At 68.6% G+C, this 55502-nt stretch carries 55 protein-coding genes and 4 pseudogenes; 18 read left to right on the top strand and 41 right to left on the bottom strand.

Annotation, left to right across the window (positions count from 1 at the left end):
• Positions 1 to 432: 432 nt before the first annotated feature.
• Positions 433 to 1398, bottom strand: a complete 966-nt coding sequence (locus tag VGC13_RS11565; protein ID WP_331125415.1) for an aldo/keto reductase — start codon at positions 1396 to 1398, stop codon at positions 433 to 435.
• A 218-nt stretch (positions 1399 to 1616) separates the two neighbouring features.
• Between VGC13_RS11565 and VGC13_RS11560 the strand changes: the two genes are divergently transcribed.
• A complete protein-coding gene (locus VGC13_RS11560) occupies positions 1617 to 3428 on the top strand; it encodes a DUF885 domain-containing protein (RefSeq protein ID WP_331125414.1) in 1812 nt (603 codons plus the stop codon).
• Positions 3429 to 3687: 259 nt separating this feature from the next.
• On the top strand, positions 3688 to 4278 hold the full coding sequence (locus VGC13_RS11555) for a hypothetical protein (RefSeq protein ID WP_331125413.1): 591 nt from the start codon (positions 3688 to 3690) through the stop codon (positions 4276 to 4278).
• A gap of 88 nt (positions 4279 to 4366) precedes the next feature.
• Here the strand turns inward: VGC13_RS11555 and VGC13_RS11550 are convergent, their stop codons facing one another.
• The 4 genes from VGC13_RS11550 to VGC13_RS11535 form a co-directional block, all read right to left on the bottom strand.
• Positions 4367 to 4579: a hypothetical protein gene (locus VGC13_RS11550; protein ID WP_331125412.1), complete on the bottom strand. Its 213-nt coding sequence runs from the start codon at positions 4577 to 4579 to the stop codon at positions 4367 to 4369.
• Between the two features lie 75 nt (positions 4580 to 4654).
• The gene (locus VGC13_RS11545; protein WP_331125411.1) at positions 4655 to 4987 is read right to left on the bottom strand and encodes a hypothetical protein; all 333 of its coding nucleotides are present in this window, start codon (positions 4985 to 4987) and stop codon (positions 4655 to 4657) included.
• 90 nt (positions 4988 to 5077) lie between these two features.
• Positions 5078 to 5275 (bottom strand): hypothetical protein, encoded by a 198-nt coding sequence (locus VGC13_RS11540; RefSeq protein WP_331125410.1) that lies wholly within the window; start codon positions 5273 to 5275, stop codon positions 5078 to 5080.
• A 285-nt stretch (positions 5276 to 5560) separates the two neighbouring features.
• Positions 5561 to 5887, bottom strand: a complete 327-nt coding sequence (locus tag VGC13_RS11535; protein ID WP_331125409.1) for a hypothetical protein — start codon at positions 5885 to 5887, stop codon at positions 5561 to 5563.
• A gap of 251 nt (positions 5888 to 6138) precedes the next feature.
• Here VGC13_RS11535 and VGC13_RS11530 point away from each other — a divergent pair, with 251 nt between their 5' ends.
• Entirely contained in the window at positions 6139 to 6438 is a 300-nt protein-coding gene (locus VGC13_RS11530; protein WP_331125408.1) for a hypothetical protein, read from the top strand.
• A 36-nt stretch (positions 6439 to 6474) separates the two neighbouring features.
• On the opposite strand, the pseudogene VGC13_RS33430 reads toward VGC13_RS11530, so the two are convergent.
• Positions 6475 to 6864: pseudogene (locus VGC13_RS33430) on the bottom strand (DUF6602 domain-containing protein); the annotation flags it as partial.
• A 66-nt stretch (positions 6865 to 6930) separates the two neighbouring features.
• Positions 6931 to 7851, bottom strand: coding sequence for a site-specific tyrosine recombinase XerD (xerD, locus tag VGC13_RS11525; protein ID WP_331125407.1), 921 nt, complete (start codon positions 7849 to 7851; stop codon positions 6931 to 6933).
• A gap of 103 nt (positions 7852 to 7954) precedes the next feature.
• On the opposite strand from xerD, the gene VGC13_RS11520 reads away from it, so the two are divergent.
• Entirely contained in the window at positions 7955 to 9106 is a 1152-nt protein-coding gene (locus VGC13_RS11520; protein WP_331125406.1) for a carboxypeptidase-like regulatory domain-containing protein, read from the top strand.
• A gap of 686 nt (positions 9107 to 9792) precedes the next feature.
• On the opposite strand, the gene VGC13_RS11515 is transcribed toward VGC13_RS11520, so the two are convergent.
• The 7 genes from VGC13_RS11515 to VGC13_RS11485 all read right to left on the bottom strand — a co-directional run bounded on the left by VGC13_RS11515 (position 9793) and on the right by VGC13_RS11485 (position 16254).
• Positions 9793 to 10446 (bottom strand): DedA family protein, encoded by a 654-nt coding sequence (locus VGC13_RS11515; RefSeq protein ID WP_331125405.1) that lies wholly within the window; start codon positions 10444 to 10446, stop codon positions 9793 to 9795.
• A 212-nt stretch (positions 10447 to 10658) separates the two neighbouring features.
• The gene (gene ispF / locus VGC13_RS11510; protein ID WP_331125404.1) at positions 10659 to 11180 is read right to left on the bottom strand and encodes a 2-C-methyl-D-erythritol 2,4-cyclodiphosphate synthase; all 522 of its coding nucleotides are present in this window, start codon (positions 11178 to 11180) and stop codon (positions 10659 to 10661) included.
• 118 nt (positions 11181 to 11298) lie between these two features.
• On the bottom strand, positions 11299 to 12384 hold the full coding sequence (locus VGC13_RS11505; RefSeq protein ID WP_331125403.1) for a hypothetical protein: 1086 nt from the start codon (positions 12382 to 12384) through the stop codon (positions 11299 to 11301).
• Between the two features lie 451 nt (positions 12385 to 12835).
• A complete protein-coding gene (locus tag VGC13_RS11500; RefSeq protein ID WP_331125402.1) occupies positions 12836 to 13693 on the bottom strand; it encodes a GNAT family N-acetyltransferase in 858 nt (285 codons plus the stop codon).
• Positions 13694 to 13811: 118 nt separating this feature from the next.
• Complete coding sequence (locus VGC13_RS11495) at positions 13812 to 14672, bottom strand: surface-adhesin E family protein (protein ID WP_331125401.1); 861 nt, start codon at positions 14670 to 14672, stop codon at positions 13812 to 13814.
• 500 nt (positions 14673 to 15172) lie between these two features.
• On the bottom strand, positions 15173 to 15439 hold the full coding sequence (locus tag VGC13_RS11490) for a hypothetical protein (RefSeq protein WP_331125400.1): 267 nt from the start codon (positions 15437 to 15439) through the stop codon (positions 15173 to 15175).
• 263 nt (positions 15440 to 15702) lie between these two features.
• Complete coding sequence (locus VGC13_RS11485; RefSeq protein ID WP_331125399.1) at positions 15703 to 16254, bottom strand: hypothetical protein; 552 nt, start codon at positions 16252 to 16254, stop codon at positions 15703 to 15705.
• Between the two features lie 167 nt (positions 16255 to 16421).
• On the opposite strand from VGC13_RS11485, the gene VGC13_RS11480 reads away from it, so the two are divergent.
• The 3 genes from VGC13_RS11480 (at position 16422) to VGC13_RS11470 (ending at position 20449) form a co-directional block, all read left to right on the top strand.
• The gene (locus VGC13_RS11480) at positions 16422 to 17528 is read left to right on the top strand and encodes a carboxypeptidase-like regulatory domain-containing protein (RefSeq protein ID WP_331125398.1); all 1107 of its coding nucleotides are present in this window, start codon (positions 16422 to 16424) and stop codon (positions 17526 to 17528) included.
• A 939-nt stretch (positions 17529 to 18467) separates the two neighbouring features.
• A complete protein-coding gene (locus VGC13_RS11475; protein ID WP_331125397.1) occupies positions 18468 to 19172 on the top strand; it encodes a hypothetical protein in 705 nt (234 codons plus the stop codon).
• Positions 19173 to 19288: 116 nt separating this feature from the next.
• Entirely contained in the window at positions 19289 to 20449 is a 1161-nt protein-coding gene (locus VGC13_RS11470) for a P1 family peptidase (protein WP_414682988.1), read from the top strand.
• Positions 20450 to 20978: 529 nt separating this feature from the next.
• Here the strand turns inward: VGC13_RS11470 and VGC13_RS11465 are convergent.
• On the bottom strand, positions 20979 to 21890 hold the full coding sequence (locus VGC13_RS11465; RefSeq protein WP_349264199.1) for an SMP-30/gluconolactonase/LRE family protein: 912 nt from the start codon (positions 21888 to 21890) through the stop codon (positions 20979 to 20981).
• Positions 21891 to 22272: 382 nt separating this feature from the next.
• On the opposite strand from VGC13_RS11465, the gene VGC13_RS11460 reads away from it, so the two are divergent.
• Positions 22273 to 22911: a DUF4337 domain-containing protein gene (locus VGC13_RS11460; protein ID WP_331125394.1), complete on the top strand. Its 639-nt coding sequence runs from the start codon at positions 22273 to 22275 to the stop codon at positions 22909 to 22911.
• A gap of 933 nt (positions 22912 to 23844) precedes the next feature.
• A complete protein-coding gene (locus tag VGC13_RS11455; RefSeq protein ID WP_331125393.1) occupies positions 23845 to 24525 on the top strand; it encodes a hypothetical protein in 681 nt (226 codons plus the stop codon).
• A gap of 151 nt (positions 24526 to 24676) precedes the next feature.
• On the opposite strand, the gene tsaA is transcribed toward VGC13_RS11455, so the two are convergent.
• Positions 24677 to 25090 carry a tRNA (N6-threonylcarbamoyladenosine(37)-N6)-methyltransferase TrmO gene (tsaA, locus tag VGC13_RS11450; protein WP_331125392.1) on the bottom strand — a complete coding sequence of 138 codons (414 nt, stop codon included), beginning with the start codon at positions 25088 to 25090 and terminating at the stop codon, positions 24677 to 24679.
• A gap of 85 nt (positions 25091 to 25175) precedes the next feature.
• Positions 25176 to 25757: a DUF4126 domain-containing protein gene (locus VGC13_RS11445; protein ID WP_331125391.1), complete on the bottom strand. Its 582-nt coding sequence runs from the start codon at positions 25755 to 25757 to the stop codon at positions 25176 to 25178.
• 451 nt (positions 25758 to 26208) lie between these two features.
• On the opposite strand from VGC13_RS11445, the gene VGC13_RS11440 reads away from it, so the two are divergent.
• Positions 26209 to 27576: an MATE family efflux transporter gene (locus VGC13_RS11440; protein WP_331125390.1), complete on the top strand. Its 1368-nt coding sequence runs from the start codon at positions 26209 to 26211 to the stop codon at positions 27574 to 27576.
• A 574-nt stretch (positions 27577 to 28150) separates the two neighbouring features.
• On the opposite strand, the gene VGC13_RS11435 is transcribed toward VGC13_RS11440, so the two are convergent.
• From VGC13_RS11435 to VGC13_RS11410, 6 genes are all read right to left on the bottom strand, one after another.
• A complete protein-coding gene (locus VGC13_RS11435; protein WP_331125389.1) occupies positions 28151 to 29002 on the bottom strand; it encodes a branched-chain amino acid ABC transporter permease in 852 nt (283 codons plus the stop codon).
• Positions 29003 to 29004: 2 nt separating this feature from the next.
• On the bottom strand, positions 29005 to 29907 hold the full coding sequence (locus VGC13_RS11430) for a branched-chain amino acid ABC transporter permease (RefSeq protein WP_331125388.1): 903 nt from the start codon (positions 29905 to 29907) through the stop codon (positions 29005 to 29007).
• Entirely contained in the window at positions 29904 to 30674 is a 771-nt protein-coding gene (locus tag VGC13_RS11425; protein WP_331125387.1) for an ABC transporter ATP-binding protein, read from the bottom strand. Before VGC13_RS11425 ends, VGC13_RS11430 begins: the two co-directional genes overlap by 4 nt.
• The gene (locus tag VGC13_RS11420; RefSeq protein WP_331125386.1) at positions 30658 to 31428 is read right to left on the bottom strand and encodes an ABC transporter ATP-binding protein; all 771 of its coding nucleotides are present in this window, start codon (positions 31426 to 31428) and stop codon (positions 30658 to 30660) included. The genes VGC13_RS11425 and VGC13_RS11420 overlap by 17 nt, the downstream gene beginning before the upstream one ends.
• Entirely contained in the window at positions 31428 to 32591 is a 1164-nt protein-coding gene (locus VGC13_RS11415) for an ABC transporter substrate-binding protein (protein ID WP_331125385.1), read from the bottom strand. Before VGC13_RS11415 ends, VGC13_RS11420 begins: the two co-directional genes overlap by 1 nt.
• Positions 32592 to 32683: 92 nt before the next feature.
• Positions 32684 to 33397: a HAMP domain-containing sensor histidine kinase gene (locus tag VGC13_RS11410; RefSeq protein ID WP_331125384.1), complete on the bottom strand. Its 714-nt coding sequence runs from the start codon at positions 33395 to 33397 to the stop codon at positions 32684 to 32686.
• Between the two features lie 305 nt (positions 33398 to 33702).
• Between VGC13_RS11410 and VGC13_RS11405 the strand changes: the two genes are divergently transcribed.
• On the top strand, positions 33703 to 34527 hold the full coding sequence (locus tag VGC13_RS11405) for an XRE family transcriptional regulator (RefSeq protein WP_331125383.1): 825 nt from the start codon (positions 33703 to 33705) through the stop codon (positions 34525 to 34527).
• A 250-nt stretch (positions 34528 to 34777) separates the two neighbouring features.
• Here VGC13_RS11405 and VGC13_RS11400 read toward each other — a convergent pair whose 3' ends face one another.
• The 9 genes from VGC13_RS11400 to VGC13_RS11360 all read right to left on the bottom strand — a co-directional run bounded on the left by VGC13_RS11400 (position 34778) and on the right by VGC13_RS11360 (position 40288).
• On the bottom strand, positions 34778 to 36202 hold the full coding sequence (locus VGC13_RS11400) for a peptidylprolyl isomerase (protein WP_331125382.1): 1425 nt from the start codon (positions 36200 to 36202) through the stop codon (positions 34778 to 34780).
• Between the two features lie 244 nt (positions 36203 to 36446).
• Positions 36447 to 36647, bottom strand: coding sequence for a hypothetical protein (locus tag VGC13_RS11395; protein ID WP_331125381.1), 201 nt, complete (start codon positions 36645 to 36647; stop codon positions 36447 to 36449).
• A 243-nt stretch (positions 36648 to 36890) separates the two neighbouring features.
• A complete protein-coding gene (locus tag VGC13_RS11390; RefSeq protein WP_331125380.1) occupies positions 36891 to 37352 on the bottom strand; it encodes an SET domain-containing protein in 462 nt (153 codons plus the stop codon).
• Positions 37353 to 37578: 226 nt separating this feature from the next.
• Positions 37579 to 37764: a pinensin family lanthipeptide gene (locus VGC13_RS11385; RefSeq protein ID WP_331125379.1), complete on the bottom strand. Its 186-nt coding sequence runs from the start codon at positions 37762 to 37764 to the stop codon at positions 37579 to 37581.
• Between the two features lie 299 nt (positions 37765 to 38063).
• Positions 38064 to 38540: a MarR family winged helix-turn-helix transcriptional regulator gene (locus VGC13_RS11380; RefSeq protein WP_331125378.1), complete on the bottom strand. Its 477-nt coding sequence runs from the start codon at positions 38538 to 38540 to the stop codon at positions 38064 to 38066.
• Positions 38537 to 38911: a cupin domain-containing protein gene (locus tag VGC13_RS11375; RefSeq protein WP_331125377.1), complete on the bottom strand. Its 375-nt coding sequence runs from the start codon at positions 38909 to 38911 to the stop codon at positions 38537 to 38539. Before VGC13_RS11375 ends, VGC13_RS11380 begins: the two co-directional genes overlap by 4 nt.
• Before the next feature lie 214 nt (positions 38912 to 39125).
• A complete protein-coding gene (locus VGC13_RS11370) occupies positions 39126 to 39272 on the bottom strand; it encodes a hypothetical protein (RefSeq protein ID WP_331125376.1) in 147 nt (48 codons plus the stop codon).
• A gap of 402 nt (positions 39273 to 39674) precedes the next feature.
• Positions 39675 to 39965: a hypothetical protein gene (locus VGC13_RS11365; protein WP_331125375.1), complete on the bottom strand. Its 291-nt coding sequence runs from the start codon at positions 39963 to 39965 to the stop codon at positions 39675 to 39677.
• Positions 39966 to 40129: 164 nt separating this feature from the next.
• Entirely contained in the window at positions 40130 to 40288 is a 159-nt protein-coding gene (locus tag VGC13_RS11360) for a hypothetical protein (RefSeq protein WP_331125374.1), read from the bottom strand.
• Between the two features lie 129 nt (positions 40289 to 40417).
• Here VGC13_RS11360 and VGC13_RS11355 point away from each other — a divergent pair, with 129 nt between their 5' ends.
• Entirely contained in the window at positions 40418 to 40606 is a 189-nt protein-coding gene (locus tag VGC13_RS11355; protein WP_331125373.1) for a hypothetical protein, read from the top strand.
• A 106-nt stretch (positions 40607 to 40712) separates the two neighbouring features.
• On the opposite strand, the pseudogene VGC13_RS11350 reads toward VGC13_RS11355, so the two are convergent.
• Positions 40713 to 42035, bottom strand: a pseudogene (locus tag VGC13_RS11350) (excinuclease ABC subunit A); the annotation flags it as partial.
• 99 nt (positions 42036 to 42134) lie between these two features.
• On the opposite strand from VGC13_RS11350, the gene VGC13_RS11345 reads away from it, so the two are divergent.
• The 4 genes from VGC13_RS11345 (at position 42135) to VGC13_RS11330 (ending at position 46704) form a co-directional block, all read left to right on the top strand.
• Positions 42135 to 42947 carry a helix-turn-helix domain-containing protein gene (locus tag VGC13_RS11345; RefSeq protein WP_331125371.1) on the top strand — a complete coding sequence of 271 codons (813 nt, stop codon included), beginning with the start codon at positions 42135 to 42137 and terminating at the stop codon, positions 42945 to 42947.
• A 407-nt stretch (positions 42948 to 43354) separates the two neighbouring features.
• The gene (locus VGC13_RS11340; RefSeq protein WP_331125370.1) at positions 43355 to 44623 is read left to right on the top strand and encodes a hypothetical protein; all 1269 of its coding nucleotides are present in this window, start codon (positions 43355 to 43357) and stop codon (positions 44621 to 44623) included.
• A gap of 6 nt (positions 44624 to 44629) precedes the next feature.
• Positions 44630 to 45640: a hypothetical protein gene (locus tag VGC13_RS11335; RefSeq protein WP_331125369.1), complete on the top strand. Its 1011-nt coding sequence runs from the start codon at positions 44630 to 44632 to the stop codon at positions 45638 to 45640.
• Between the two features lie 77 nt (positions 45641 to 45717).
• Entirely contained in the window at positions 45718 to 46704 is a 987-nt protein-coding gene (locus VGC13_RS11330; protein ID WP_331125368.1) for a hypothetical protein, read from the top strand.
• Positions 46705 to 46795: 91 nt separating this feature from the next.
• Here VGC13_RS11330 and VGC13_RS11325 read toward each other — a convergent pair whose 3' ends face one another.
• Together VGC13_RS11325 and VGC13_RS11320 are read right to left on the bottom strand one after the other, a co-directional pair.
• Entirely contained in the window at positions 46796 to 49333 is a 2538-nt protein-coding gene (locus VGC13_RS11325; protein WP_331125367.1) for an excinuclease ABC subunit UvrA, read from the bottom strand.
• 58 nt (positions 49334 to 49391) lie between these two features.
• Entirely contained in the window at positions 49392 to 49652 is a 261-nt protein-coding gene (locus tag VGC13_RS11320; RefSeq protein ID WP_331125366.1) for a hypothetical protein, read from the bottom strand.
• Positions 49653 to 49853: 201 nt separating this feature from the next.
• On the opposite strand from VGC13_RS11320, the gene VGC13_RS11315 reads away from it, so the two are divergent.
• Positions 49854 to 50060 carry a hypothetical protein gene (locus tag VGC13_RS11315; protein WP_331125365.1) on the top strand — a complete coding sequence of 69 codons (207 nt, stop codon included), beginning with the start codon at positions 49854 to 49856 and terminating at the stop codon, positions 50058 to 50060.
• A 185-nt stretch (positions 50061 to 50245) separates the two neighbouring features.
• On the opposite strand, the gene VGC13_RS11310 is transcribed toward VGC13_RS11315, so the two are convergent.
• The 4 genes and pseudogenes from VGC13_RS11310 to VGC13_RS11295 form a co-directional block, all read right to left on the bottom strand.
• Positions 50246 to 50629, bottom strand: coding sequence for a hypothetical protein (locus VGC13_RS11310; RefSeq protein WP_331125364.1), 384 nt, complete (start codon positions 50627 to 50629; stop codon positions 50246 to 50248).
• A gap of 86 nt (positions 50630 to 50715) precedes the next feature.
• The gene (locus VGC13_RS11305) at positions 50716 to 51759 is read right to left on the bottom strand and encodes a hypothetical protein (protein ID WP_331125363.1); all 1044 of its coding nucleotides are present in this window, start codon (positions 51757 to 51759) and stop codon (positions 50716 to 50718) included.
• Positions 51760 to 51931: 172 nt separating this feature from the next.
• Positions 51932 to 52495 (bottom strand): annotated as a pseudogene (locus VGC13_RS11300) (excinuclease ABC subunit A); the annotation flags it as partial.
• 69 nt (positions 52496 to 52564) lie between these two features.
• Complete coding sequence (locus tag VGC13_RS11295) at positions 52565 to 52807, bottom strand: helix-turn-helix domain-containing protein (protein WP_331125361.1); 243 nt, start codon at positions 52805 to 52807, stop codon at positions 52565 to 52567.
• 200 nt (positions 52808 to 53007) lie between these two features.
• On the opposite strand from VGC13_RS11295, the gene VGC13_RS11290 reads away from it, so the two are divergent.
• Positions 53008 to 53259, top strand: coding sequence for a hypothetical protein (locus VGC13_RS11290; RefSeq protein WP_331125360.1), 252 nt, complete (start codon positions 53008 to 53010; stop codon positions 53257 to 53259).
• A gap of 43 nt (positions 53260 to 53302) precedes the next feature.
• Here VGC13_RS11290 and VGC13_RS11285 read toward each other — a convergent pair whose 3' ends face one another.
• Both VGC13_RS11285 and VGC13_RS33425 read right to left on the bottom strand, forming a co-directional pair.
• Positions 53303 to 54502: a pentapeptide repeat-containing protein gene (locus VGC13_RS11285; RefSeq protein WP_331125359.1), complete on the bottom strand. Its 1200-nt coding sequence runs from the start codon at positions 54500 to 54502 to the stop codon at positions 53303 to 53305.
• 277 nt (positions 54503 to 54779) lie between these two features.
• Positions 54780 to 55106, bottom strand: a pseudogene (locus tag VGC13_RS33425) (excinuclease ABC subunit A); the annotation flags it as partial.
• Positions 55107 to 55502: the final 396 nt, after the last annotated feature.

The raw sequence follows: 55502 nt of genomic DNA, 5'->3' as shown, positions 1-55502 counted from the left end.
GAGCGAGGCCAGGGTTGAGGCGGCACAACCACACTCTGTCATTCCGAGGCCCGGCCGCGCTGCATCGTCTTCTCGCGCCGATGGTTGCAGGGCCGAGGAATCTACTCTCCGCTGCCCCGAGGCTGGATGCGGCAGCCCGCGCAAGATCTGCGGCCACTCCATGTTCGGACCAAGCGGAATGTGGTGGTGTCGGATGCCAACGAGCCGCCTGCGACGCGGCACGACGGCGGGTTACGAGACTCCGAAAGTAGATTCCTCAGTCGGCGCCAGAGGATTGTGCGAGGAGCCGGTTTCGGTGCGGCGCCTCCTTCGGAATGACAGATCGCGCCGCCGCGTCAGGCCCTGACGTTCCCTGACGCGGCGCCGCGATCACTTCATCCCGCTATTCCCTATTCCCTATTCCCTGTTCCCTGTTCCCTATTCCCTCCCCCGCTATTCCCCGCCCCGCAGCGCCTCGATGCGCGCGATCTCCTCGTCCGAGAGGCGGAAGTCGCCGCCGCCCATCACGCCCTGCACCTGCTCGGCCGAGCGGGCGCCGACGATGGCGCCGGTGACGGAGGGAAGGCGCAGCGTCCACGCGATGGCCACCTCGCCCGCCGAGCGACCGTGCGCCTCGCCGATCTCCCGCAGCGCGTCGGCGATGGCCAGGTTGCGCGACAGCCGCGGCTCCTGGAACTCCGGGTTCCGCCGCCGCCAGTCCGACTCCGGGAAGTTCTCGGCCCGCTCACGCGTCATTCCGCCCGTCAGCAGCCCGCTCCCCATCGGCGAGTAGACGATGGTGCCGATGCCGTTCCGCTCGCAGAACGGCAGGATCTCGCGCTCCACCTCGTCGTTGATCAGCGAGTATGGCGGCTGCAGCGAGGTCACCGGCGCGATCTCCTGCGCCATTTGCAGCTGCGGCACGTTCCAGTTGCTCACGCCGATCCAGCGCACCTTTCCCTCGCGCTGCAGCTCCGCCATGGTGCGCCACCCCTCGGCGTCCTCGTCGGGATCGTTGGGCTCGGTGGGCCAGTGGATCTGGTACAGGTCGATGGCATCCACCTTCAGCCGGCGCAGGCTGGCCTCGCACTCGCGGCGGATGGAGTCGCCGCGCAGCGTCTTGACGACTTCCGCGTCGTCGTCCCACACCAGCCCGCACTTGGTGAACACGTACGGGCGCGATCCCGACCACCCCTCCACCGCGCGCGCCACCACCTCTTCCGAGTGCCCCAAGCCGTACACCGCGGCGGTGTCGATCCAGTTGACGCCCATGTCGAGCGCCTTGTGGATGGCCTCGACCGACTGGTCGTCGTCCTGCGGCCCCCACGCAAAGGCGTACCCCGTTCCGCCGATGGCCCACGAGCCGAAGCCGATGGGCGTGATCATCAGGTCGCTGTTGCCCAGCTTTCGCGTCTGCATCCTGCCCCCGTCATCCCTCTGAAGTGCGTCCCCGGCTCCGCGTGAGCCGGCCGGGGCGCCGCCTGCGTGATCCGTGCCCCGCATCCGGACAGCGCAAACCCTCTGCAGCCGTGCGACGACTCTGGCGCGGAGCTCGCGGGTTGCTGAACGCGGCGGGAGGTGCGAATATTTTCGCACACCACCGGGAGACGGGACGAGACCCTGTACGGAGACGATTCGTGAAGAAGTACCTTCCCATTGCGGCGGCCTGCATGCTGGCCGCCGCCTGCGCGCCGCAGCAGGCCGACGTCGGCGCCTCCGCCGCGCCGGCGCCGGCCATGGCGGCGGACGCCAACCAGCGGCTGGACCAGCTTGCCGAGGCCTACTTCGAGGCGGGGCTGGCGCTGAGCCCCACGGCGGCCACCTCCATCGGCGACAACCGCTACAACCACCTGTACACGGCCGGGTTCAGCCCCGACATCCGCGCCCGCGAAAGCGCGCTGGTGGCGGAATACCTGGGGCGGCTGCGGGCCATCGACCGCGCCGCGCTGGACGAGGAGCACCAGCTTACCTACGACGTGTTCCGCTGGGACCTGGAAAGCTCGCAGCGCTCCGACCAGTTTCCCGGGCACCTGGTGCCGCTGAACCAGTTCTTCAACTTTACCGCAGGGTTCGTGGGGATGGGCGCCGGCACCGGGCTGCACCCCTTCCGCACGGTCAAGGACTACGAGGACTTCCTGTCGCGGATGCAGGGGTTCCAGAAGGTGGTGGACGACGCCATCGCCAACATGCGCGAGGGAATGGCCACCGGCGTGGTGCAGCCGCGCGTGCTGATGGAGCGCGTGCTGCCGCAGCTTTCGGCGCACGTGGTGGACGATCCCACCACCAGCCTGTTCTGGGGGCCCATCACCAACCTGCCCGCCGAGTTCACGCCGGCCGAGCGCCAGCGGCTGACGGCGCAGTACGACCAGGCCATCCGCCAGATCATCGTCCCCACCTTCCGCAAGCTGCACGACTTCGTCCGGGACGAGTACATGCCGCGCACGCGCACCACCGTGGGCCTGTCGGCGCAGCCCAACGGCCGTGCGTGGTACGAGCACCAGGTGCGCGCCGTCACCACCACCGACCTTACGCCCGAGCAGATCCACGAGATCGGCCTGTCGGAGGTGGCGCGCATCCACCGCGAGATGGAGACGGTGATCCGGCAGGTGGGATGGCAGGGCGACCTGAAGTCGTTCATGCGCCACATGCAGACGGAGCCGCGCTTTCACTACACCACGCGCGAGGAGATGCTGGCGGACTACCGCGGCGCCCAGGCGCGCATCGACGCGTCCACGGACCGCCTGTTCGACCTGAAGCCCAGGGCCAACTACGAGATCCGCCCGGTGGAGCCGTTCCGCGAGCGCAGCTTCAGCGGCGGATCGTACCAGGCGGCCAGCCTGGACGGCTCGCGCCCCGGCGTGTTTCACCTGAACACCTACGATCCGCCGGCCCGCCCGCGCTACGGCATGGAGTCGCTGCTGATGCACGAGGGCTCGCCCGGCCACCACTTCCAGATCTCCATCGCGCGCGAGCTGGAGCACCTGCCGCGCCTTCGCCGCTTTGGCGGGTTCACGGCGTACTCCGAGGGATGGGGGCTGTACGCCGAGACGCTGGGGCGCGAGCTGGGGCTGTACCAGGACCCGTACCAGTACTTCGGCTACCTGTCGTCGGAGCTGTGGCGCTCCATCCGGCTGGTGCTGGACACGGGGATCCACGCCAAGGGGTGGACGCTGGAGCAGGCCATCGCCTACGCCCAGGAGAACTCCGCCAACAGCCTGACCAGCACGACGAGTGAAGTGGAGCGCTTCTCGGCCATCCCCGCGCAGGGGCTGGCGTACAAGGTGGGCGAGATGAAGATCACCGAGCTTCGCCGCCGGGCCGAGGCGGCGCTGGGCTCGCGCTTCGACATCAAGGCGTTCCACCGCCAGATCCTGGAGAGCGGCGCGCTGCCACTGGACGTGCTCGACGACAAGATCGACCGCTGGATCGCCGCCCAGCTGCGCGCGTGATTCACAGTTCGTAAAAGACTGGCCTCACACGGAGTCAACGGAGTCAGCGGAGTTTGTTCGAGGCGGCTCCGCCGGCTCCGGAGTGAGTCGAGATCAGGTGGGATGATGGAAAGGGAGCGCCGCCAGCGATGGCGGCGCTTCTTCATCATGCGGCTGCCCGGCAGAGCTTATGCAGTGTGGGGAAGCAACCGCGAAGGGGGGAGCCATGTCAGATCATGTAGCACCGCAGGCCGCAGACGCGCCGCCACGCCGCAAGCCGTTGCTGGACCGGGTGAACGTCCTGGTGGCAATCTTCACCGGGTTGGTCGGATGCGGCATCGGCATCGCCGGCGTTCACCTCACGCACACCGACAATACAGAGCAAAAGAAGCTCGGTGACGCGCAGGTGATCCTGCAGTCGGCAAAGGAGTTCGGGAAGGACGATCCTGAGGTCGTGAAACCGGTGGTCAGGGGCTTGCGAGCCGCGGGGCAGCACGATGCCGCCGAAACCCTGCACGCCGTGGCCGAGCAGAATGCCCGCGCACGACCGAAGCTCGCGCCTGTCATCCTCCCGCGGCACCGCGACTCCGCGGAGGCCCTGCTCGCGCAGCTCGAGCATCAACTGAGAAAACAGCCCGCAATTCCACGAAATCTGGTCGCCCGCTCGGACGGCGAACCAGCGGGAGAGCCGCGGATCGAGATCCTTCCCATCCTGCCGGGTTCTGAAACGGCCATCCTTCCAGGCGGGGAAAGGGTGAGCCGCTCCGGCTCCGGCAGGCTCATGGAAGATCGGTACGGGAACCTGATCTGTGTCGGAAGCGGCTGCGGTGGGTCCGAGGGCTGCTGCCGGTTCGTCATCGATCCCCACTGATTGTGGCGAACACATCCAGGTGAACCGCGCGATTCAATGAGGAGCGCCGCCAGCGATGGCGGCGCTCCTGTTCATGGTGGGGGCTCGATCAGGCTTGGGAGGATGCGTACAGCGCGATCAGGGAGCCGATCCCCAGTCCGATCGCGACCCCGCCCAGGAACCCGTCCATCGCGTGCGGCAGCGGGGCGAACGGGGTCTGCTGCAGCAGCGAGAGAGCCACCGCGATGATGGCCAGCACCATCATGAACCGGATGCGCGGGTCGATGGGGAGGCCGTTGTCCGGGTCGGGGGACGAACTCATGTTCGCGCAGGTGGTAGTCGGGCGATCAGCGGAACGGAATCCGGCGCCATCATTGCCTGGCGGCAGTGGCCGCGATCAAGAGGACGGCGCGGAGCTCTGCGAAGGCTGCCACCGTCTCGCCGCAACGAGACTGCTTCCCAGCCCGGAGGCCGCCCAAAGGCCTCCGACCGCCGCCGGAACCGTCCAGATCCTGAAGCCCGGCCAGTTCGCTTCGTAAAGCGCCGTGAGCAGGAACACCACGACGGTCAGCACGTCCTGAACGAGCCAGACCTTCCCGTCGCGGCGTGCGCTCCAGGCCAGCGCCGCATACAGCAGTGCCGCCGCCGCCCAGCCACTGGTGAAAGCAATCCGCTCGGCATCCGGGCGGACGAGGGCCGAGGGCACGACGAACGGCGCCGCAACCGCCACGATTCCATAGTACCACGTCCTCCACCACCTGCGCACGCGAACACTGTTCACTGGTCAGTCCTGTGAGAGTCTGCAATGAATGGATGGCGGTCAAACGCCTTCATACCAGGTGAAGTGCGGATCGAAGCCGCCACGCTCCGCATAGTAGCGTGCGGCGCGAAGCACCGCCTCGACGTCGAAGCACACGTGCCGTGCCGGGGCCGCGTACCCCTGGTCGCTCTCCCAGACCTCCACCTCCTCTCCGCCCTGCTCCGGAAAGTGGAGCCGCCGCTCGAAAGATCCGTCCACGTTGCCCGCGACCCAGTATGCTCCGCGGCCACCCATCACCTGAAAGACCTCGTCTTCGGAGAGGTCGTGGGTGCGCTTCGTCCGTGGTGGGCCACAGGAACAGGAACGGAAAGCGGTTCCGGTCCAGGCGCCGGATGGCGGATTCGATGTCGGACCAGGCCTCGACGCGCACCTTCTCCGAGCGCCACGGCTCCCTGTTCTCCGGATACTCGATGAACTCCAGCACCTTCACGTGCATGTGTCCTCCGATGAAGCGGCATCCGGCACCCGCCGACTGGTGCGATCCTACATCTCCCACGGCAGTTCGTCCAGGAACCCGCTGTCGCCCGCGGTGAAGCGCAGGAACAGGGCGAGCGTGGCTTCGCGCGTAAGCGGATGCCGGAGGACCAGGACGGCCGGGCCGCGCTCGAACGACAGGTAGAACTGGCCCTCGTCCTCCGGCTTCATGAACATCTCGGTGGCCGCCGCGGCGCCCAGCACGTCGCCCGCGGCCGATTGCACGTCGATGGAGGTCCCGTACCACAGCTCGGGCTGGTAGAAGGCGGCGCGGATCGCCTCGGGGGTGGCGGGATCCACCACCGTGTCTTCGTCTGCCTGGATTACCAGCCGCATCCTACGCCCGCGGGTGGAAGGACTTGTGGGTCTGGTGCAGGAAGCTGCGGTCCACGTGGGTGTAGATCTGTGTGGTGCTGATGTCGGCGTGGAGGACAAATCTACCGCAACCCGTTTACCGGGATTGCGCCAAGATCCGTGTCATGCGGCCGGCCCGATTCGAATCCAGAGAAACCCGGTCGGCGAAGAGCACTTCGCGATGGGTCGTAGAGTACCGAGAGAATGCCTGTCAGCAACATCTGTAAGCCCCAATGATGCTCATCAGCCCGATGGTCAATCCCGACGAAGCTCGCGCCGGTAACTGGGTCGCCAATTGGCCGCTTCTTGAAGACGCTAGCTTCGCGCAGAGTGCCGACGTAACCCACTATATCGTCAAAAGTGGGGAGGGTAAGATTTGCATAGACCTTTGCGACTTCAGCAAAGATCGATTCGCTGAGTGTCCGCGACGCTGCGAAATCTTTGGCCGTAACGCTCGCGATGCCAAGGAACGGCCCACGTATCGGCTGATCAGAGGCATCAAGGCATCTGCACATTCGGGCAGCCGCGCGTAAGGCGATGCATTCTGGTCCGACATCAGCCGGCCTTAGGTGTTTTTTAACTGAGATGATAGCGATTACTCCTTCGGGCGGTACAATCACGTTGTCTGCGAACCTCTGGAACACCGGATAGTTCGCGCTGTCATAAACAATGATATCTAACTGCGTCGAGTGAGAGTCCTTCGTACCCCGGCGCTCACGTCCGTCCTACCCTGTTTTCACTGCTGGTCGCATGATGAATCCGCTCGTCACTTCGAGGGATGTCGGTAAGACTTTCCTCAAGTAGGTGCGGACAAGCGACTCTACATACCGGCCATCTTCTCCTCGATGCGCCGCCCCATCTGTAGTCTTGTGCGGTACCAGCTTGGCAAATTGTTCGTAGGTTGTAACAAGCGCTTGGACTTCCGAGCCGAGGTGCTCTCGGACCCGCGATCCATCCATTGCTTTCTTTGCCATTGCAGTCGAGTTCAGTTGAGAGCTCTGTACGGTGCGTACAAAATGAATGACCTACGCCCGCGGGTGGAAGGACTTGTGGGTCTGGTGCAGGTAGCTGCGGTCCACGTGGGTGTAGATCTGCGTGGTGCTGATGTCGGCGTGGCCCAGCATCTCCTGCACGGCCACCAGGTCCGCGCCGCCTTCCAGCAGGTGCGTGGCGAACGAGTGGCGCAGCGTGTGGGGCGTCACGCGCTTCTCGATCCCCGCCCCTTTCACGTGTGCCTGCAGGATCTTCCACACGCCCATTCGCGTCAGCGGGCCGCCGCGCGCGTTCAGGAACACGCGCCCGTCCGTCTTGCCCCGGTCCAGCCGCGGCCGCGTTTCGCGCAGGTAGATGGACAGCGTTCCGATGGCCCGCCGCCCGATGGGCACCAGCCGCTCCTTGGCGCCCTTGCCGTAGACGCTGGCGAACTCCTCGTCCAGGTGCAGGCTGCGCAGGCGCAGGTCCGTCAGCTCGCTCACCCGCACGCCGCTGGCGTAGGCGAACTCCAGCATGGCCCGGTCGCGCCAGGCCAGCGGGTGCGACAGGTCCGGCGTCTCCAGCAGCTTCGCGATCTCGTCCACCGACAGCACGTCGGGAAGCCGCTTCCACGCCTTGGGGGTGTCGATGCGCTCGCTGGGGTCCGCCACCACCATGTTCTCGCCCAGCAGAAAGCGGAAATACGTGCGGATGGCGGCCAGGTTGCGCGCGATGGACGACGGCGCCAGCCCCAGGTCCTTCAGCAGCAGGATGAACTTGCGCAGGTCCGCCGTGGTGACGTCGCCGGGCTTGGTCCTGCCCTGCCCCCGCGCGAACTCCGCCAGCCGCGCCACGTCGTGCTCGTACGCCTCGAGCGTCTTGTCGCTCAGGCCCCGCTCGAAGCGCAGGTGGTCCAGGAACGTCCCCACCGCGAACGCCATCGGCGGCGCGGGCTTCTCAGCGGGTGCGGCCACGGCGCCTGCGGGGGTTTCGGTTGATGTCCATCGTCAGAATCCGTTCGCGCCCGTTCGTTGTGGGATGACCCCGCACGCCCCACCCGCCCGCCAGGAGCGATCCATGCGCCCGATCCGCCATCGATCCCCGTTTTTCCTGACCCTCGCCGCGCTCCTGGGGCTCGCCCTGGTCCCCGCGCGTACGAATGCGCAGACGGTGCACGGGCAGGTGGTCACGGATGATACGGGTGAGCCCGTGCCCGGCGCGATGGTGGTGCTGGCGGCCCCGGGCGGCGCGCGGCACGGCGCGACCATCGCCGACTCGCTGGGCCGGTTCCGCATTACCGCCCGCGCGCCGGGCACCTTTACGCTGGCGGCCGAGCGCGTGGGCTACGGCTCGCTACGGCCCGACACCGTTACCCTGGCCGCCGGGCAGACCGTGGAGCGGCCGCTGCGCGCCGGCGCCCGCCGCGTGACGCTGCCGCCGGTCACCGTGCAGGCGCGCAACCGCTGCGAGGGCCGGGTGGAGGCCAATCCGTACACCGCCCTGGTGTGGGAGGAGGCCCGCAAGGCCCTGGCCGCCGCCGTGCAGCTGGAAGACGACGGCTACCACTTCTGGACCGAGGTACAGCGGCGCGAGGTGCGCCTGCGCGACCTGGGCGAGATGAACTCCCACGGATGGGTCTTCACCAGCAGCGGCAGCCCGTTCGCCACCCTGCCGGCGGAGCGGGTGGTGGACGGCGGCTACGTGGCGTTCCAGGGAGACTCGATCGTGCTGTACGGCGTGGGCCCGGCCGTGGTGCTCTCGGAAGACTTCCGGCGCCGCCACTGCTTTGGCCTGCGCGACGGCGGCGCAGAGCACGTGGGGCTGGAGTTCGTCCCCCTGCGCACCGGCGGGCGGCCGGACGTGCGCGGCACGCTGTGGATCGACCGCGCCACGGGCGAGCTGCGGACGCTGGAGTTCACCTACACCGGCCTGGAGTTCCGCGGGCCGGCCGAGCGGCTGGGCGGAGAGCTGCGGTTCATCCGGCTGCCCAGCGGCGCGTGGATCGTGTCGGAGTGGGTCGTCCGCGGGCCGCTGCTGCGCCGCAGCACCGACGCGCTGTTCTCCCAGACGTCCATGTCGCGCTTCCGCATCTGGGCGCTGCGCGAGACCGCCGGCCGCGTGCTCAGCATCCAGCCCCCCGACGGCGCGGGCGTGCGGCTGCAGGAAGGGCCTTCCCCATCCCCCTCCACCCGCCGGCCGCCCTCGGTGTTCGGCCGCAGGACGGATTGACGTCCGCGCGGGAGGGATGGAGGGGAGGGAGGCTCGGCGACGGGCATCGAGCTGGCGCCGGCGGGGGTGCCCCTCCCCCGGCCCCTCCCCGTTCGTTCCTCACGGAGAGGGGAGGATTCGATCCCGCTGCGGAAGGCCCTGCGAGAGAGGCACGCTCCCTCCGGGCTCGCATTACTCGCCCACCTCCCCCAAAAACCCTGGGGGAGGTTGAACTTCGATGCTGCTTCGATCCCTCCACGCGGCGGGCACCCGCCCCAACCCCACACCCGCCTGTCCGCGAAGGCGGACTTCGTGTGGTTGTTGCAGCGAATTCATTCGCCATTGCAGGCCCCGACGGATCGCAACCGCTGGTCTGGAGGCTCGGCGACGGGCATCGAGCTGGCGCCGGCGGGGTGCCCCTCCCCCGGCCCCTCCCCGTTCGTTCCTCACGGAGAGGGGGAGAATTCGGTCCCGCTTCGCACGGTTCTGCGCGAGAGGCACGCTCCCTCTGGGCTCGTATTACTCGCCCACCTCCCCCAAAACCCCAGGGGGAGGTTAAACTTCGATGCTGCTTCGATCCCTCCACGCGGCGGGCCCCAACCCCACAACCGCCTGTCCGCGAAGGCGGACTTCGTGTGGTTGTTGCAGCGAATTCATTCGCCATTGCCGGCCCTTGCCCCTCGCCCCAGCCCTTACCCGCCCCCCGCTCAATCCTTGTCCGGCTCCGTCAACTCCTCGACGACTTCTTCCTCGCCGCGCGTTTTCCACCACCACCACGCCACGCCGGCGAACAGGATGACGGCCGCGATGGCCAGCCAGCGGCCGGATGCTTCGACCGTCGCACGGATCTGCTCCCAGTTGCGGCCGGCGGTGGCGCCCAGGTACACGATGAGGCCGTACCACAGCCCCGACGCCAGCGCGATGGGGAACGCCGCGCGAAAGAAGGTCATTCCGCTGGTGCCCGCGAAGATGGGGACCACCGCGCGAAAGCCCGGCAGGTAGCGGCTGAAGAAGATCACCTTGCCGCCGTGCTTCTGGTACAGCTCCGACAGGCGGCGCATCTGCCTGGGCTGCAGCAGCATGCGCCCCAGCCTGCCCGAAAAGAAGGCCGTGCCGTAGCGGCGCCCCACCCAGTACATCAGCAGCGCCGTGCCCACGTTGCAGATCCACACCACCAGGAACGACAGGATGGGATCGGTGACGCCGCGGCCGGCCAGAAAGCCGCCCGTGAGCGCCACCACGTCCGCCGGCACGGGGGGAAAGATGTTCTCGAGCCCCGCCATGGCGCCGATCACCACGTAGACAAGGGCCTCCGGCAGCCCCTCCATCCACGCGATCAGCTGGTCGATCAGTCCTCCCATGCCCTCACCGGTAAAGAGAAGTGCGTGAGTGCGTTAGTGCGTGAGTGCGGGAGTAGATGAATCGTGCCTCGCGCTCCGCCGTTCCCGATCCCACCATCATTCCATGCAACCGCCCCGCCCGCTACCTTCGCACTCACGCACTCACGCACTCACGCACTCACGCACTCACGCACTCACGCACTCACGCACTCACGCACTCACGCACTGTCAGTTCAAAGGCTGGCGTCGCGCCGGTGCCGCGCGTGCAGGGCGTCGATGTCCTCCAGGCTGTCGATCAGGGCCACGGCAAAGGCGGCAATTCCCTCGCCACGGCCAATCCACCCAAGCCCCTCGTTGCTCTTGCCCTTGATGCTGATGTGGCCGGGCCCAATCCCCAGCACCGACGCCAGGCGCTCCTGCATGGCCTGCGCGTGCGGGCCGATCTTTGGCGCCTCGCACACCACGGTGACGTCCACGTTGACCACCTGGTAGTTGCGGCCCTCCAGCAGGCGCACCACGCGCGCCAGCAGCTGCAGCGAGTCGGCATCCTTCCACTGCGCGTCCGTGGGCGGAAAGTGCCGGCCGATGTCGCCCAGGCCGGCGGCGCCCAGCAGCGCGTCGGTCACCGCGTGCGCCACCGCGTCGGCGTCGCTGTGGCCGTCCAGCCCCCGCTCGTGGGGAATGTCGACGCCGCCCAGGATGAGCCTGCGCCCCTCGGCAAAGCGGTGCGAGTCGTAGCCGTGGCCAATCCGCATGCACAACCCGGGTGGATGGATGTGAAAACGCGCGCCGCCACCGGGCCGAGTGCCCGGTGGCGGCGGTACGATACGGGGGCGACCGGCGGTGCGGCAACCGTCCGCCCCCGCGTGGATGTCAGCTCTCCGCTGCGCCGGCGGCGGCGCGCACCGGCTCGGCCTGCTGCACGCGCATGGACGTGCACTCCACGTGGACGATGACGCCGGTGACGCGCACCTGCTCGCCGGTTCCCGCGAAGCGCCGCAGCACGCTCTCCGGGCGCCCCTTCGCCGACAGCCGCAGCCGCTGCTCGCCCTCGGGCGTCTGCGTCACCAGCTCGTACTCGGCGCCGTCCTGGCAAAAGCTGATCTCCTCGGCCAGCACCTCCACCGTGCCCTGCAGCGTGGTGGTGGCCTCGCCCGGCGCCGGCTGGCCGGCGGCGTCCGCCATCTCGCGGGTGGAGGCGCGGACCGGCTCGGCCTGCGCCACGTGCATGGACGTGCACTCCACCGTGCGGATGACGCCGGTGACGCGCACCTCTTCTCCCGTCCCCGCGAAGCGCCGCAGCACGCTCTCCGGGCGTCCCTTCGCGGACAGCCGCAGGCGCTGCTCGCCCTCGGGCGTCTGCGTCACCAGCTCGTACTCCGCGCCGTCCTGGCAAAAGCTGATCTCCTCGGTGAGCACTTCCACCGTGCCCTGCAGCGTGGTGGGCGCCTCGCCCGGCTCCCCGCCCGGCTGGCCGCCGCCGGTCGGCGCGGCGTCGTACACGTCCATCCGCTCGCACTCCACGGTGCGGATGTATCCCGAAACCGTCACCGCCTGCCGGGTGCCCGCGGCGTCGGCCAGCACGCGCTCGGCGTCGGGGTTGGTGGCCTTCAGGCGCAGGCGCTCCTCGCCGCCGCGCGTCTGCGACACCAGCTCGAACTGCGCGCCGTCCTGGCAGATGCTGACCTGGTCGCGGATGTCCTCCACCAGCCCGGTGCGCGAGGTGGGGACCTCGTAGACCGGCTCGTCGCCCGCGGTGCCGAGCTCCCGGCTGGCCGGCGCCTGCGTCACGGCGTAGATGCGCACCGTCACCGAGTTGACGATGCCCTGCACGCCATCGATGCTGGCCAGGCGCCAGGGCACGCCGTGGCCGGCCTGCCCGATGGCGTCGTCCAGCGCTTCCTGGAGGTTGCCGGTGACGGAGGTTCCCGTGAAGACCTGCTGGTTGGGCTTGCTCATTGTCGAAGTTCCCGTTGTGATGATGATGAAGATCCGCCGCGGCCACCCGCCGCGCGGAGTCTCGCAAGCTGCCGATGGATCGCGCCCGGACGGCGCGGGTCAGTGCCGATGACTGCCAGGTAAAGATGCTTCCATTCCCCTCAGGTATTTTCCCCAACCGATCTGTTAAATGGCACTGGCCCGCCCATCCGGCCACTCCCATCCAGCGGGCATCGGAACGTTGTGGTCCCGCTCCGGTGCCGCGCCTGCCTCCTGTGGCAACGGGTGGACCGCGACGGCACAAAAGGCGTTCAAAACTCCCAGGCTGCTGCCATCAAAGGACTTGCAGGCCGGTACTTGCGGATTTTCGAGAATCCTGTTGAGCGTGGCATGCAGGCCTCAGTTGGGACACACGGTTACCAGTTTTGTCCTCAACGTCGCGGTTCCCTATCGACCCGGTTGCGCGCCAGGCTCACCCGCCCAGCTCCAGCCGCATCTCGAACTGGCTGATCTCCTGCCGCGTCCAGCCGGCGCGGGCAAAGAAGCCGGGCGCCAGCGCTTCGGGGACGATGGCGACGGCCTGCCACGGCTTCTCCGGGAACGCGGCTGCCAGCGCGCGCAGCATGCGCGTGCCCCAGCCCTGGCGCCGATGGGCGCGCGGGACCACCAGCGCGGAAAGCGTCAGCGTCTCCGCCTGTGGGTTGGCGACCATCGCGTACGCGTGGGCCCGCAGCGCAAAGGCGCGGGCGGGCGCGGTGGCGGCGGAGAGCGTCTCCGCCGCCAGCTGCCACGGCAGCTCCGGCTCGCCCTCGACGTGCGCCACGCGCGCCAGCTCCAGCGGATCCACCTCCCGCAGCGCGTCCGCCGGGCCCTCCCCCTCCCCCTCCCCCGGCGCCGCGCGGTAGCCCACCAGCCGGCGCGTCCGCTGGAATCCAAGCGACTCGTAGAGCTTCACGGCGGGCGTGTTCTGCTCGATCACCTCCAGCAGCAGCGTACGGTCGCCGCGGGCGCGGGCCTCGGCGATGGCATCCCGCATCACGCGCCGGCCCAGCCCGCCGCCGCGCGTGTCCGGCGCCACCGCCATTCCGCCCACGCGGCTGGTCCATCCGCGCCGGCAGATGAACAGCACCGCCACGTCCGCTTCATCGCGCTGGTAGATGCGGCTGGCGAACGGGTCCAGGTGCTCGCTTCTGAAGCGCCGCTCCCACGACTCCGCCGTGGTGCGCACGGGGACGACGTATCCCTGAAAGCAGTGCTCCATCGCCGCCGCGGCGTGGGCCGCGGTGACTTCGGCGACGGGTCGGGCGATCAGGTCGTTCGGTTCGGACACGAGAGGCCGATCGGATGGGGGAGATGCGGGGATCACGGGTGCAATGTACATCTTCGGCTCCCCCGCGAAAAAGGCGGCCCTTTGCGCGAGAGGCCGCCTTTCATCGTGGTCCGCGAGCTTACCGGCGTTCAGCGGCGCGGCAGACGGCGGTGATGATCTGCTCGCCCACGCTTTCGGGTGGGATGGGGATCCACTCCGAGGGCTCGGATGGGGTCTCGGTATGCACCAGCTGGTTCCGCAGCTGGTACGTCGCCGCGCCCACGCGAAAGCGCCGCGCGCCGCAGTCGTAGTCGATCTGGTGCAGCTCCATGTCGTGGTCCACGGGGTCGGCCTGCAGCTGGGCGTAGTCGTCGCGCAGCCACACGCGGAACACGCGGCTTCCCATCGCCTGCACCGTGGCGCGGTCGAAGGCCGTGCGCTGCGCGGGCCTCTGCAGCGCGACCACCCAGCGCTCGTCCAGCGCCGGGTACTCCACCGGCCCCGACGCGGCGTCGATGCGGCGCTGGATCTCTTCCTGGTAGCCGGGGCCGGCGTACTGCGCGGACACGAACCGCAGGCCGTTGTCCGTCTCGCCCAGGGCCACGGAGAAGGTGGTCCCGTCGCTGTGCCAGGCGGCCATCCCCTCCTCCGCCTCGTCCGGCTCGCCGAGGGATTCCGTCCAATCCTGCACGGTCTGGTCGAACAGCCCGTCCACGTTCTCGCTGGTCGCGACGATGCGGATGCCGACCAGCCGGTCGCCGGCGAACGAGGCCATGGCCAGCACGTCCTGGTTCTCCGGGTCCGTGTACACGACCTCGCCCTCGTCGGGGGAATAGTCCTCCTCCAGCCGAAACCCCTCCGCCTCCAACTGGCGGCTGGTGGTCTGGAAGTCGCTGCCCCACGCGATGTCGCGGTACACGAAGCCCTGCGCCGCGAGCGGCACCGCGGGCGCGAACACCGCCAGCAAGGCGAACGGCAGAATTCGAAGGATGGACGGCACGGGAACTCTCCGGGCGGGCGGGAACTGCACGCAGCTGCGGGGGCGGAACAAGATACACGAACCGGGGATTTCGTCCATCCCGGCCCCCCGGCTTCGATCCGCCAAGGCCTGCAAGGGCGAATGAATTCGCTGCAACAACCACACGAAATCCGCCTTCGCGGGCTGGCGGATGTGGGACAGGGTGGGTGCCTGCCACGTGGCGGGATCGAAGGAGCATCGACGTTCAACCTCCTCCAGGGGTTTTGGGGGAGGTGGGCGAGTAATGCGAGCCCGGAGGGGGCGTGCCTCTCGCGCAGGACCCTCCGAAGCGCGATCGAATTCTCCCCTCTCCCCGAGAACGAGGGGGGAGGGGCCGGGGGAGGGGGCCCCCGGCGGACGCAGTGCGATCCTCGTCGGCGAGCCCCGATCCCGCGGCACCCCGCCAGAGGAAACGGAAAAGGCGAGCCCCCGGGTCTGGAGGGGCCCGCCTTATCATCGTCCTGCGCGTTGGGATCCGCGGGTCAGCGGCTCCGGCTCACCTCCCGCGGCGCCCGGATCCGTCCGGGGGCCACCACCAGCCTGCGCGGCCGGGTGAGGGTGCGCACCAGCCCCAGTGTCAGCAGGACCAGCGCAAGCGCGCCGGCCGCGACTTCGGGGCGTCCCAGCAGCAGCGCCAGCACGGACGCCACCAGCAGGGGCAGGGTGTGAAGGAGGGTGATTCCCCAGGCGCTCGCGCGGTCGCGGCGGGCCGGGGCCGAAAGCCGGTACAGTCGTTCTCGATCGTCCATCGTTCGGGTCGTGTTGCCGGCGCGCGGTCCACGGGCCGCCCCAAAAGCAGGCCCCGCCAGCAGATTGTCAGTGTCGTCGGCAGGAACCTGTACGGCGGGTTGCGCGCGTGGGCCGGGCTGCCAGGACCGCGGGAAGACGCGCCCGTGCGGGCGGCGCCTTCGTCACCACCCCCGCGCACGCGGACGCGCGGCGGAGAGGGGACGGAATCATGATACCCTCGCCACCCCTCCGGGTTCAAGACCCTTGTGACGAGCGGCGCACGTCAGCGGGGCGCGGCGGGCACCGGCGCGGCGCACCAGGGCCACCCGCGCGCCCGTGGTTCGACGACCTCGGCCGGCCGGCCCCGCCCCCCGATGCGCGCGGCCCCCGGCGGGGTGCGGCGCATCGGCTCCGGGCCCTCGTCCTCCGCCTGCATCTCGCACGCAATCCGCCGCTGCTCCTCGGTGAGCACCTCCTGCACCAGCAGCCCGGCGGCGCGGTTGTTCCGGGCCATGGTCTCCAGCACGGGAATGGTGCGCTGCCACTCGGCGCTTCCCGGGCGCGGCCGCTCGCCCGCCGCGCCAATGCTGTTGCGCAGCGAGTCGTTGGCCGAGGCAAGGCGCATGGCGATGGAATCCAGCGTGGTCACCTGCGCGCCCGTCAGCCGCAGCCGCTGGCGCTCGCCGATGAGGCCGCGGATGCTGGGCGTGCCGCCGCCGCCCACGTCCAGCACCACGGGCCTCTGCCCCGCCGGCGCGGGGCCGCTCTCCGGCTCCGGCGGGGCGCCGCACGCGGCCAGCGCCAGCACTCCCAGCATCAGCACCGTCCGTCTCACGCGGGCCTCCCGTCCGTCAAGGTGAAATCGATCCCTGGATGCACTCCCGCACTCCTCCGCAAACCCGTTGCCTGCGTGTCAGAATCCCTCCGTGACCGTACGTTACCGTCGACGGCCCCGGCCGGTCCATCCCCCGCCCTTTCCGCCCCACGCACGGAGTTCATCCCATGCTCCTGCCCTCCCGCCCGCCCCGCGCCGTCCGCATCGCCCTGGCGCTCGTGCTGCTGGCGGCGCCGCTGCACGCCCAGTCGGTCGCCGGGCGCGTGGTGGAGGCGGAGACGGGCGAGCCGGTGCGCGGCGCCGTCCTGCGCCTGTGGGACGCGAACGGGCGGGGCGTGGCCGCGGTTCTGTCGGATGCGGAGGGGCGCTACCGCCTGACGGCCCCGGCGGCGGGCACGTACCAGCTGCGCGTGGAGCGGGTGGGCTTTGCCACCGCCGCCCCGTCGATGGTGACGCTGGAGGCGGGCCGGACGCTGCGGCACGAGGTGCGGGCGGCGTCGCGGCGGGTGGTGCTGGAGGCGGTGGAAAGCCGCACGGTGCGCCGCCGCTGCTCCGCCCCGCCGCGGGACGGCGCGGTGGCGGCCACGGTGTGGGACGAGGCGCGCAAGGCGCTGGCCCAGGCGGCGCTGGCGGCGGAGAGCGGCGACTACTGGTTCCGCTCGCAGCTGCTGGAGCGCCACACGGCGCTGAACGGCAGCCGCGTGCACGCGGAAAAGACGCGGGAGGTGGTGACGCAGGGCAAGCCCTTTCGCTCCGCCTCGGTGCAGGAGCTGGTGTCGGGCGGATACATGGTGCTGGGCGGGGACCGGCTGGAGCTGAAGGGGGTGGATGCCACGGCCATCCTCTCCGACGAGTTCGTGCGGCACCACTGCTTCGGGCTGCGCGCGGCGGGGCCGGGGCAGCCGGGGATGGTGGGGCTGGAGTTCGTGCCGCTACGGGGGCGGGTGCTGCCGGACGTGCGCGGGGTGCTGTGGCTGGACCGCGCCACGGCGGAGCTGCGCTACGTGGAGTACCAGTACACGGGGCTGCGCTTTCGTGGGCCGGTGAACCGGCTGGGCGGGCGGATGGACTTTCGGCGCCTGCCCAGCGGCGCCTGGGTGCTGTACCGCTGGCTGATCCGCGCGCCCCTGCTGCGCAGCGACCACGAGGCGGAGTTCGCCATGAGCTCCATGCGCCGCTTTCGCATGTACGCCATCACCGAGCAGAGCGGCAAGGTACTGGAGATCCGCACCAGCGACGGCGCCACCGTCCCCCTGGGCGACGATGGCCGATGACTCGCGGCGGCCGGCACTGCGGACCGCCCTGGATCCGCTGAAAACAGGGTCTGTCATTCCGAGGCCCGCCCGCGCCGTCGCCCGCCGAACGCGCCGCCGGTTGCAGGGCCGAGGAATCTACCGTCGGCCTCCTGGAGGCCTGACGCGGCAGCCCGCGCGATCGCCGCGGCAACGAAACCGCAGACAGGGCCCGTCCCCGGGCGTCGCGACGCGCCACGAGGAAACAGAAGGCAAATCCTTCGGTCGCGCGCAGGCGGTTGCGTGGCTTATGGCTGCACGTGGTGCGCTCCCTCAGGAAGTCACCGCCTCGTTATGAGCTTGTGCGCAGGATCCTCTCCTCAAGATGACATGCCCACGATTTGACTTCCTGCGGGAGGCGCCGCGCCGCGACACGCTCGTACGAAAGGGTCTGGCGCCGACTGAAGGACCTCGCCGGCAGAACTGAGGGGCTGGATTCCGAGCACGGGAGCCAGCCCCTCGCCAGTCATTGGCCACACCCGCGCTGTCATTCCGAGGGAGCGCACACCCGGCACCTTGTCTGACCACGAAATCTGGCGCGCGACCGAGGAATCTATTTTCCGTTTCCTCGTGGCATGCCGCGCCACCCCCGGACTGGCCCTGTCTGGCGGTTTCGCCGCCGCACGTGTGGCGCGGGCTGCCGCGTCCGGCTTCGAGCAGGCGGACAGTAGATTCCTCGGCCCTGCAACCCGCGGGGCGTTCGTCAGGTGGCAGCGCGGTCGGGCCTCGGAATGACAGACTCTTTGCATCCAGCAAGGTGATAACAAGGCTCTCGTGCGATGCACACGCATTCGCGAGAGGTGCGGCGAACGCGTCGTGGAAGACGGGCCATGGAGGCCAATCCGCTTGCCGTGCAAGGGGAACAGATGATATTTTGATGCTCGCAGTTTCTCCTTCCCGCCACGCATCTCCCCTCCGACGATGAAGCCCTGCCGCTATTGCGCCGAAGAGATCCAGGACGCGGCGATCGTCTGCCGGTTCTGCAACCGCGCGCAGTCGCCGCCGCGCGAGCCGGCGGAGAACTGGGCGATGAACGCCTTCGTGGCGCTGGTGGTGGTGCTGGTCACCGGCGCGGGCGGGTTCACGCTGGGCAAGAGCGTGCTGCAGGCCGACGCGGCCACGACGGGCGCGGCCACGTCGAGCCTGGTTCCCGGCGGCGCGAAGCCCGAGGAGAAGGCCCCGGAGCCCAGGCGGCGTCCCCTGCCCCCTCCCCCGCCGCCGCCGTCGCGCTTTACGCTTATGGATTCGCGCAGCGAGGACGTGGGCGCGGGCCAGTACTCTGTCTACGCCTTCGACCTGCGCAACTGGGGGCCGTGCTCGGTGCGCGGACACGTGGCGGGGACGGCCGGCGGCGGGCGCGACGTGGACGTGTTCTTCGTGGACGAGGACGGGCTGTCCGGCTTCAAGGCGGGCGCGCAGTTCGACTCGTACCTGGCGCGCCAGCGCACGACGGACGAGAACATCGACCTGACGGTGGGCCCCGGCCGGTACTACCTCATCGTCAGCAACCGCTTCTCGTGGATGACGGGCAAGACCGTGATGCTGGACGGCGTGTCCGCGGAGTGCGTGGCGCCGGCGGACGGGGGGATGATGACGACGGACACCGGCTCGTTGGGCGACCTGTAAGCTCGCCCGGACGGATTGCGGCTGGAGGAAGCCCCGCGCACTTTGCGGGGCTTTTTCGCGTCCGCCAGCGAGGCTTTCGCCAAGCAACCCCATCCGCCGAGGGATTCCGCGTGCGCATCATCCATCCGCTGCTCCTGATCCTTGCCATGACCTCCATCGCCGGCGCGCTGGACGCGCAGGAACGCCCGCGCGCTCGGGAGGCCGGCGTGGTGGTCGGCATCCTGCCGCCGGGCCCGCTGAACGCCATCACCGACGTGGAGGGCGTGCGCGTGGGACAGACGACGGTGGTGGAGGGCGAGCGCGTGCGCACCGGGGTGACTGCCATCCTGCCCCACGGCGGCAACGCGTACCGCGAGCGGGTGCCGGCGGCCATCGTGGTGGGCAACGGCTACGGCAAGCTGCTGGGGGTGACGCAGGTGCGCGAGCTGGGAGAGATGGAGACGCCCATCCTGCTTACCTGCACCCTGTGCGTGTGGAACGCGGCCAACGCCATGGCCGACTGGATGCTGGCCAGGCCGGGGATGCAGGAGGTGCGCTCCATCAACCCCGTGGTGGGCGAGACCAACGACGGCGGGCTGAACGACATCCGCGCGCGTCCGCTGCTCGCCGAGCACGTGGTGGCGGCGCTGGAGGGCGCGTCGGCCGGACCGGTGGCGGAAGGCGCCGTGGGCGCGGGGACGGGCACCGTGGCGTTCGGGTGGAAGGGCGGCATCGGCACCAGCTCGCGGCGGCTGCCGGCGGTGCTGGGCGGGTGGACGGTGGGGGTGCTGGTGCAGACCAACTACGGTGGCGTGCTGAGCGTGAACGGCGCGCCTGTGGGGCGCGAGCTGGGCCGCTACATGTTCCAGCAGCAGCTGCAGGGACCACGCGACCACGGCGACGGGAGCGTGATGATCGTGGTGGCCACGGACGCGCCGCTGGACGCGCGCAACCTGGAGCGGCTGGCCACGCGCGCGCTGGTGGGGCTGGCGCGCACGGGCGCGGCGATGACCAACGGCTCCGGCGACTACGTGATCGCCTTCTCCACCGCGGCCGAGGTGCGGCGCTCGCCCGCCGCCCGCGAGCCGGTCTCCGTCCGCGACCTGCCCAACGAGGCGACGACGGGCATCTTCCAGGCGGTCGCGGAGGCCACGGAGGAGGCGATCCTCAACTCCCTCTTCCGCGCCACGACGACGAGCGGTAACGGGATCACCGTGGAGGCGCTGCCGATCGACCGTACGCTGGAGGTTCTTCGCCGCTACAATGCGCTCGGCTGGGACAGGGCGGTGCCGCGGTGAACGGGCGAACGGGTGAAGGGGTGAAGGGGTGAAAGGGTGAGCGGGTGAACGGGCGCCGCACGCCCCGGACTGTCATTCCGAGGGAGCGCACACCCCACACCCCGCCCCCGCAACGAACGTAGTGCGCGACCGAGGAATCTACTCTCCGTTTCCTCGTGGCGTGTCGTGGCGCCGGGTACTGGCCCTGTCTGGCGGTTGCGCCGCCGCGGCAATGGTTGATGCTGCCGCGTCCGCCCTCCAGCCGGCCGAAAGCAGATTCCTCGGCCCTGCAACCTGCGTCGCATTCGGCCGGCGGCAGCGTGGCCGGGCCTCGGAATGACAGATTCTGGTACATGGCTGGATGCTGGACTCCTGCAGCAGAGCCTGTCCCTCGCGGGCGGAGAGTAGGTCCTTCGGTCGCGCGCAATCTGTAGTGTGACTTCTGGTTGGACGTGATGCGCTCCCTCAGGAAGTCACCGCTTCTTTCTGGATTTGGGGGTTTAGCAACACCCTCTCAGGAAGTCAGTTCCTGAGGGACGATACATCCCTCCTACGCCAGGTCGATGGCCCAGAGGCTTTCTTCGCCGGTGATGAAGAGGCGGCGAGCGTCGGGGGCGAAGGTGCAGTTGGAGCAGGTGTGCGGCGTGGGGATGAGGCCCAGCGGCTCGCCCTCGGCGGAAAAGACCTGCACGCCGCTTCCGGAGCTGCTCCACAGCCATCCGCGCGCATCCACGCAGAAGCCGTCGGGGACGCCGGGCTCGATGGTGCGGAAGACGCGCCGGCCCGCCAGCGCACCGTCCTCGCCGACGTCGAAGGCGATGATGTGGTGCCGCTCCAAGTCCGAGTCCGAGACGTAGAGCACGCGGCCATCCGGCGAGAAGGCGATTCCGTTGGGCTGGCGCAGCTCCGCCATGCGCGCCAAGTCCTCCGTGCGCGGGTCATAGCGGTAGACGCCGCGGTGGTCCAGCTCCGGCTGCGCGGGGCATCCCTGTTTGGGATTCTCGATGCCGTAGGTGGGATCGGTGAACCAGATCGCCCCGTCGGCGGCCACGGCCAGGTCGTTGGGCGAGTTGAGGCGGCGCCCCTGGAAGTGCGTGACGAGCACGGTGGTCCCGCCCTCCGGCGCGGTGCGGCTGATGCAGCGCCGGCCGTGCTCGCAGTGCAGCAGGCGCCCCTCCGCATCCACCGCGTTTCCGTTGTTGAAGGGCGTGGCGTCCAGCACCACGTCCACCGCCCCGTCCGGGTGCCATCCCAGCACGCGGCGCCCCTCGATGTCGCTCCACACCAGCACCTGTCGCGCGGGCCACCACACCGGCCCCTCGCTGAACAGCGCCTGGTCGTACAGCGACAGCAGCTCCGCGGCATCCCCCACCACCTCCGCGAACCGCGCATCGTACGCCACCGGCGGCCCGACGTCCTCCACCTTCGACGGCGGGCCGGGCTGGCGGACGCGGCAGGGCATGATGTCGGTCACAGGGTCCTCGTCGAAAGTCTGGGCTCGGTTCTCCCTCCCGCGGCTGTGCAAGAGACGGGGCGCGGCGCGGACAGCAGAGAATCCGCGAAAAAGACCTGGCCTCACGCAGCGGCGCAGAGATGCGGAAGGAGAGATGAAGCGCGGCTCTCTCAGCGCCTCCGCGTCTCCGCGTGTGGCCGGTCGGTGTTCGTGCGGATCCCCGTAAAAGGGTGAATTGGGCTTGCGCGCAGAGGCGGATCGTGTAGAATGGTCGCGCCGAATTGCTACGTTCCGCTGGTGCAGTATTCCAAACAATCCCGACGATCCAACCCGCCGCCGCCTGCCCGCGGCCGCGTACCGATCCATCCCCACGCCACACCCCGACACACCCATGGAAGCATCGGATGCCGCGGAGCTGATCAGCGAAATTCGCGAGGAGCGCGCTGAGAACGAGGCCGACAACCACTTCCGCGACCGCGCGGCCATGCTCATCGCCATTCTGGCCATGCTGCTGGCGGTGGGCAGCCTGGGCGGCGGCAACGTGGCCGAGGACATGATCCACAACAACATCAAGGCCAGCGACACCTGGGCGTTCTACCAGGCCAAGAACGTCCGCCAGACGCAGTACCGCATTGCCGTGGACCAGATGCAGGCGCAGCTGGCCGCCGACGCCGGCCTGCCGACGCAGGTGCGCGCCGACATGCAGGCCACGGTGGACAGGTACAAGGCCACCATCGCCCGCTACGATGACGAGCCGGACCCCGCCGCGCCCGCCGACACGCTGCGCGGCGAGGGCAAGAAGCAGCTTTCGGCGCAGGCCCGCAGCTACGAGGCGCTGCGCGAGCGCGCGGGGGCGCAGGACAGCAACTTCGACTACAGCGAGGTGGCGTTCCAGCTGGCCATCGTGCTGGGGTCGGTGGCCATCCTGGCCCTGTCGCGCAAGGTGCTGTACCTCGCCATCGGGCTGGGCGTCATCGGCGCGGTGCTGATGATCAACGGGTTCGCGCTGATGTTCGAGCTGCCGTTCTGATCCTCGACCGCTTCGTGACCGTGTAATCAGCGTCGATTTCCTGAGAGGGTGTTGCCAAACCCTCAACGAAGCGGTGCCTTCCTGAGAGGGGTGTTGCTAAACCTTGGGATCCATAGCGAAGCGGTGACTTCCTGAGGGAGCGCACCACGTGTAACCATAAGTCACACAACAGATTGCGCGCGACCGAAGGACCTCGTCTCGGCGGCGCAGGGGCCAGATCAGGGCACGGGACCAGCCCCGTCGTTCTGCTGGCGAGGTCCTTCGGTCGGCGCCAAGGTGCAGCGTACAAGCGAGTTACAGCGCGGCGCCTCCCTCAGGAAGTCAATCACGCTGGGAGGTTTGGCAACACCCTCTGAGGAAGCGCACCACGGGTAACCAGAAGCCACACAACCGCCTGCGCGCGACCGAAGGACCTCGTCTCGGCGGCGCAGGGGCCAGATCAGGGCACGGAACCAGCCCCGTCGTTCTGCTGGCGAGGTCCTTCGGTCGGCGCCAAGGTGCAGTGTACAAGCGAGTTACAGCGCGGCGCCTCCCTCAGGAAGTCAATCACGCTGGGAGGTTTGGCAACACCCTCTGAGGAAGCGCACCACGTGTAATCCGATTCCACACAACCGCCTGCGCGCGACCGAAGGACCTGCTCTCTGGCGAGGCGGGGCCGGCTCCATGCCGCGGGACCAGCCCCCCGGTTGTGCCAGCGAGGTCCTTCAGTCGGCGCCAAGGTTTCTTCCTACCCGCAGATCGAGGAGCGGCGCCTCCCTCAGGAAGTCAATCACGGGATCAGGTTCAGCAACACCCTCCGAGGGAGGCGCCGCCGAGTCCATCCGTGCGCGGATCTTCGGCGACCGTGACAGAATGGGCACGGTGGAATACGTTACAGGTCTCCGCGCGGGCTCACCCGGCGGTTCCCTCTCGGACATCCTCAGGAGGATTGCAATGCGCGGACTCGTTGTTACGGCGGCACTGCTGGCGTCGGCCCTGCCGGCGGCGGCCCAGCACCAGCATGCCCATCCCGCACAACCGGCCCAGGCCGGACAGCACGCGGACCACGCCGCGCCGCACGCGACCGGCATTCCCGAGGGGTGGCAGGCGCGGCTGGACCGGCCGGGGAGCACGGCCCCCATCCACTTCATGCAGATGGACGGCCACCTGCACGCGGTGCTGGGGCCCGCCGGCATCTTCTACCAGCCGGCGTCCACCGCCACCGGCGCGTACACGCTGCAGGGCACGTTCACCCTCAACAAGCCGTCGGCGCACCCCGAGGCGTTCGGCATGCTCCTGGGCGGGCGAAACCTGGAGGCCGACAACCAGGACTACCTGTACTTCCTGGTTCGCCAGGATGGGCAGTTCATGGTGAAGCACCGCGCCGGCAACGAGACGCACACGGTGATCGACTGGACGGCCAGCCCCGCCGTCCGCCAGCCCGGCGCCGACGGCAAGGCGACCAACACGCTGGCCGTGGAGACCGGCGCGCAGGGCGTTCGCTTTCTGGTGAACGGCACCGAGGTGGGCAAGCTGCCCCGCGGCGTGAACACCGACGGCGTGTACGGCCTGCGGCTGAACCACAACCTGGACGTGGTGGTGACGGACTTCGGGGTGCAGCCGGCGGGGATGTGAACGGCGGGATCGAGTGCCCAGGGTCAAGGGTCAGGTCAGGGAATAACTGACCGACCCGGCGCCTGATGCGCTGCGCACGCGGCCGCTCGCCTTTCCCGGCGGGCGGCCGCGTTCATTCGTGGCGCGTCGGGGTGACGGGCTGGGGCTCCGCTCAGCGTTCGTCGACGTTTTCGCTGAGGACGGGCTTGAGGTCCAGGATGGGCGTGCCGTGCAGCGCTTCCAGGCTGCGCACGCGGACCCGCACGCCGTCGACGGCGGTGATCCGCACGCGGTGCAGGCCGATGGGGTTGGGGCGGTTGGGCGAGCGGGTGCTGAAGACGCCCTCCAGCGGCCGGGCGGTGTCGCCGCGCGGGTGCACGCTCAGCACGTCGCGGTGGGCGCGGTGCAGCCAGGTGATGACGATGACCTCGTCCCCCGCCCCGAGGCTGCGCAGGCCTTCGGCCATCTCCGCATCGAACACCAGCCAGGCTTCCGGCGCGCCCTCGTCCGCCTGGCGCGGGGCCGCCTGCAGATCGGTCAGGGACGATTCGACGATCCCGATGGGCTTCACCTCGAATCCGGACACGGTCGCCTCGTGATCGGCGGTTTGAAAGATCCTGCGCTTACCCCTTCACTCCTTCACCCCTTCACCCCTTCACCCGCTCACCCGCTCACCCGCTCACCCGGCCGGCCGCGCGACGGCGGCGGCGCACCCGCAGGGCCAGGCGGACGATGAAGAAGATCGTCACCGCCATCAGCACCAGCGCCAGCAGGGGCGCCAGGAAGCCGAGGAGGATGGACGCGACGGCCGCCACGTCTTCGACGACGCTCAGCACCGGGTTGCCCAGGCCGCCGGTGGTGGCGGTGCTGCCCAGGCGCGCGGTGGCCTTGGCGGAGTGCACCCCCAGCGCCAGCGGTGCGCCGAGCAGAATGCCGATGCCCACCGAGTACTCGGGCGACAGCTGGTAGAGGAACGGGGTCGCCGCCAATGCCGCCAGCACGGGCTTGGTGAGCACCTGCACGCTGTCGAGGGCGTGGTCGACGATGGGGAGCTTGTCGCCCAGGATCTCCAGCAGCGTGGCCACGCCAAAGATCAGCACGGTCTCCGGCTTTTCGAGCCACGCCATGTTGTCCGGCAGCGGCAGGTCCGTCAGCCACGCCGCCAGGCTGGCGCTGAACACCGGCAGAAACGCGCGCAGCCCGGCCGTGGCCGCCAGCACCACGCCGAACGCGGCGGCGGAAAGAGCATCCATCAGCGCGGCGTTATCCTTTCGCTTCCCAGAGCGTGATCCTCATCCCAGAGGCTACGTTTCTCATTCATGGAGGCGCCGCGCAAGGCTCTTCGTCCGCTTTGCGTGGCGCCGACCGAAGAACCCGTGTGCCGGGCGGCAGGATCCTGCCGCCACGCGGAGTTCCCCGGGCTCTGCCCGGGAAGGGGTTCCGCGCGAGGGGCGGGAGATTCTTCGGTCGCGCCACTGGCTCCGTGGTTTGGCCGAGAGCCCGGGGTGGGCGCTTCCTCAGAATGACAGGTGTTTCCCCGGACCAGGGATCATCCCTCATCGGTCACCCGTTCACCCCTTCACCCTATCACCCCATCCGCGGTTCTGCCACGCCCTTCCCACCGGCCGCCGCGGGACGGTAGCTTCCGTCACTCCCCGCGCGAGCGACCGTCCGCATCGTCCTTCCCTCCCCCGAATCCCTCCGATGAAGGACCTGACCACCGGCCCCGTATCGCGCCACCTGCTGGCCACCACCGGCTTCATGCTGGTGATGATGGTCTTTCAGACGCTCTACTTCCTGATCGACCTGTACTGGGTGGGGCGCCTGGGGACCGCGGCGGTGGCCGGTGTTTCCATCGCCGGCCAGCTCTCGTTCATCGTGCTGGCGCTGGGGCAGATGCTGGGCGTGGGAGCCACGACGCTGATCTCGCACGCGTCCGGCCGCCGGGACGCCGCGGAGGCGGGGCACCTGTTCAACCAGGCGATTGGCCTTTCGCTGGCCACGGCGCTCGCGTTCCTGGTGATCGGGCTCGCCGGGCTGGATGCGTACACCCGCGCGATGTCGGCCGACGCGGCCACGGCGGCGGCGGCGCGCGGCTACCTGGTGTGGTTCATCCCGGCGATGGCCCTGCAGTTTCCCCTGGGCGTGATGAGCGCGGCGCTGCGCGGGACGGGCCAGTTCCGGGCGCCGATGATCGTATCGACGGTGAGCGTGACGGCGAACATGGCGCTTGCCCCGGTCCTGATCTTCGGGTGGGGCACGGGGCGGCCGCTGGGGGTGGCGGGCGCCGCGATCTCGTCGCTGGTCTCCATCGTCCTGGCGGTGGCGTGGCTGTCGACGCACTTCACTGGCCCCGGTGCGTGGCTGCGCTTTGCGCAGGCGGACGTCCGGCCGCGGCTGGCCGCGTGGCGGCGGCTGCTGGGCATTGGCCTGCCCGCGGGCTTCGAGTTCGCGATGATGGCGCTGTACCAGGCGGTGGTCTACACCCTGGCCCGTCCGTTCGGCGCGGCGGAGCAGGCGGGGTTCGGAATCGGGATGCGGGTGATCCAGGCCACCTTCATGCCCGTGGTGGCGCTGGGGTTCGCGGTGGCGCCCGTGGCGGGGCAGAACGTGGGCGCCCGGCTTGCCGGCCGCGTGCGCGCGGTGTTCCGAGACGCGGCGCTGATGGCCACCACGGCGATGCTGGTGCTCACGGCGGCCGTGCATCTGTGGGCGCACGGGATGGTGCAGCTCTTTACCGCCGACCCGGCGGTGGTGCGGGCGGGGACCATGTACCTGCAGATCATCTCGTGGACCTTCGTGGCCTCGGGGATGGTCTTCGTGTCCTCCAGCATGTTCCAGGCGCTGGGCAACACCATCCCGTCGCTGCTGGCGTCCGCGCTGCGCATGGCGATCCTGATCGTGCCGGCGCTGCTCCTGTCGCGCCATCCGGACTTCCGGATGACGTGGGTCTGGATCCTGTCCGCGGCGACGGTGTGGGTGCAGCTGGGGCTGTGCCTGGTCCTGCTTCGCCGCGAGTTCACGCGCCGCCTGGGGACCGCCGCCGCGCCGCTCGTACCGGCTGGGGCGTAATCGGCCGAATCCCCAAGAGATGGCCTCACACAGAGTCAGCAGAGTCAACAGAGTTGAGTTTTCTCGTGCCGTTTCCTCGGATCTTGCGGTCGGGCCCCGGCAAGGGCGAATGAATTCGCTGCAACAAACACACGAAGTCCGCCTTCGCGGGCTGTACGGTCCGGGGTGAGTTCCAGGCCTCGTGCACGTGGCGGGGCCCGATGCGAAACCGGAGGCGCGCACGGCCACCCGCCCCACGTCCACATCCTCCAGTCCGCGAAGGCGGCCTTCGTGTCGTCGTTGCAGCGAATCATTCGCCATTGCCCGGCGGACGATTTTCAGGGAGGATGCGGATCGCTCGATGGTTTCCGCAACGCGCGGAAACAGGCCGCCGGCACCACCTGATGCGCGATCCGGAGAACCGTCCGCCACCTCCACCGTCGAGGTGAGCGGCGCGCCTGCCGGACGCAGAAGCCTCCTCCCGGACCGGGCCGGGGAGGAGGCTTCGTTCGACGGGTCACGCGCGGCCGCCCCGGCGTGCTCGTCGTCGTTCGCACGCACGGCGGACGATGCGATGAACCGGGCCTCCGGACGGTCAGCCCGGGCCTGGACGGGCGCCGGGGGCGCGCCGCAGGGCGTGCATCCACCCGCCGGGCCGGCGGGAGAGGAGCCCCTCGGGGCGCAGGATGGTCACCAGCACGATCACGGCCCCGTACAGGAGCATGCGGTAGGACGACGAGAAGCGCAGCACCTCGGGCACCAGCGTCAGCAGGACCGCACCCGCCACCGCGCCCGCGAAGTGCGTGCTGCCGCCCACCACGGCGAACATCAGCACCTGCACGCTGAACTGGAACCCCCACACGCGCGGCTCCACGATCCCCACGCTCTGGACGAACAGCCCGCCCGCCACGCCCGCCACCGCACCTCCCAGCGCCAGCGCGAACAGCTCGTGCCGCTCTACGTGGATGCCCAGGGCGCGCGCCAGCTCGGGATCGGCGCGCACCTGGAAGAGCGCGGTGCGCACGGACGACGCCTCCAGCCACGCCATGCATCCCGCCACCGCCGCCAGCACCACGAGCGGCGCCGCCGTCAGGGGGCCCACGGCGGGGAGCGTGTAGCCCAGGGCGCCCCCCAGCGCCGGCGTGTTGGTGACCACGATGCGCAGCAGCTCGCCCACGCTCAGTGTGGCCACGGCGAAGGTCATTCCCCGTACGTGCCGCAGCAGCAGGCCCACCAGCGCGGCCAGCGCCATCCCCGCGCAGGCGGCGCAGAGCAGCGCGGGCGCCACCGGCACGGACCGGCCCAGCGCCCAGCCGAACGCGACCGCGCCGGACCCCATGAAGGCCCCGAAGCACACCACCAGCCGCCCCGCCGCGAACGGCAGGTACACCGCGATGGCGAGCAGGGCGTTGATGGCCGCCAGCTGGGCCAGCTGCAGCGCGTACACGGCTAGGCGCCTTCCGCCGGGAGGGGGGCGCGGCGCGTGGACCGGCCCAGGTGCCCGCGCCACACCAGGTACGCCAGCAGCAGCCCGAACGCCACCGCGTCGCGGTACGACGAAGAGACGTATCCGGCCGCCAGGGCCTCCAGCACCCCCAGGGCCAGCCCGGCCACGACGGTGCCGCGAAAGCTGCCCAGCCCGCCCAGGATCACCACCACCAGCCCCTTGAAGCCGAAGGTGACCCCGAAGTAGGGCGACACGGCGCCCACCGTCTGCGCGGTCAGAAAGGCGGCCAGCCCGGCCAGCGCGGAGCTCAGCGCCACCGCGGCCGCCTCGTGGGCGGGAATACGCAGGCCGGTGGCCGCCGCCAGCTCCGGGTCGTCGGCGATGGCGCGCAGGCGCAGGCCGAAGCGGGTGCGCTGGATGACGTGCGCCAGCAGGAGCAGCGCGGCCGCCGCGGCGGCCAGGTCCAGCAGGATGGCCGAGCGCACCTGGACGGGGCCCACCCCCACGTCCACGTCCGGCAGCAGCGGGGGAAAGCGCCGGGGGTAGGCGCCAAAGAGCAGGATGGCGGCGTTCTGCATCACCAGCGCCGCGCCGATGGTGGTGATCATCACCCCCAGGTGGCGCGGCGAATCCAGCTCGCTCACCCGTCCCAGCGGCGCCACGGCCAGCCGGTGCACCAGCAGCCCCGCCGCCACGGCGGCGAGGACGGCGACCGCGGGGGCGAGGACCGCGTACGCGGGAAAGCGCTCCACGAAGGCGAGCGACACCACGGCCCCCAGCATGAAGACCTCGCCGAAGGCCAGGTTCAGCACCCGCATGACCCCGAACACCAGGTTGAAGCCCAGGGCCACCAGTACGTAGGTGAGGCCGATGCCGACCCCGTTGAGCAGCTGCTGCAGGATCACGGCGCCCCCCCTTCCGGCGCGCCCCCCAGGTAGTGCCGGCGCACGGCGGGGTCCGCGGCGACGGCGTCCGCGGCGCCCTCGCCCACCAGTTCGCCGTGCGCCATCACGTACGCGTAGTCCGCCAGGGCCAGGGCAAAGGGGGCCATCTGCTCCACCAGCAGCATGGACCACCCCTCCCCCGCCAGCTCCCGCAGCGTTCGCCCCACGTGCTCCACGGCCACGGGGCTCAGCCCCGACGAGGGCTCGTCCAGCACCAGCACGGGCGTCCCGCCCTCCATCATCCCGCACGCCGCCAGCCCCCGCGCAAAGAGCACGGCCCGCGCGATCCCCAGCAGCCGGGCCTCGCCGCCGCTCAGGGTGCCGGCGGCCTGCCGGCGCAGGGGGGCCAGGGACGCGAACGTCTCCCACGCCTCCGCCAGCAGGGCGCGGGCGAGGGCGGCGGGAACGGCGGAGAGCGCGGTGGCCAGGTTGTCCGCGACGGTAAGGGAGGGAAAGGTGTGCCGGGACTCGGGGACGTGGACCACGCCCCGCCGCGCGATCTCCCAGGGCGGGCGCCCGCCCAGCGCGTGCACCCGCGACGGGCCGTGCAGCTCCACGCGCCCCGCGCGGGGGCGCAGGAAGCCCGCCACGCACCGGGCCAGGGTGGTCTTGCCGGCCCCGTTGGGCCCCAGCAGCGCCACCACCTGGCGCGGCATCACCCGCAGCGAGACGCCCCGGACGGCGGGCGCGTGCCCGTAGGCGACGGTGAGGTCAGACACCTGGAGCATGCGCGCCTCCGAAGTACACCCGCAGCACCGCGGGGTCGGCGCGCACGGCGGCGGGCGGGCCCTCGGCGATGCGTTGCCCGGCATCCAGCACCAGCACCCGGTCGCAGCTCTCCACGATGAGCTCGAAGTTGTGCTCGATGAGCACCAGCGCCGTCGCGGCGTCGCGGGCGGAACGCAGGATGCGCAGGAACGCGTCCCGTTCCTCGCGCGAAAAGCCGGCGGTGGGCTCGTCCAGCAGCAGCAGGCGCGGACGGGGCGCCAGGGCGCGGGCGAGCTCGGCGCAGCGAAGCTGAAAGTGCGTCAGCGCCCGCGGCGTGCCGCCCGCGAAGGCCGCCAGGCCGGCGTCGTCCAGCAGCCGCAGGACGCGCGCGTGGTCCCGGGGCGGCAGGCCGCCCCGGACGGGAGAAAGCAGCCGCCGGCGCAGCCCCGTGGCCCCGTACAGGCCCAGGGCCACGTTCTCGTACACGGTAAGGTGGGCGTTCAGCCGCGGGGCCTGGAAGACGCGCGTGATCCCCGCGGCGGCCAGCCTGCACGCCGGCAGCGCCAGCAGGTCCGCGTCCCCCAGCCGCACCCGCCCGGCGTCGGGCTCCACCAGCCGGCCCACCACGTTGAGCAGGGTGGACTTTCCGCTTCCGTTGGGCCCGATGACCCCCAGCGCCTCCCCCGCGCCCACGGCCAGCGAGACGTCCGCGAGCGCGGTGCGGCCGCCGTAGCGCTTGCATACCCCGTCCAGGGCGAGCAGGGCGTCGGGCATCACGGCACCTGCCGAACGCCGCTGCCCTGGATCTGCCGGACGACCGCCGGCTTGTCGGCGTCGCCGCGCCCCCGGTACGACACGCGCCCCAGCACGGCCTCGAAGTCGCGGATTGTGCCCAGCGCGTCGCGCACGGCCCGGCGGTCGGCGGGGTCCGGCGCGCGGCGGGCGGCCTCGGCCATCAGCAGCAGCCCGTCGAAGGCGTAGGCGGCGTACGGTGGGGGATCGGCCTGAAAGCGGGCGCGGTAGCGGCGGATGAACTCGCCGACGATGGGCCGCGCGCTGCCGGGGTCGTAGTTGTCGGCCACCAGCGTTCCGTCCAGCACCCCCGGCCCCGCCAGCTTCCAGGTCTGCGGCGTGGTGAAGCCGGCCGTGCCCAGGAAGCGCGCGCGGATCCCCATGCGGCGCGCCTGGTCGGCGATGGTGGGGGCGTCGCTGGCCAGGGTGTTGATGACCAGCGCGTCGGGCGCGGCGGCGCGGATGCGGGTGAGCTGGGCGGAGCGGTCGGCGTCGCCCGTCATCTGCGTTTCCTCCGCCACCAGGCGCATCCCCAGCTCACGCAGGGTCTGCCGGTACACGGCCAGGGTGCTGCGGGACCAGTCGTCGTCGCCGGTGGAAACGATGGCCACGGTGCGCACCCCCAGGGAGTCGCGCGCCGTCCGCAGCAGGGGGGGGATGAGGTAGGTGTCCACGCGGGTGGAGCGAAAGGTCCACTCGTTGAACTCGCCGGCGGCCGCGCGCCAGTCGCCCGTGGCGCCCACCGACATCATGGGGATGCGCAGCGAGGGGAGCACGCGCGCCACGGCGACGGCCGTGCCCGTGCGGGTGGGGCCCACGATGCCCGTCACGCGCCGGTCGCCCGCGAAGCGACGGGCCAGCGCCACGGCCTGCGCCGGCTCGCCCGCGTCGTCGTGCACCACCAGCTCCACGGGGCGGCCGTGGATGCCGCCCTGCTCGTTGAGGTACTCCTGCGCCACCTGCAGGCCGCGCAGGTTGTCGATGCCGTACGGCGCCGCCGCCCCGGTGGTGGAGAGGACGACGCCGAACCGCACGGGGGCCGCCGCGCCCTTTTCGCCCTCGCCGCCGCCGCACCTGGCGAGCGCCGCGGCGGCGGCGAGAATGGCCGCGGCCAGCCGCGGCAGCCCGAAGATATTGTCACGCACCGTTGCTCTCCCGTGAAATGAGGGGACTCGTGCGGCATGCCCCCGTCATGGCGGCCGGGCGGCGGCGCGGAGGGTCTCGCGGCGCGCGCTCCTCAGGCCAGCGGCAGGGTGAGGACGAAGACGGCGCCCGCGCCCGGCGTGCTTTCCGCCCGCAGCTCCCCGTTCATGGCCCGCGCCAGGTCGCGGCTGTTGGCCAGCCCCAGCCCCACGCCGCCGTGCGCCCCCTGGACGGCCGCTTCCAGCTGCACGTACGGCTCAAAGATGTTCTCGATCTCGGACGCGGGAATCCCCGGGCCCGTGTCGCACACCCGCACGGTGGCCCTGCCCGCCTCGGCGTGCGCGCCGCAGGAGACGGTGATGCGGCCGCCGGCCGGAGTGAACTTGATGGCGTTGTCCAGCAGGTTCGTCAAGATGCGCATGAGCGCCAGGTGATCTGCCCGCACCGTTACCTGGCACGCGCTGGTGCGGCAGGTGCTCCGGTCGAAGGCGATGTCCTTGGCCTGCAGCTGCGGGCCGGCCGTGCACTGCAGCTCGGCGACGGCCAGCGACAGGGGGATGTCGGCGGGGGACAGCCGCAGCGCCCCGCGCTCGATGGTGATGTGGTGCAGCTCCTGCTCGAGCATGGCGACGAGGCGGTTCGTCACGCGGCGCATGCTGGCGAGGTCCGCGAGCTGCTCCGGCGTCATCTCGCCGCGCACGCCGTCCTCCAGGTTCCCGATGTAGCCCAGGATGGTGTTCGCCGGGCTGCGCAGGTCGTGGATCATGCGCGCCAGGTACTCAAGATCCGAGTCGTCCGGCCTCTTCATTGTCTACCCCCTCGCCAGGTTCCCGCCACACATCGCTGATCTTTGCCAAGCCCGCCGCTCGCAATCCCTCCCGTTTAGAACGCACTGATTGGGACTTCCTGAAATGGTCATTCCAATAATTGCAGTTGGCGCCGTTTTCGCGCAAGAGTTTTGTTGGGAAGAAGAATGAGCGTCGGATTAACCCTTCTTCATTCCCGTGTAGCATTCTGGCTTGCGCTGGACTGGTTCCGTTTTTACTGTGGCGCTGACGGCCGCCCCGCGGGTCCCCTGTGCGGCCCCCTCCACTCCCCTCCCACTACCCGACGATGGATGCATTGAGGTACGAACTCGGCTGGAACGTGGGAAAGCGCATTCTGATGCGGCGCGTCGAGAAGGAATTGCGGATGAAGGACGTGGAGGCGCTCACCCGGGAGCTGGACCCCGAGGAGCGCGGAGTCTCGGCGGCGCAGATCAGCCGCATCGAGAACCGGGGCGACCTTTCGCTGCGCGAGTTCCACCTGCTGTGCCTGGCGCTGGACCTGGACCCGGCGGAGCTCATCGAGGAGCCCCGGCGCGCGCCGTGGGAGATCGTCCGCGCGGCGCGGTACGGCCCCGCGTTGGACGAGCTGCGCACGTCGCGGCACCGTCCCGACCGGGCGGACCGGGCGCACGCCATCATGTACGCCCGGGGCGTGTACCGGTACCTGCCGCTGGAGCCGGTGAACCACGCGCGCGGAGAGGGGGCCGCCGACAACCTGGTCGACCCGGAGGACCGCCAGGGCGAGCTGCGGCCCGTGATGCGCAAGATTCTCTTCGAGTGCGACTATGCCGAGGACGAGCTGATGCTGATGGGCGCCGCGGACCACGAGGGCGAGGAGGTGGTCTGGGTGCTGGAGGGCGAGGCGGAGTTGTGGCTGCTCAAGCGCCCGGACGAGATGACGGCGGCGCTGCGCGAGGACTACAACCGGCGGCGGCTGAGCCGGGAGCACTTCCTGGTCAAGACGCTGGGCCCGGGAGACTGCGCGCACTACGAGTCCGCCATCAAGCACGCCTGGCGCGCGCGGGACAAGGCGCAGACGATGCGCGCGCTCTTCGTCTACGCCGCCCCGCGGCACCTGCCCGTCACCCACGAGCTGTTCCGGATGGAGTGACCCCCGCCCGCGCCTCCGCGCGCGGGGCGCACGCGAACCGCGCGGCGCTGGCAAAGTGAAGTGAAGCGAGAAACCTTCTCCCTGTAGCCGGGAGGAGGTTTCTGTCGATGCAGGGCTCCCGCGGTGGCTGCGCCCTCCGGCGTCCGCCGTCGCCCGCTCCCTTGTTCCATGGTTGGCTTGGCCGGGTCGCACACCCGGCACGACCGTGGCGGATCCGCCCGCGCCCCGGGCGAAGTCCCGCTCCCGCGGGTCAGCGCCCGGCCGGCTCCACGCGCATGGACGCCACCACGTCGCCCTCCAGGATGCCGTCGACCACGCCGATCCCCTCGACCACCTCGGCGAAGACGGTGTACTCGCGGACCAGGCGGGGATTGTCCTTGAGGTTGATGAACCACTGTGCGTCGCCCGTGTCGTGCCCGCGCGTGCTCATGGCCACGGTGCCGCGGGGATGCGCCACGGTGCCCAGCTCGTCGCGCAGGTAACGGGCGTATCCCACGTACTCGTTGGTCCCCGGACCCCCGCCCTGGATCACGAAGTCGGGCTCCACGCGGTGCCAATTGCCGCCGTCGTAGTAGCCGGCGCGCACCAGCGCCAGCACGCGCGCCGCCATGATGGGCGCCACGTCGCCGCGCATCCGCACCACGAACGCCCCACCGCCGGCCTCGGGCGACATCGTCACGCGGACGCGCACCTCCCGCCCCAGCGCCAGCGCGGCCGCGTCCGGCGGCAGGTCAGAGCGGGGCGCGGGGGCGCGGTCGTCGCCGGCGGGGCGCCCGGCCGCCTCGAGCAGGGCCACGCGCACGTCGCGCTCCGACTCGCTGGCGCGGCGCACCCACCACTCGAACACGCTGTCCGCGGCCGCGCGCAGCCCCGGCGCGGGAGACCCCTTCAACGCGACGGCGGCGGCGCGGACGGCCTGCGCCTGGTCGCCGTGCAGCGCGGCCAGGTACACGTCGTCCGCGGCGTGGCCGACCAGCCTGGACAGCGCGTCGATGGCCGCCTCCTGCACGTTGCCGTCCGCGTCGTGCGCGAAGGTGCGCAGCCGCGCGCTGTCGGCCAGCAGGGCGGCGGCGCGGGCGGCGTACAGGCGCACGTGCCAGTCCGGGTGCGTGGCGAGCGCACCGATACGCGCCCGCGCCCGGTCCGGCGCGATCCGCGCGAGCGCCACCAGCGCGTGGGCGCCCGCGTGCCACGACACCCCGCCCGCGGCGCGCCGGCGCGTGTCGCGCGGCAGCGCATCCACCCACCCGCTCAACACGCGTACGAAGGCGGAGTCGGCCCCGCACGACGCTTCGGCCACGCCGGCCGCGCGGAGCCGCACCTGCCACGCACTGTCGGCCAGCGCGGCGCGCAGCGCGCCGCAGTCCGCCTTGCGGTCGGCGAGCGCGCGGTAGCGAAGCCGCCACGCCGGCTCGGGCCACGCGGGCGCCGCGGCGGCCGGCGGCAGCGAATCGCGCGCGGCAAAGAGCGGATCGCGGATGCGCCCCAGCGCCCGGCCGGCGATCCGCCGCACCCGCGGGTCGGCGTGCCGCAGCCCGGCGGCGAGGGCCGCGTCGGTGGAGTCGCGCCGGTCTTCCGCCACCAGGATGCGGCCGACCAGGGCCGAGTCGGCGCGGGTCTGCGCCAAGGCCGGCGACGGCGCCAGCAGCAGGAGAAGAATCCAGAGTCTTTTCATCAAGCCCCAGGGGTGCGGACGCGTGGGCCCAGCCGTCCGCGGCGGTGGCGTGGGTACAGGCGCGTGCCGTCCATCTGACCGGGAAACCGGGCACGCTACGACGGATTCGCCCCGATGTGCAAGGCCCGCCCCTGGTCTGCGCGCGGCAGCGGCTCCGCATGGCAGTGCCTTACGGCGGGCGAGAACGCGAAGGCCGCGCCCCGGTCCGTCAGGGCGCGGCCTTCGCCGGCGTACGATCGGCCAATCAGCAGACCGACGTCAGCGGCTCGACCGGACCGCAGATGCAGGGGTCGGTCGCGTAGCCGCACGAGGCGGCGCAGGAGGGCTTGCTCGCGGCGAACAGCGCTTCCCGGGCGTGCACGGTGCCGCGCTCCGCCGCCACGGCGTCGGAGGGGCCGAACGATTCCACCTGCAGGGCGTCGAGGTCCAGCGTCAGCTTGGCCATAGGAGTTTCCCAGTCGGAGAGGAGTTGGAAAAGGTAGGGTGTGTAACGCCTGAATAAGGGCGTAAACTATGGCTTGCACAAGTGGAGCGCCTGACCGCGGACTCCAACCCGTCCACGCGCGGCATCGCCGGCGTGCGGGCTTCGCGCGGTCGGCTCCGGACGTGATGATCCACCCGCCGCGGCCGGCATCCATCCGCTCCGGACCGGGCTCCCGCCGAACACCACGGCCTCCCGGCCCGCGGATCAGCGTTTCTTCTTGAGCATGGTGCCCCGGCAGCCCGCGGCGCCGCAGCGGCAGGGAAAGCGCCGCTTCTCCGCCGCCGTGTGCCGCCCCCCGGTGATCATCTGGTAATCGAAGGTGATCTCTTCGCCGGGCTGGATGTCGCGCAGGCTTTCGATGTAGATGCGGCGATCCTCGATGACCGACGTGCAGTTGGGATCGCAGGAATGGTTGATGTAGCGCGACATGTTGCCCCCCACGCCCCCGTCCACCACCAGGTCATCCTCGATGGTGAACAGCAGCGTGTGATAAGGGACGGAATCGAGCCATGGATAGCGCCGGTCTCCCTCTTCCTGGGTGATCCGCTCGCCCGTGTACTCGATGAGCCGGGTGCCCGCCGGGATGGGCTCCCGCGCAAAGACTCCCTTGCCGTGAATGCCGGACCGGCGCAGCGCCAGGCGCTGCCGTACGTTGTATTTCGCCATGGCCGGCATTCTAGCGCCGCCGGGTTCCTCCGAAAAGGCGGGCGGCTCCCTTCCCTCTCCATTCCTCACCCCGCTCCACAGCAGGGTCACGTACAGGTGCCACCCCTGCGCGTCAAGCCGCGCGACGAAGGGAAACGCGCCGGGAACGCGGCAAGCTACTGCTTTGCCGTCTTCGGGTGATGCGAGGACCGGCGCCGCGAACACGACGCCGGTCCGGAGGGCGGGATCAGCAGCGGATGCAGACGTTGTTGACGTACGTGGCGTAGCCCGGCTGCGAGGGCTCCACGCACTCGTGCCGCGTGCAGAACATCGAGATCTGCGCGCCCTGTACGGTGCCGCGCTCGTCCTGCGCCACGTCGGTCGCAAAGCTCGCGACTGTCAGGTCCTCGATCTTCAGGCTCAGCTTTTTCATCGTTTTCTCCGTTCGGATGCGTTGGGTGTGTGCCGCGCAGAATGCGCGCACTCCCAATTCTGGTCTATAAAAGTAACAGATCTCCGCGCGCCCCGGCACCCGCTGCGGTTGGCGGGAGTGCCGCCGTGGGACCTCGTCCATCCGTCACCCCGGCACCCGCACGAGGTACGGCGCGATGCGGCTCTTCGCGGCGCGCGCCACGGCGGCGGGCGGGCCCGGGGCGACGATGCGGCCATCCTCCTCCCCTGCCCCGGCCCCACAATGGGCGCCCGTTCTGGTGGTGTTTCGATCTACCCGGCTCACCACGTGGGCCGCACGGCGGGAAGGCGGCCGTCGTTCCGGGACCGGAGCACCGTCGCCAGGTCCGCCCGCAACGCCTCCAGCCGCTCCCTGCCGAGCACCCGCGCCCACTCCGCCTCCAGCTCCGCGTACACCGCCTCCACCGTCCGCAGCGCGGAATGGCCGCGCGGCGTAAGGCGGATGCGGCGGGCGCGCGCGTCGTCCGCGTCGGGGACGCGGCGGACGTAGCCGTCCGCCTCCATCCCGTCGATGAGCTTGGAGGCGGCCTGCTTGGTGGTGCCCATCAGCGCGGCCACGTCGCCCACGCTGGGCACCCCGTCGCGCGCCGCCAGCAGCACGAAGCCGTACGCCGGGCGCAGGTCGGCGACGTCCGTCCCTTGCAGCCGCACGTGCAGCGCGTCGATGAGCGAACGGAACGCCATGGCGAACAGGCGGGCGAGGGGAACGCCCGCCTCTTCACCGCGAGTCGTGCTCACTGCGCCCACGGCGGCGTGAACTCGGCGCCGTCCGGCAGGCGCGCGCGGCCGCCGACGGGGAAGCAGACCAGCGCCGACAGCGGCTCCGGCCCGTCCACGTTCAGCGCGAACGTGGTGTCCGCCGGCACCACGATGCAGTCGCCGGGCGCGGCCGTCGCCTCATCCGCGCCGATGCGCACGCGCGCCCGCCCGCCGGTGACCACCAGGATCTCCTCCTGCGTGACCTGGTGCGGCGTGGCCGGCGTTCCCGGCTGAATCTCCACGCGCCACAGGCTGGTCTGCCGCGTCCCGCGGCTGGGCGAGGCAAGCGCGGTGAACACGGCGCCGTGCATGGCGTGCCGCTCGTTCTCCGCCCGCTGGATGACCGCCATTCTGGACCTTTCGTCTGGAGAAACCCACACGGTACGGTCGAGAATGTACGACTCGCCCGCAAGATAGTCAATCAGGTTGACTATTTTTACGGCCGCGGGGCGTTTCGGGAGCAACGGGCGGTGCTCCGGGGCCTGGTAGCCGTGGCCGGAAAGACGTGCCGCCGCTTCCGTACTCCGGAAGCGGCGGCATGCGTGGCCATCCTGAAAGCCTGGCTCAGCAGTAGCAGGTGTGGATGTTACACCCCGACCACTCCTTGGAGGCATCATGCGCGTGCACTGTGCCCTCACGCGTGTCCGCCGCCGCCTCGGTCGAGAACTGCTCGACCGCGAGCTCTTCCACGTTCAGCTGGAGCTTCTGCATGGTTCTTCCTCGATTCATGGGGGCCGGGGAGATTTGCCCCCGGAGAACGATTGGATTCCGGAACATACACCCACGGTTTAGGACAGTCAATGAATAAATGCGCAGCCCGCCGTGGATGTGTGCGGCCGCCCCCTCACCCCCGCCGGCGGCGTCGCCGTCCGGAGCGGCAATGCGACGCTGACGCCATCGCTCGGCCCCAACGTGCAGATCTGGACCGGGGCGCTGGCTTCGGACAGGACGGTAACGCTTTCGACCGCGGGGAGCCCTCCTCCGACAGCGCGCCCGCAGGGGCTCGGGGAAGCCGTCGAAGGCGGTCCACCCACTCGCCCAGCGCGTCGCAGGCCGGTGTGGGCTCATCCAGCACGTACAGCGGATGGCCGCGCTGCGTGCGCTGCAGCTCGATTACCATCGTCTTGGGCGAGGTTGCGGGGGGCGATGCAGACGGTGGTATTCGGCCTCCAATTCCTCTGCCAAGTCCGCCATCCGTAGGGTACCCGCATTGTACCCAGCGATCTCCTCGTCCGTCATCTTGTGGATGAACGACATGTCAAACAAGGTCGAGAGCCGCACCATATGGTCGAAAAAGTATTCGGTGCCATCTTCCGAAATTAGCACCCGGCACTGCCAGCCCTCCGGGCGTGCAATCTGGCGAACATTAATCTCTCTGCCCTCATACTCGATGATTGAATACATTTGAATCCTCCAAGTAGAAGTTCGCTACACATTGTCAAGTTGCCATCACAGCGGCACGAGAGGCGGTTGTAACAGGGGCCGCAATCGCGCCGTTCAGCGTTTATCTGCCTGCTGACTCGCACGGCGAGGCACAGCACGAACTCGACCCAAGGCCCCCACGTCTGTCACCCCAGCTCCCGCGCCAAGTACGGCGCGGTCCGGCTCTTTGACGCGGCGGCCACCACATCCGGAGGCCCGGCGGCGACCACGCGGCCGCCCTCCTCGCCAGCGCCAGCGCCGGGACCGATGTCGATCACCCCGTCGCTGCCGGCGATCACGTGCATGTGACCGACCACCTTGATGTCTTGTGTCGTAAATGTGACCAATTAGGTTGTGACGCACAGTTCTGCATCGGCGCGTCCGGACCGGACGAATGCCGCCCGAGATCCAACCTTTGGGCAGCGAGGTGGACCATGAAGAAGAAGCTCAGCCTACAGATCGAGAAGCTGCGCGTCGAGCAGTTCGAAGTCCAGCCGAACTCGCCAGCGACCCGTGGAACGGTGCATGGCTTCGATTCCCACTCCTACAGTTACCAGGAGGAGGCTTGCATTTGCTTACCCATGCCGGGTAGCCAGTACCTGTATGTGAGCGACTGCTGCTGAACCTTACCGCGCACCAGCATCAACAAGCGAGCAACGCGTACGGAGGCGCTTCCCTGGATTGAAGGGAGCGCCTCCGCTGCGATCATGATCGTTGTGCTTTGCCCCGTCATCCCACCTCCCGCGCGAGGTACGGCGCCGTGCGGCTCTCCGCCGCCTGCGCGACTGCGGCGGGCAGGCCGGCGGCGACCACGCGGCCGCCCTCCTCCCCCGCCCCGGGGCCGATGTCGATCACCCAGTCGCTGCCGGCGATCACGTGCATGTCGTGCTCGACGACGACGACGGTGTTGCCGGCATCCACCAAGCCGTGCAGCTGCGCCACCAGCTTTTCCACGTCGGAGGGGTGCAGGCCAGTGGTGGGCTCGTCCAGCACGTAGAGCGAATAGCCGCGCTGCTGGCACTGCAGCTCGGTGGCGAGCTTGATCCGCTGCGCCTCGCCGCCGGATAGCTCCGTGGCGGGCTGGCCCAGCCGCAGGTATCCCAGCCCCACTTCGCGCAGCACGTGCAGCGAGCGGCGCACGGCATCCTCGCCCGCGAAGAACTCGTACGCGGCATCCACCGTCATCCCAAGCACTTCGGCGATGTTGCGGCCTCGCAAACGGATCTCCAGCGTCTGCGCGTTGTAGCGCGCGCCGTGGCAGGTGGGGCACGGCGCGTAGACGCTGGGGAGAAAGAGCAGCTCCACCATCACGAACCCCTCGCCCTCGCACGTCTCGCAGCGCCCCTTGGCCACGTTGAACGAGAAGCGGCCCGCATCGTAGCGCCGCTTCTTCGCGTCCGGCGTGGCGGCGAACAGGCGGCGTACGTGGTCGAACAGCCCCGTGTACGTGGCCAGGTTGCTGCGCGGCGTGCGCCCGATCGCCTTCTGGTCCACCTGCACCAGGCGGCGGATGCCCTCCATTCCGCCCGCGATCCGCCCGCCGGTGGGAACGGTGGATGGATGATCGGCATCGTCCTCATCATCCACCGCCGTGGGAAGCTCGTGGCCCAGGTGCGCGGCGACGAGCTCGACGAGCACCTGGCTCACCAGGCTGGACTTGCCCGATCCCGAGACGCCGCTGACGCTGGTGAACACACCCAGCGGAAACCGCACATCCAGCTCGTGCAGGTTGTTGCGGGTGACGGATTCCAGCGCCAGCCATCCCTTCGGCTCGCGCGGCGTGCGCGCGGGCAGACGCGTCTCGCCGAAGAGGTGGCGGCGCGTCTGCGACTCCTCCACATCCGCCAATCCCGCCGGCGGGCCGCTGTAGAGCACGCGCCCGCCCTGCTCCCCCGCCGCGGGGCCCACGTCCACGATCCAGTCGGCGTGGCGGATGACGTCCATCTCGTGCTCCACCACGAAAAGCGAGTTCCCCGCGGCCAGCAGCCCGTCCAGCGCGCGGAGCAGCGCCTCGGTGTCGGCCGGGTGCAGGCCGGCGGAGGGCTCGTCCAATCACTCCACACAGGCCATCCCGTCGGATCATAGTTTGCAGAAACACAAGACGGGCATTGTATCAGAAGTAATTTCTATCCGACAGTATGTGGATGAATCATGTTACCCTTCCTCGCCTTCCTTCCAGATCCCGTGGCGCTCGGCCGCCTTCGAGTCGCCTTGCGCATGAACGCGGGGGGGCCCCCGGAATCGGCGCTCGTGGAAGTGCGCGGCTGGAACGAGCTGGCCGGTGCCGCCCGGTCGCGCATGCCCGAACTGGCTGTAGTGGATCCCTGCAGCCGCGGGGTGCTGGACGTGGAGGCTTGCGCGCACTTCCGCCTGGAATTTCCTTCGGTGGTGCTGCTCCCTTACGGGGAGTTTCGAGGAACGGCGCGAGATGGTTTACAGTTGGGGCTTATGGGGGTGCGTCACCTTGTGATGCGTGATCAGGAGGATGGGCCGGCGGCCTTCGCGTACCTCCTCGCCCAAGCGCGAGCCGAGTGGCTCCCCACCCGGGTTTTCACCGCTATCGGCGATCTGATTCCCCACCACCTGCGCGCCCTTGTGCATGAGGTGGTGATCCACGGGGATGGGGCGCTCCCGCCGGCGCGAGTCGCCGCGCTCTACCACCGTCATCCGAATACCCTGCGGGAGCACCTACGCGCGGCGGGGCTCCCTCCGGTGAACAAGTTGGTTGTGTGGATGCGGCTGTTCCGCGCAGGACATTTGTTGGAAGACCCTGGACGCTCGGTCGAGAACGTAGCGGGCGCCCTTGCATTTGCCTCCTCATCCGGCCTGCGCAACCAGCTTCACCGATATGCGGGGCTCACGGCGAGCGACGTACGGAGGCGCGGAGGACTGGACCTCCTCTTGACACAGTTCCGCACCCAGCACCTTCGCGAATACTGGGGGCCTGATGGTGACACATCATGATGTAAGCACAGCACGATATACAGGCGCGGGAGCGTGCTGTTAGTATGTCTCTGCGTGCTTGGCGGCATTGTTGAACAGACACATTTTATGCGTGCTCACCCGCGGAGGCACCAAGGATCGATGAGCGAGGGCGCCCTCCGCTCCACTCGCCTGTGGGTCTTCGCAGTGACGAATGGTGTGCCGGCGGAACTGAGTCCCCGGTGCGCATTTTACGCCCAATCGGAGACGAACCATGGAACAGCAGACGTTTCAGATCGAGGAGTTGGAAGAGCGGTTCGAGATGGCGGCCCTTGTCGAGGAGATCACGATCTCCGAGTGCAACTCGTACTGCTGATCACGGGTGAATAGGGCGTCCGCCGGGGCGGCGCAGGCCGTCCCCGGCGGCACCCACTCTCGCACCCGCACTGTTGGTGATCGTGAATACTACCCTACCTCAGCTTCGCGACGACATCCGCATCTCCCCCTTTCCCGACGGCCCGCGGGCCGCACGGGGTGAGTACTTGGTGGAGGCGGGGACAACGTTCTACGTAGTGAACGCGGCGATGCACCGCGTGCTCGCGGCGCTGGAGCACCGCCCCGCGACCCTGGCTGACCTGGTGGCGCGCTGCAACGCGGACGGGGGCCAGCCACTGACCGAAGAGCAGCTGCGGGGCGTCGTCTGGGGACAGTTTCCCGCGACGCTCTTCGCGGATTCTGCACCCGCCGCCCGCCGGTCGCCGCTGCTGGTCCGGAAGACCCTGCTGCGCGAGTCCGTGGTCGTGCGCGTGAGCCGCAGCCTGACGTGGATGTTCACTCCCGCGGCGGCAACGGTGGTCCTGGCGTTTTTCGCAGCCTCCCTGCTCCTGTCGTTTTCATCTCCATCCGCCACGGCCACGCCAGTCGCGGGCGGAGAGCTTGTCCTGATCGTGGCGCTGGTGCTGGCAAGCATGCTCGTGCACGAACTGGGGCACGCGTCCGCGTGCGCGCGCTTCGGCTGTCCACCCGGCGAAATCGGCGCGGGTATCTATCTCGTCTTCCCCGTGATGTATACGGACGTCACGCGCGCGTGGCGCCTGCCGCCCCGGAGCCGGGCCGTGGTGGACTTGGGGGGGCTGTACTTCCAATCGCTCGTCGTATCGGTTTCCGCCGTGTACGCGTGGCAGACGGGGAGTGCGTCCGCGCGGTGGTTCGTATGGCTCAGCATGCTCTCGATGGCGCACATGCTGAACCCAATGTACAAGATGGACGGCTACTGGCTCCTCACGGACCTGAGCGGTCTCACCAACCTGCATGACCGGACTTACACGGCGATCCGTGGCGGGCTTGCGCGCCTGCTGGGACGTGCGCCTCGGTCCACGGCCGCGGAGGCCGGCGTGCAGCGTGGGATATTGGCAGCTTATTGCACCCTGTTCACGCTGTACTTCATCTTGGTCGGCCGCGCCCTCGTGACGGCGGGCGGCGCGGCGGTGCGGGCGTATCCCGCCCTGGCCACGGAGTTTTCGAGTGCGGTCTCTTCCGCAGGCGGGCATGACGCCAGCACGCCGCTGCTCGCCCTCGGGAAGTTCCTGTCCGGCACGTTCTGGATCCTCATCATCCTCATCGCTCTGTTCTTTCTCGCCAGGCGAGTCTACCTGCTGCTCGTGCCGGCGGCCCCTGCACGGCCGGCGCTCCTGGCCCCGCCCTCCCCCGAAGCGTGAGTCCTGATGCCCGCCCTGCCCCGTTCCGTCTTCGCGTGGCCGCCCGCGCCGCTGCTGGCGGCGTACGCGCGCTGGCGCTGGCACGCCATCCTGCCCGAACTGCCCGAGGAAATCCCCGTTCCGGGCCTTGACCTGCTGCAGCGCGCCCTAGGCTGCTCCGCTGGGCAGGCCCGCGTCTTTCGTGAGGACTCGTCCGGATGCCAGCGGCGGGTCTTGGCCCTCCTGCGCGGCCGGCCGGGGCTGGCGCGGCGCCTCCTTCGCTGGCCGGGCGGTACCCTGCGCCCGCTACCCTGCGTCCCGGATTCCGGCGGCGCGTCCCTGCTCGCGCTCCCGCTGACGGTGGATGCCGTGGCGCTGGTCGCGGCGCTTCTGGATGAAGGGCGGACGCTCCGCATCCTGCAAACCCCCGCAACGGAGACGTTCCTAACCCCGCTGCTCGCGGACCTTTCCCGGGCGCGGGCACGCCTGGCGACCGCGACGGAGCTGCTCGGCATGGCACGGGCAGGGGAGCGTGCCGTTTACGTGACGTTTCCCGATCATGCCGCCGCGGGGTTGAACGGCCGGTGGGAGACCCCTTTCCTGGGGTCGCCGCACCTCTTTTCCCTCCTAGAGCCGCTTCTGGCGGCCCGCGGCGTCTCGCCCGTTTATACCTTGGACGTGGACGGCTCAAGCACGCTGGCCCTCCGGTCTGAGTTCATGGGCGATCACGGGAGCACCGTAACGTCGGTCCAAATCACCACGCTAGTTGAGGGGCTGGCGGGTGCGATGGAGCGGGTCATCCGTTGGCGGCCGGAGGAGGTGCTGTCGTGGGGGTGGTTGGATCGGAATTCGGCCAGTGCCGCGGTCTACACGCGAACGGCGGCGCTGGGATACCTGCGTGGGTTTCTGCGGGTGTGGCAGGCAAGCGGTCCGGGGATGGAGCCGGACCTGTACGCGTGGTCGACGGCGCGGCTGAACTCCCTTTCCGATGAGGCGAAACACGCGCCGCGCGCGCTCAACGCCGGGAGGGGCGCGTGACCCGCGCGGCTGCGCAGACGGGATGGCTGAACTTGGCGAACCGCCTGCTCCCGGTGGGCCCGGGACTACGAGGCGGCATGCGCGCCGGCCTCCTGCGGGGGCTGCTCGCGTCAGGCACCGCGCCGCGGGCATCCGCGTCGCAGGTAGAGCGTGTGCGCAAGAATCTGGCGATGGCGTTTCCCCAGATGGAACCGGACGCGTTGCCGGCCCTCGCGAGGTGCAATCTGCGCTCACAGTTCCGCTTCGGTCTGACGGTGGAGTGGATGAAGAGCGCCGGGAAAGCCGAACTTGAGGAGTTCTTCCGCACGCGCGTGCGGGTGGAGGGCGAGGAGCACCTGCAGGCCGCGCGGGAGCACGATGGCCCGGTGATCGCCTTTTCCGCTCACTACGGCGTGCCGCTGCTCGCATGCGTGCACCTGCTTTTCGCGATGGAAGGGCGCAAGCGGGTCAACACCTTCTACGCCCCCCCGGATGAGAATCCGAGCACGGCCGGCTACCGTGAGCTGTTTGAAAAGATGAGCCCCACGGTCAACACGCTGCTGGGCGACGGCCGCGCCGTGCGGGCTGGGCTCCAAGCGTTGCGGCGTGGCGAGGTTCTCACCATGCAGCCCGACGTGTACGACAACCGAAGCGGGAGTGCGCTGCTAGTGCCGTTCATGGGGCGATTCACCTTTGCCATGGGTGGCACGGCGTACTTCGCGGTAAAGTCGGGTGCTCGTGTGATCCCTACGTGGTGCTACGAGACCGAACGCGGGGAATGGGTGATCCGCTACGACGCCCCGCTAGCCCCTCCCAAGACGGGAGACTCCGATGCAGCTATCTACGAGCTCACGGCCGCGATCTTCAGCTGTATGGAGGCACAGATCCGGACTGTGCCAGAGCACTGGGTGTACTGGTACGCCTTCGCGAGCCGGTTATTGTTCGACGTCCGCGTTCCTGAGGCTGCGGCTCCGGATGGCTGGCAGAACGCATTCCTGGATCTCTGCGGGCGATACGAAACCGCGATTCCCGGGGTCAGCGACTTCGTTGCGGGCTACCGCGAGCGCGCCGCCGCGCCAGTGTGAGCCTCCGCCGGATCAGGCCAGCGACTCCCTTTGCGGAGAACCATTGTTCTCCCTCCGGGCCGACAAGGCGTTGGACGGACTCGCGGTGACGTTACGGCAGCTCCCGCGCGAGATAGGATGCCGTGCGGCTCTCCGCTGCTGCGGCCACCACGGCAGGCGGGCCGGCGGCGACCACGCGACCTCCCTGCTCCCCTGCCCCGGGGCCGACGTCGATCACCCAGTCACTGCCGGCGATGACGTGCATGTCGTGCTCCACCACCACGACCGTGTTGCCGGCGTCCACCAGGCCGTGCAGCTGCGCCACCAGCTTCTCCACGTCAGAGGGGTGCAGGCCGGTGGTGGGCTCATCCAGCACGTAGAGCGAGTGGCCGCGCTGCGTGCGTTGCAACTCGGTGGCGAGCTTGATCCGCTGCGCCTCGCCGCCGGACAGCTCCGTGGCGGGCTGGCCCAGGCGCAGGTATCCCAATCCCACCTCGCGTAGCACGTGCAGCGCGCGGCGCACGGCATCCTCCCCCGCGAAGAACTCGTACGCGGCATCCACCGTCATCCCCAGCACCTCGGCGATGTTGCGGCCTCGCAACCGGATCTCCAGCGTTTGCGCATTGTAGCGCGCGCCGTGGCAGGTGGGGCACGGCGCGTAGACGCTGGGCAGAAAGAGCAGCTCCACCATCACGAACCCCTCGCCCTCGCACGTCTCGCAGCGCCCCTTGGCCACGTTGAACGAGAACCGCCCCGCGTCGTAGCGCCGCTTCTTCGCGTCCGGCGTGGCGGCGAACAGGCGGCGGACGTGGTCGAACAATCCCGTGTACGTCGCCAGGTTGCTGCGCGGCGTGCGGCCGATCGCCTTCTGGTCCACCTGCACCAGGCGGCGGATCCCCTCCATCCCGCCCGCGATCCGCCCGCCGACGGGGACGGAGGATGGATGATCGGCATCGTCCTCGTCATCCGCCGACGTGGGGATCTCGTGGCCCAGGTGCGCCGCGACGAGCTCCACCAGCACCTGGCTCACCAGGCTGCTCTTGCCCGATCCCGACACGCCGCTGACGCTGGTGAACACGCCCAGCGGAAAGCGCACATCCAGCTCGTGCAGGTTGTTGCGCGTGACGGATTCCAGCGCCAGCCAGCCCTTCGGCTCGCGCGGCGTGCGCGCGGGCGGCCGCGTCTCGCCAAAGAGGTGGCGGCGCGTCTGCGATTCTTCGACATCCGCCAGACCCGCCGGCGGGCCGCTGTAGAGCACTCGTCCGCCACCCTCGCCCGCCGCGGGGCCCACGTCCACGATCCAGTCGGCGTGGCGGACGACGTCCATCTCGTGCTCCACCACGAAGAGCGAGTTGCCCGCGGCCAGTAGCCCGTCCAGAGCGCGGAGCAGCGCCTCGGTGTCCGCGGGATGCAGGCCGGCGGAGGGCTCGTCCAGTACGTAGACCACGCCGAACAGGTTGGAGCGCACCTGCGTGGCCAGCCGCAGCCGCTGCAGCTCACCTGGGGACAGCGTCGGCGTGCTGCGTTCGATGGACAGGTACCCCAGTCCCAGGTCCAGCAGCACCTCCAGCCGCGCCGCCAGGTCCTGGGCGATGCGCCGCGCCACCAGCGCCTTTTCGGGATGATCCGCATCCGCCGATCCCCCCGCCGTTCCCTCCACGTACGGGTGGACGAGCGCAGCCAGGCGGGCCAGCGGCAGGCGCCCCAGCTCGGTGATGTCCATCCCCGCGAACGTCACCGACAGCGACGCCGGGTTCAGCCGCTTGCCGCCACACGCGGGGCAGTCGGTGCTGAGCATGTACTGCATCACCCGCCGCCGCATGGATGCGCTCTGCGTGTTGGCGAAGGTGTGCAGCACGTGCCGCCGCGCGCTGCTGAAGGTGCCCATGTAGTTGGGCTCCTCCTTGCGCTTGAGCGCCTTTTGCGTCTCCTCCGGCGTGTACCCCGGGTAGACGGGGACGACGGGCTGCTCGTCAGTGAAGAGGATCCAGTCGCGGACGTCCTGCGGCAGCTCGCGCCACGGCCGGTCCACGTCGTAGCCGAGGGTGACGAGGATGTCGCGCTGGTTCTGCCCGCCCCACGCCTGCGGCCACGCGGCGACGGCGCGCTCGCGGATGGTGAGCGACGGATCCGGCACCATGGACTGCTCGGTGACCGTGTAGATGCGGCCGTGCCCGTGGCACTCGGGGCAGGCGCCCTCGGGGGTGTTGGGGGAGAACGCCTCGGCGTAGATGATGGGCTGCCCGGGCGGATAGTCGCCGGCGCGCGAGTACAGCATCCGCAGCAGGTTGCTGAGCGTGGTCACGCTGCCGACGGACGAGCGCGTGGTGGGCGTGCCGCGCTGCTGCTGCAGGGCCACGGCGGGCGGAATGCCGTCGACCTCGTCGACGTCGGGGATGCCCATCTGGTGGAACAGCCGCCGGGCGTACGGCGCCACCGACTCCAGGTAACGCCGCTGCGCCTCGGCGTACAGGGTGCCGAACGCCAGCGACGACTTGCCCGACCCCGACACGCCCGTGAACACCACCAGCGCGTCGCGGGGGATGTCGACGTCCACGTTCTTGAGGTTGTGCTCCCGCGCCCCCCGCACCCGCACGAACTCGTGCTGCCGTGCGCCGTCCCCTGCCCCGCCGCTCTTCCCTGCCTTCATCCGTCCCGCCTGCTTGTGATTACCATGGTGATAGACAGATTCCGTCTACTCACCGGCCCTACGCCTGTTCGCCGGATTCGTTCATCTGCTCCCGAAGAGCGAGTAGTCGAATGGCAAGGTGCTGCAGTTGATTCGCACGCCGCATTAGCCCGTTCGCGAGTTGCTCCACGCTCTCGGATTGCGGAGTGCGCGAGCCGACAACCCAAGCTTCAAGCGCGGCGCGGCTGAGTTCCGCGTCACGCGCGAGCAGCGTGCGCGGAAGCTCGCTCTCCTGGATGACTTCGCGGACGATCTTCTGGATTCGATCCGGGCTGACCACACGCGTCTCCCTCTGATGCGTAGAGCAGAATCGTTGACAACTACCCGCCTACAGATTAGATATACGGCGAAAGCCGAAGGGCAGCCGCTCACCCCGCCAAGAGTTCGCGACTGCCCTTAGAATCCACCCGCCGCGAGGCAGACGGGATGTCTACACAATAGGCATCCTCCGCCGGAGGCGCAAGCAACGAGGAGCGATGCCATGAAGATGGAAGGAGCCTCACCCGCGCGGCTGCTGGAGATGCTGGCGGACCGCTTTGGCGCACTGGAAGCGGTCGCGTACTCCTCGATCAAGCTCTCCCGCTACGTAAGCGAGTGCGAGATGTCGATGGACCTGCTGGTTGCGGAGGCGGTGCTGGAGTTCGGCAAGGATCTCCGCGAGGCGTGCAAGGCGGTGGTAAACGGGTGATAAGTACCACTAACGATTACACTCGAGAGTTATGTCGAGGATCGACGTAGGGGCGTTTGGGCTGATGATACGCTGCTGAACGTAGGCGGTACTCTAGCCGCTTGACGTTTAACGGAAAGCTGTCAGCCAGTCTCCCTGCATGGTCAGCATGCGTTCAGCACCGAGTAGGAGAAATCTACGGGCGCCTACCGCCCGTCAGTTTCATCCTTCGTGGGATTCTCAAGTAGGGCGCGGAGCTTCTCAGCATCGCCTTCCTCAACGGTGATGCGCTTACCACTCACTTCAACAACGACCTTAGGAGGGCGACCTGACGAATTCCGCAACTTTAGCAAGCTGATGATGCTTGTAACGATTGAAAGCACGGGTGCGACAATCTTGGCCGGTTCTATAACGAGCTCGACCAAATCTGGCAGATTCAAAGAATAGAAATCATGCTCCTCTTTTTCCACCTGCAATTGAGCAAAGCTCGCGAACTGAACCTCACCCAGTTCTGCTGAGAGCATCTCAAAAGCGTCAATCGAGATGTCTTCACTCACGGAGATGCGAATCTTGCGATCATTGCTCGTCATACTGTATCTGTCCTCCTCTACAGTTCGGGTGATGTGATCTGTCGCCTCGCGAGCGGCTGGGTATGCCGCTGAATTCAGGCGCGGTTCTATCTTATGCTCCGTACAGCGCGCGAAATCCTCGCTAGGATTGTGGCGATCCGAGACTGTCGCATCTCCGAGGGAAGTCGGTCCCTGCTTCTGTCCAATGCTTGTTGTTCGGCGCTGCTCGCTTGGCGTGCAGTCACCCGTGAGCGTAAGGCAGCGTGGACTACTTCTCCTGCTTGGTGTGCAAAAATCTCACTAGGATTAAAGCGATACAAGAGCTTCGCGCGCTCTACGAGCATTTGGCTACATTTCAATTCGATGAGCAGTTCACGTTTGCGTGCCGGCGGACTGGACGTAAACTCGGTATTTGCTCGGTCCTGAGCCTCATTCCATAAGCGGCTCACTCTGGCCAGATGGTTTTGGTGAGTGGTGTTCCACTGCACGGCATGCTCATGGAGGTGATAATGAGCAGCCGCTCCACGCATCCGGAGCAGTTCAGGCAGTTCGGGGTTTTTCGATTCTTGTGCGAAGTGCAAAATGGGGTTCAGGAGCCACCACGTGTGGGTCATAACTTGATACTTGATTTCGTAGCCGTCTGCCCCACCTTCGATAGACTTGAATCGATTCCACGCGTTCAGATGATGATGTTCGTCATGTAGCTCTACCCGTACTTCCTCCTTCACGGCCTGCGACAGAGCAAATGCACAGAATCTATCGAGTATCCCCCGCGCGCTTGTCAGCACGGGAACTAAGTCGGCTGCGGAGAATGCCATCTCCAAATCAACGAGCCGCTCGTCTGCGGCCGGGGTGGCGGAGCCAGCAAACCACGGCTCGAAGAACCACTCTGCTTCGTTCGGCGTTTCTAGGTAGAATGCTAACGCAGTCGCAAAGAGCACCGGGTCTACTAAGCTCGACCCATAATCATGAGGTGAAACATTCCGCGGCGAAGCAACTCCTCCGGGTTCGTCGCGTGAGCTTCGCTCGGCATCGCGTACTTGAGCCTCTATGACATCGACTATCTGTTGCCGCCGTAGCTCCGTCAGGTACAGAAAGGTGGGTGAATAGATTCGTGGATTCCAGAGCTGGCGTATGATCTCACGATGCATGCTGTGTCTCGGATTGTGGGGATAAACGAGCAGGAAGCCAGCAACGGGGATGCTCAGTGTTCATCAAATCCACGCCCCAGTCGTGTCGTTTCCTCTGACGATGATACACGTGTGCAACCTACGCCGCCAGATTGTTTGCGGAATCTTGTAGCGCAACTGAATCCAAATGGCGGGCAACGGCGCGCTCGCGGATGGTGAGCGACGGGTCGGGCACCATCGACTGCTCGGTGACCGTGTAGATGCGGCCGTGCCCGTGGCACTCGGGGCAGGCGCCCTCGGGGGTGTTGGGGGAGAACGCCTCGGCGTAGATGATGGGCTGGCCGGGCGGATAGTCACCCGCGCGCGAGTACAGCATCCGCAGCAGGTTGCTGAGCGTGGTGACGCTGCCGACGGACGAGCGCGTGGTGGGCGTGCCGCGCTGCTGCTGCAGGGCCACGGCGGGCGGAATGCCGTCGATCTCGTCGACGTCGGGGATTCCCATCTGGTGGAACAGGCGCCGCGCGTACGGTGCCACCGACTCCAGGTAGCGCCGCTGTGCCTCGGCGTACAGCGTGCCGAACGCCAGCGACGACTTGCCCGATCCCGACACGCCCGTGAACACCACCAGCGCGTCGCGCGGGATGTCGACGTCCACGTTCTTCAGGTTGTGCTCCCGCGCCCCCCGCACCCGCACGAACTCCGGCCGCCGCGCGCCTTCCGCCGCGTCCCCCGCCCCGCCGTTCTTCCGTGCCCTCATGCCTTCAGCCCGCCCGTGTGCTTCTGGTAATTTGAAGCGATTGGCATGTGTAAACAACGTTGTTTACAATTACCCATCTTGCTCCAGTCCGTTGCGGAGCCGGAACGCCAAATACTGGAGCCGCGTCGCACGGCGCTCCAGCCCCGCAGCCAGTTGCTCCGCGCTCTGTAACGTCGGATTGCGATTGCCCGACAGCCACGCTTCGATCGCGGCGCGGCTGATCTCCGCGTCCTTCGCGAGGAGCGTGCGCGGCAGTTCGCTTTCCCGGATGATCTCCCGCACGAGCCGTTGCAGCTTCTCCGAATCACTCACATCCAGCCTCCGACGATCGGTATGGTAATCCGTTGACAAAAGTTCGTGAGCGGATTACCATACATAGACAAGGAAGGGCAGTCGCTCACCCGGCCAAGAGTTCGCGACTGCCCTCTATCTCCCAACCTGCCGGATGGCTGATCGGGATGTCTACACGATAGGCATCCTTCGCCGGAGGCGCAAGCAAGGAGGAGGATGCGATGAACACGAAGGGAGCCTCACCCGCGCGGCTGCTGGAGATGCTGTCGGACCGCTTCGGCGCGCTGGAAGCCGTCGCGTACTCCTCGATCAAGCTCTCGCGCTACGTCTCCGAGTGCGAGATGTCGATGGATTTGCTGGTTGCCGAGGCGGTGCTGGAGTTCGGCGAGGATCTGCGCAACGCGCAGGAGGCCGCGGGCGAGTGGACCGACGAGGTGCTGGCCCAAGGCTACCGCCCGCGATGTGACGCATGAGATCCTCATAACGCGATCTCACAAAGCTCGTAGAGCGCGGTAGCTACGGCTCGGTCTGAGCAACGTTATTACGTAACTTCTGTGCACACTCGCTGTCCGTTGCCATCTCGGTTAGGAGAACTGCTGAAATTAGAGAACTCTCAATGCTGCTTGCTCGGCAGAGCCTTGCTCCTAGAGTTCGGACTTCGTTATGGCGACCCAAGTTGATCGTAGTGTTGATCATTCTTGCGCCCTCAAACACAGCATGCTGTAAATTAGCATCTGTGAAATTAACCCCTATCAAGGTCGCGTACGAAAAACTAGCGCCAGTCAGCTTTGCCTCCTCAAAATTTACGCTGTTCAGACTGGCGTTGCGAAAATCCGCTCCCTCAAACCGTACCAGTTTGAACGAGCCGTCTTCAAGGAGGGAGGATCGGAAGTTTGACCCGGCAAGTGATATCTCATCCGCTCTTAGGATTATAGTACTATCGGCGAGAACCGTCATCTTCGAGACAACCATCATCTTTTGGCCAAGATCGAAATCACGGAAGCGTATTCCGGGCAAATCAGAATATTGGAAGTTGGCTTGAGTGAGTACGTGAGACATGTCAATTTGGGAGTTCATCAATGCCGTGAGGAGTTGGCCGCGTTCTGGGCTTAGGGCTATGGGGGTAAGCTTATTCCCGTCCAAGTAGCGATATGGTCGTAGTGACCTACTCAGGGCAATGATACGACCCTCTAGCCTTAGTGAAAGACGCGGTTTACCTGAGTCCGCAACAGTCAGCGAACCCATTTCCTCGTCTATCTTATCCAAAATCGCAGTTTGCTCGAAGATCAGGGCGGAACGCCGTGCTGATTCGGCGAGTTCCGTTTGCCGATCTATCAATTCAGTCTGTCTCGTTAGAGCAATAAGCTGTAGTAGCGTAATAATGAGTGGTAAGGAAGCGAGAATAACAAAGGTCAGTCCAACCCTGGTGAACCGAGCTAGCAGTGCGGCGGCGAAGTCGCGCGTTGGCGACTCGGGCCATGGCCCCCCCCCGCCGGAACGAACCCAAGTACTCCATGCGTCCCACAGGTCAACCGTTTTTCGAAAGAGCTGTGATCCAGCAAAGGTTCTGAGGCTAGCCTTAGACACGAAGAAACCAATTCGACTCCTGCGTCTTGCACGTAGCTGTGCTTCGTGTTCCAGCTTGTGCAAAGCGGCTCGCAGGCGGTGGATCTCGTTGCTAAGGGCTTCCTGCGATTGACCTTCAAGGTTGGACATATCGCGAGTATTTTGCTCCATATAGGCCTATAAAGAAGCTAAAGGCTCTTCAGAATTGCGGCGCGGCGAGCGTGCGCCGATGTGCTGGCGCCAAGGCTATCGCCGGGACGTAACCTGAGCAATTTACCATTCCTCTCTGTCCCTGCACCATAGAGGCGACGCGGCCGACATCCGGGTTCCATTTGGCCTGTCCGAGCGCGCGGGCGGCCAGTCGGGCGAACGACGCATGAGCACGGCGCGGCGACACGACACCGTTGGCGCACGTGGCTGTTCCGATTCCGAGAGGCGCGCGCGTGGTGGGCGTGCCGCGCTGCTGCTGCAGGGCCACGGCGGGCGGGATGCCGTCGATCTCGTCGACGTCGGGGATGCCCATCTGGTGGAAGAGCCGCCGCGCGTACGGCGCCACCGACTCCAGGTAGCGCCGTTGCGCTTCCGCGTACAGCGTGCCGAACGCGAGCGACGACTTGCCCGACCCCGACACGCCCGTGAACACCACCAGCGCGTCGCGCGGGATGTCGACGTCCACGTTCTTGAGGTTATGCTCCCGCGCCCCCCGCACCCGCACGAACTCCGCCGTCTTACCGCCGCTCTTCCCTGCCTTCATCCGTCCCGCTGGCACGTGGTGTTTCTGGAAGGCTTCAGCCCTCCGTTTCCGCTGATCATGTCACAGCGTCGAATCTGAACTGGAAGGCGTACTTCCTCAGGCTCAGCTGGAGATTCGGAATCGCCCGAGATGCAAGAATCACTCGTTTGTGAAAGTCCCCTGCCACTAAGATCCCGCGCACTGGCTTATTCTCACTCTCAACAACCGTTCCGGTAGCAGCTCCCTTGCTCAGTGACGCTGGCGAATTATCTTTCGGGTAGGCGCAATTGGGTGCTCTCCTGCCTGGAGGTGGAGTTGGCTCGAACGCGAATCGAAAGCAGCGATCCCTGCCCGTTCTGCAGCGGACGCTCGGTACGGAAGAACGGGAGCAGCCGGGGCCACGCGCGCCTGCACTGC

It is taken from the genome of Longimicrobium sp., from assembly GCF_036399255.1.
Taxonomy (GTDB): Bacteria; Gemmatimonadota; Gemmatimonadetes; order Longimicrobiales; family Longimicrobiaceae; genus Longimicrobium.
This window is presented reverse-complemented; position numbering and strand designations above follow the sequence as displayed.

Excerpts from the sequence above, each read along its gene's own strand:
- VGC13_RS11465 (WP_349264199.1), bottom strand. The coding sequence starts at position 21,890 with ATGCCCTGCCGCGTCCGCCAGCCCGGCCCGCCGTCGAAGGTGGAGGAC.
- ispF (WP_331125404.1), bottom strand. The coding sequence starts at position 11,180 with ATGCGGATTGGCCACGGCTACGACTCGCACCGCTTTGCCGAGGGGCGC.
- VGC13_RS11390 (WP_331125380.1), bottom strand. The coding sequence starts at position 37,352 with ATGGCGAAATACAACGTACGGCAGCGCCTGGCGCTGCGCCGGTCCGGC.
- VGC13_RS11420 (WP_331125386.1), bottom strand. The coding sequence starts at position 31,428 with ATGCCCGACGCCCTGCTCGCCCTGGACGGGGTATGCAAGCGCTACGGC.
- VGC13_RS11395 (WP_331125381.1), bottom strand. The coding sequence starts at position 36,647 with ATGGCCAAGCTGACGCTGGACCTCGACGCCCTGCAGGTGGAATCGTTC.
- VGC13_RS11385 (WP_331125379.1), bottom strand. The coding sequence starts at position 37,764 with ATGAAAAAGCTGAGCCTGAAGATCGAGGACCTGACAGTCGCGAGCTTT.
- VGC13_RS11535 (WP_331125409.1), bottom strand. The coding sequence starts at position 5,887 with ATGCGGCTGGTAATCCAGGCAGACGAAGACACGGTGGTGGATCCCGCC.
- VGC13_RS11440 (WP_331125390.1), top strand. The coding sequence starts at position 26,209 with ATGAAGGACCTGACCACCGGCCCCGTATCGCGCCACCTGCTGGCCACC.
- VGC13_RS11330 (WP_331125368.1), top strand. The coding sequence starts at position 45,718 with ATGCGCGCCGGCCTCCTGCGGGGGCTGCTCGCGTCAGGCACCGCGCCG.
- VGC13_RS11455 (WP_331125393.1), top strand. The coding sequence starts at position 23,845 with ATGCGCGGACTCGTTGTTACGGCGGCACTGCTGGCGTCGGCCCTGCCG.
- VGC13_RS11445 (WP_331125391.1), bottom strand. The coding sequence starts at position 25,757 with ATGGATGCTCTTTCCGCCGCCGCGTTCGGCGTGGTGCTGGCGGCCACG.
- VGC13_RS11375 (WP_331125377.1), bottom strand. The coding sequence starts at position 38,911 with ATGGCGGTCATCCAGCGGGCGGAGAACGAGCGGCACGCCATGCACGGC.
- VGC13_RS11305 (WP_331125363.1), bottom strand. The coding sequence starts at position 51,759 with ATGCATCGTGAGATCATACGCCAGCTCTGGAATCCACGAATCTATTCA.
- VGC13_RS11460 (WP_331125394.1), top strand. The coding sequence starts at position 22,273 with ATGGAAGCATCGGATGCCGCGGAGCTGATCAGCGAAATTCGCGAGGAG.
- VGC13_RS11505 (WP_331125403.1), bottom strand. The coding sequence starts at position 12,384 with ATGAGCAAGCCCAACCAGCAGGTCTTCACGGGAACCTCCGTCACCGGC.
- VGC13_RS11565 (WP_331125415.1), bottom strand. The coding sequence starts at position 1,398 with ATGCAGACGCGAAAGCTGGGCAACAGCGACCTGATGATCACGCCCATC.
- VGC13_RS11370 (WP_331125376.1), bottom strand. The coding sequence starts at position 39,272 with ATGCAGAAGCTCCAGCTGAACGTGGAAGAGCTCGCGGTCGAGCAGTTC.
- VGC13_RS11530 (WP_331125408.1), top strand. The coding sequence starts at position 6,139 with ATGATGCTCATCAGCCCGATGGTCAATCCCGACGAAGCTCGCGCCGGT.
- VGC13_RS11355 (WP_331125373.1), top strand. The coding sequence starts at position 40,418 with ATGAAGAAGAAGCTCAGCCTACAGATCGAGAAGCTGCGCGTCGAGCAG.
- VGC13_RS11315 (WP_331125365.1), top strand. The coding sequence starts at position 49,854 with ATGAAGATGGAAGGAGCCTCACCCGCGCGGCTGCTGGAGATGCTGGCG.
- VGC13_RS11400 (WP_331125382.1), bottom strand. The coding sequence starts at position 36,202 with ATGAAAAGACTCTGGATTCTTCTCCTGCTGCTGGCGCCGTCGCCGGCC.
- VGC13_RS11360 (WP_331125374.1), bottom strand. The coding sequence starts at position 40,288 with ATGCACGTGATCGCCGGCAGCGACGGGGTGATCGACATCGGTCCCGGC.
- VGC13_RS11405 (WP_331125383.1), top strand. The coding sequence starts at position 33,703 with ATGGATGCATTGAGGTACGAACTCGGCTGGAACGTGGGAAAGCGCATT.
- VGC13_RS11515 (WP_331125405.1), bottom strand. The coding sequence starts at position 10,446 with ATGGGAGGACTGATCGACCAGCTGATCGCGTGGATGGAGGGGCTGCCG.
- VGC13_RS11310 (WP_331125364.1), bottom strand. The coding sequence starts at position 50,629 with ATGACGAGCAATGATCGCAAGATTCGCATCTCCGTGAGTGAAGACATC.
- VGC13_RS11410 (WP_331125384.1), bottom strand. The coding sequence starts at position 33,397 with ATGAAGAGGCCGGACGACTCGGATCTTGAGTACCTGGCGCGCATGATC.
- VGC13_RS11325 (WP_331125367.1), bottom strand. The coding sequence starts at position 49,333 with ATGAAGGCAGGGAAGAGCGGCGGGGCAGGGGACGGCGCACGGCAGCAC.
- VGC13_RS11335 (WP_331125369.1), top strand. The coding sequence starts at position 44,630 with ATGCCCGCCCTGCCCCGTTCCGTCTTCGCGTGGCCGCCCGCGCCGCTG.
- VGC13_RS11365 (WP_331125375.1), bottom strand. The coding sequence starts at position 39,965 with ATGTATTCAATCATCGAGTATGAGGGCAGAGAGATTAATGTTCGCCAG.
- VGC13_RS11480 (WP_331125398.1), top strand. The coding sequence starts at position 16,422 with ATGCTCCTGCCCTCCCGCCCGCCCCGCGCCGTCCGCATCGCCCTGGCG.
- VGC13_RS11550 (WP_331125412.1), bottom strand. The coding sequence starts at position 4,579 with ATGAGTTCGTCCCCCGACCCGGACAACGGCCTCCCCATCGACCCGCGC.
- VGC13_RS11475 (WP_331125397.1), top strand. The coding sequence starts at position 18,468 with ATGAAGCCCTGCCGCTATTGCGCCGAAGAGATCCAGGACGCGGCGATC.
- VGC13_RS11285 (WP_331125359.1), bottom strand. The coding sequence starts at position 54,502 with ATGTCCAACCTTGAAGGTCAATCGCAGGAAGCCCTTAGCAACGAGATC.
- VGC13_RS11425 (WP_331125387.1), bottom strand. The coding sequence starts at position 30,674 with ATGCTCCAGGTGTCTGACCTCACCGTCGCCTACGGGCACGCGCCCGCC.
- VGC13_RS11520 (WP_331125406.1), top strand. The coding sequence starts at position 7,955 with ATGCGCCCGATCCGCCATCGATCCCCGTTTTTCCTGACCCTCGCCGCG.
- VGC13_RS11490 (WP_331125400.1), bottom strand. The coding sequence starts at position 15,439 with ATGGACGATCGAGAACGACTGTACCGGCTTTCGGCCCCGGCCCGCCGC.
- VGC13_RS11290 (WP_331125360.1), top strand. The coding sequence starts at position 53,008 with ATGAACACGAAGGGAGCCTCACCCGCGCGGCTGCTGGAGATGCTGTCG.
- VGC13_RS11345 (WP_331125371.1), top strand. The coding sequence starts at position 42,135 with ATGTTACCCTTCCTCGCCTTCCTTCCAGATCCCGTGGCGCTCGGCCGC.